Source organism: Pseudomonas sp. K2I15, assembly GCF_002204795.1.
Taxonomy (GTDB): domain Bacteria; phylum Pseudomonadota; class Gammaproteobacteria; order Pseudomonadales; family Pseudomonadaceae; genus Aquipseudomonas.
Map to the genome: position 1 here is coordinate 110771 of NZ_NIXO01000003.1, position 56495 is coordinate 167265.

Sequence of the window (56495 nt, forward strand, 5' to 3'; positions counted from 1 at the left end):
GTTTGAGGCTCGCCGTACAGTTCAAGTTCACTTTTGGCGCTAAAAGCTGGGAATTTGCGTTTCGTGAGGCGGAGCCGGCGCCATGACCGTTCATCTGTGCTAGCATCTTTCCCTTGGCTATTTTCCGGCGCGCCCTTTGCCGCCTTGCCAAGGTCTTTTTTGTTTAACTCCAGTCACTCTGGTTCGATTATCGGTTGGCCGAAAGGCTCCTGCCGCTGTAAGGCAGGCGTTCATCATTGAGCGGCCTGGTATTGGATCTTGTACTGGCTCATCCCAACCCACGTGACCTTTGGTAGGGGTCACCACTAGGAGAGGAGGCGCCATGCCAACTATTACTCTTCCCGACGGCAGTCAACGTTCATTCGATCATTCGGTTTCCGTAGCCGAGGTCGCCGCATCCATTGGTGCCGGCCTGGCCAAGGCCACCGTGGCCGGCAGGGTCGATGGCAAGCTGGTTGACGCCAGCGACCTGATCACCTCTGACGCCAGCCTGCAAATCATCACGCCCAAGGATCAAGAGGGGCTGGAGATCATTCGCCACTCTTGCGCGCACCTGATTGGCCACGCGGTCAAGCAGCTGTACCCCACCGCGAAGATGGTCATCGGCCCGGTCATCGACGAAGGCTTCTATTACGACATCGCCTACGAGCGTCCTTTCACTCCGGACGACTTGGCGGCCATCGAGCAGCGTATGCACGCGCTGATCGAAAAAGATTACGACGTCATCAAGAAAGTCACTCCGCGTGCCGAAGTGATCGACGTGTTCACCGCCCGCGGCGAAGACTACAAGCTGCGCCTGGTGGAAGACATGCCGGACGAGCAGGCCATGGGCCTGTATTACCACGAAGAATACGTCGACATGTGCCGTGGCCCGCACGTGCCGAACACGCGCTTCCTCAAGTCGTTCAAACTGACCAAGCTGTCCGGTGCCTACTGGCGCGGCGACGCGAAGAATGAACAACTGCAACGGATCTACGGCACTGCCTGGGCTGACAAGAAGCAGCTGGCGGCCTACATCCAGCGCATCGAAGAAGCCGAAAAACGCGACCACCGCAAGATCGGCAAGCGCCTGAACCTGTTCCACCTCCAGGAAGAAGCGCCGGGCATGGTGTTCTGGCACCCTAACGGCTGGACCCTGTACCAGGTGCTCGAGCAGTACATGCGCAAGGTTCAGCGCGACAACGGCTACCTGGAGATCAAGACTCCGCAAGTCGTTGACCGCAGCCTGTGGGAGAAATCCGGGCACTGGGCCAACTACGCCGACAACATGTTCACTACCCAGTCGGAAAACCGCGACTACGCCATCAAGCCGATGAACTGCCCGTGCCACGTACAGGTGTTCAACCAGGGCCTGAAGAGCTACCGCGAGTTGCCGCTGCGTCTGGCCGAGTTCGGTGCCTGCCACCGTAACGAACCGTCGGGTGCGCTGCACGGCATCATGCGTGTGCGTGGCTTCACTCAGGACGACGCCCACATCTTCTGCACCGAAGAGCAGATGCAGGCCGAATCCGCTGCGTTCATCAAACTGACCATGGACGTGTACCGCGATTTCGGCTTCACCGAAGTCGAAATGAAGCTGTCCACTCGTCCGGAAAAACGCGTCGGTTCAGACGAACTGTGGGATCGCGCCGAGTCGGCACTGGCCGCAGCACTGGACAGTGCGGGGCTTGCGTACGACCTGCAGCCGGGCGAGGGCGCGTTCTACGGTCCGAAGATCGAGTTCTCGCTGAAAGATTGCCTTGGTCGCGTCTGGCAGTGTGGTACCCTGCAGCTCGATTTTAACCTGCCGATCCGTTTGGGAGCCGAATACGTCTCCGAAGACAACAGCCGTAAACACCCGGTTATGCTGCACCGGGCGATCCTCGGTTCGTTCGAACGGTTCGTCGGGATCCTGATCGAGCACTACGAGGGTGCATTCCCTGCGTGGCTGGCTCCGACCCAGGCAGTGATCATGAATATCACTGATAAACAGGCAGATTTTGCCGCTGAAGTTGAAAAAACTCTCAATGAAAGCGGATTTCGTGCCAAGTCCGACTTGAGAAATGAAAAGATCGGCTTTAAAATCCGCGAGCATACTTTGCTCAAGGTTCCCTATCTTTTGGTTATCGGAGATCGGGAAGTCGAGATGCAGACTGTCGCTGTGCGTACTCGTGAAGGTGCTGACCTGGGCTCGATGCCCGTCGCCCAGTTCGCTGAGTTCCTCGCGCAAGCGGTTTCCCGGCGTGGTCGCCCAGATTCGGAGTAATTATTATTAAGCGTGAAATGAGACAAGATAAACGAGCTGCACCGAAAGCCCCGATCAACGAGAATATCTCGGCACGCGAGGTTCGGTTAATTGGCGCTGACGGCGAGCAGATTGGCATCGTCTCGATTGATGAAGCGCTTCGTATTGCTGAAGAGTCCAAATTGGACCTGGTGGAAATCTCCGCCGACGCAATCCCACCCGTTTGCCGGGTGATGGACTACGGCAAGTCGATCTTCGAGAAGAAGAAGCAGGTTGCCGCGGCGAAGAAGAACCAGAAGCAGATTCAAGTAAAAGAAATCAAGTTTCGTCCAGGGACGGAGGAAGGGGATTACCAGGTAAAACTGCGCAACCTGGTACGTTTCCTGAGTGATGGGGACAGGGCCAAGGTATCCTTGCGATTCCGCGGCCGTGAGATGGCCCACCAGGAGCTGGGGATGGAACTCCTCAAGCGGGTTGAAGCTGACCTGCTCGAGTACGGTTCGGTCGAACAGCATCCTAAGATGGAAGGACGCCAGCTTATTATGGTCATCGCCCCGAAAAAGAAGAAATAATCAATAGGGCACGGCAGGCCTTCTGATTATGTTTATCAACTGAATGCGGAGTACCGAACATGCCAAAGATGAAAACTAAAAGTGGTGCTGCTAAGCGGTTTCTGAAAACTGCTAACGGTATCAAGCACAAGCACGCTTTCAAGAGCCACATCCTGACTAAAATGTCGACCAAGCGTAAGCGTCAACTGCGCGGTAGCAGCTTGCTGCATCCGTCTGACGTGGCAAAAGTCGAGCGCATGCTGCGCCTTCGTTAATTTTAGTCAAGAATAGAGGAAGTAACTCATGGCTCGTGTAAAGCGTGGCGTCATGGCGCGTAAGCGCCACAAGAAAATTCTGAAACTTGCTAAAGGCTACTACGGCGCGCGTTCACGCGTATTCCGTGTTGCCAAGCAAGCGGTTATCAAGGCTGGCCAATACGCCTACCGTGACCGTCGTCAGAAAAAACGTCAGTTCCGCGCTCTGTGGATCGCTCGTATCAACGCCGGTGCACGTGTTAACGGTCTGTCCTACAGCCGTTTCATTGCTGGCCTGAAAAAAGCGTCCATCGAGATCGACCGTAAGGTTCTGGCTGATCTGGCAGTGAACGAAAAAGCGGCGTTTGCTGCGATTGTCGAGAAAGCTAAAGCCACCTTGGCTTAAGTACCCCCGACAGTCACCTTGGGCCGCTTCCGTGGCCCAAGGTGTTAAACGTCTTAAATAGGGGAAGAGCCTTCAAGCTCTTCCCCTATTTTGTATCTGGAGTCTGTACATGGAAAACCTGGATGCGCTGGTCTCTCAAGCACTAGAGGCTGTGCAAAGCGCAGAAGATATCAATGCCCTGGAGCAAATCCGGGTTCACTACCTTGGCAAAAAGGGTGAATTGACTCAGGTGATGAAGACCCTGGGGAATTTGCCGGCTGAAGAGCGTCCGCAAGTCGGTGCGCTGATCAACGTGGCCAAGGAGCGTGTTACAGAGGTTCTCAATGCGCGCAAGGCGTCGCTGGAGGAGGCCGATCTTGCGGCCAAACTCGCCGCCGAATCCATTGACGTGACCCTGCCTGGCCGTGGCCAGACCTCGGGTGGCCTGCATCCGATTACCCGGACTCTGGAACGTATCGAGCAGTTCTTCACCCACATCGGCTACGGCATTGCCGAAGGCCCAGAGGTCGAAGACGACTATCACAACTTTGAGGCGCTCAACATCCCAGGCCATCACCCGGCCCGGTCGATGCATGACACCTTCTATTTCAACGCGAACATGCTGTTGCGCACCCATACCTCGCCGGTACAGGTCCGCACCATGGAATCGCAGAAGCCGCCGATCCGCATCGTCTGCCCAGGCCGTGTGTACCGTAGCGACTCCGATATCACTCACTCGCCGATGTTCCACCAGGTCGAAGGCCTGCTGGTTGATCGCGACATCAACTTCGCCGACCTCAAAGGCACCATCGAAGAGTTCCTGCGGGTGTTCTTCGAGAAAGAGCTGGCGGTGCGTTTCCGTCCATCGTTCTTCCCGTTCACCGAGCCGTCCGCTGAAGTCGACATGGAATGCGTGATGTGCAGCGGTAAAGGCTGCCGCGTCTGCAAACAGACCGGCTGGCTGGAAGTGATGGGTTGCGGCATGGTTCACCCCAACGTGCTGCGCATGTCCGGGATCGACCCGGAAGAATTCTCGGGCTTTGCCTTCGGCATGGGCGTTGAGCGTCTGGCCATGCTGCGTTACGGCGTGAACGACTTGCGTCTGTTCTTCGACAACGACTTGCGGTTCCTCGCGCAATTTCGCTAGTCGTAACGGATCTTTAGGAGAGCAGGATGAAATTCAGTGAACAATGGCTGCGTGGCTGGGTAAGCCCGCAGGTAAGTCGCGACGAGCTGGTTGCCCGTCTGTCGATGGCCGGCCTTGAGGTCGATAGCGTGACGCCGGCCGCCGGTGTTTTCAGTGGCGTGGTAGTGGGTGAGGTGCTGAGCACCGAGCAACACCCGGACGCTGACAAATTGCGTGTGTGCCAGGTCAGCAATGGCTCGGAAACCTTCCAGGTCGTGTGCGGAGCGCCAAACGTGCGCCCGGGCCTGAAAATCCCGTTCGCCATGATCGGTGCCGAACTGCCGGGCGACTTCAAGATCAAGAAGGCCAAGCTGCGCGGTGTTGAATCCAACGGCATGCTGTGCTCCCAGGCGGAGCTGCAGGTCGGTGAAGGCAATGATGGCCTGATGGAACTGCCGGCCGACGCGCCAGTGGGTCAGGACATCCGTGTTTACCTGGAGCTGGAAGACGCCAGCATCGAGGTCGATCTGACCCCGAACCGCGGCGACTGCCTGTCCCTGGCTGGTCTGGCGCGTGAAGTCGGTGCGCTGTACGCCGCAACCGTCACCCGTCCGGTGGTTGCAGCCGTACCCGCGGTGCACGACGAAGTGCGTTCGATCGAAGTGCTGGCCCCCAGCGCCTGCCCACGTTACCTGGGTCGTGTGATCCGTAACGTCGACCTGTCCAAGCCAACCCCGCTGTGGATGGTTGAGCGTCTGCGTCGTTCCGAAGTGCGCAGCATCGATGCTGCCGTCGACATCACCAACTACGTGATGCTGGAGCTGGGCCAACCGCTGCACGCCTTCGATCTCGCCGAAATCAACGGCGGCATTCGCGTGCGCATGGCCGAGGAAGGCGAGAAGCTGGTTCTGCTCGACGGGCAGGAAGTCAGCCTGCGTGCCGACACCCTAGTGATCGCTGACCATTCCCGCGCCCTGGCGATTGCCGGCGTGATGGGTGGCGAGCACAGCGGCGTGTCTGCAACCACTCGCGACATATTCCTTGAAAGCGCGTTCTTCGACCAGATCGCCATCGCTGGCAAGGCCCGTTCCTACGGCCTGCACACCGATGCCTCGCATCGCTACGAGCGTGGCGTGGACTGGCAACTGGCCCGTGAAGCCATGGAGCGCGCCACTGGCCTGCTGCTGGAAATCACTGGCGGCGAAGCCGGCCCGATCACCGAAACCGTCAGCGAGCAGCACCTGCCGTCGGTTGCACCGATCACCCTACGCGCCAAGGCTGTTGAGCAAATGCTCGGCCTGGTGATCGACCCGGTTGAAATCGAGCGCCTTCTGTCGGCACTCGGCCTCGGCATTTCTGCCGGTGAGGCAGGGCAGTGGCATGTAGAGGTGCCAAGCCATCGCTTCGATATCAGCCTGGAAGTCGACCTGATCGAAGAGCTGGCCCGTCTATACGGCTACAACCGCCTGCCGGTTCGTTACCCGCAAGCACGCCTGGCGCCGCAGCCGAAAGCTGAAGCCCGTGCGCACCTGCCGGAACTACGTCGTTTGCTGGTTGCCCGTGGTTATCAGGAAGCAGTGACTTATAGCTTTATCGATCCAAAGCAATTCGAGCTGTTCAATCCAGGTGTCGAGCCGCTGTTGCTGGCCAACCCGATCTCCAACGACATGGCCGCCATGCGCTCGTCGCTGTGGCCGGGTCTGGTGAAAGCGCTTTCCCACAACCTGAACCGTCAGCAAGACCGCGTACGCATGTTCGAAAGCGGCCTGCGTTTTGTCGGTCAACTCGATGGCTTGAAGCAAGAGCCAATGCTGGCTGGCGTAGTCTGCGGCAGCCGTCTGCCGGAAGGCTGGGCACAAGGCCGCGATACCGTCGACTTCTTCGACGTCAAGGCTGACGTGGAAGCGGTGCTGGGCTTCGCCGGTGCGCTGGATGCCTTCACTTTCACCCCAGGCAAACACCTTGCGTTGCACCCGGGCCAAACCGCACGTATCGAACGTGACGGTCGTTTGGTGGGCTTCGTTGGCGCGATTCACCCTGAACTGTCGAAAACCTTGGGGCTGGACCGTCCAGTCTTCGTTTTTGAGCTAGTCTTGGCCGAAGTAGCGTCGGGCAAAATGCCTAAATTCAGCGAGTTGTCGCGCTTCCCTGAAGTACGACGTGACCTGGCGCTGATTGCTGATCAAGGTGTTGCAGCCAGTGCTGTTCTGGACGTAATCCGTGAAAATGCAGGGGAATGGCTGACAGACCTCAGGCTATTTGACGTTTATCAGGGTAAAGGCATTGATCCGCATAGAAAAAGCCTTGCAGTTGGCTTGACCTGGCAGCATCCATCGCGCACTCTTAATGACGATGAGGTGAATACTACGACGCAAAATATCCTCACCTCGCTCGAACAAAGGTTGAACGCCACGTTAAGGAAGTGACGTATGGGGGCTTTGACGAAAGCTGAGATGGCGGAACGTCTGTATGAAGAGCTGGGCCTGAACAAGCGCGAGGCCAAGGAATTGGTCGAGCTGTTTTTTGAAGAAATCAGGCACGCTCTTGAAGACAACGAACAGGTCAAATTGTCCGGTTTCGGCAATTTTGACCTGCGGGACAAACGCCAGCGGCCTGGCCGCAATCCAAAAACGGGAGAAGAAATCCCGATCACGGCTCGCCGTGTGGTCACCTTTCGTCCAGGGCAGAAGTTGAAGGCCCGAGTTGAGGCTTATGCTGGAACCAAGTCATAACGACGAACTGCCTGTCATCCCAGGCAAACGCTACTTCACCATTGGTGAAGTGAGCGAGCTCTGTGCGGTAAAACCGCACGTGCTGCGCTATTGGGAGCAGGAGTTTCCTCAACTCAACCCCGTCAAACGCACCGGGAACCGTCGGTATTATCAGCGCCAGGATGTGCTGATGATCCGGCAGATCCGCGCGTTGCTGTACGACCAGGGGTTCACCATCAGCGGCGCGCGCCAGCGTATGTCCGGTGATGAAGCCAAAGACGACACCACCCAATACAAGCAAATGATCCGCCAGATGATCTCCGAACTGGAGGATGTACTGGTGGTTTTGAAGAAATAATTCCGGCTTTTAAAATACTTCCACATTTCAAAAGCTTGCGGTATATTCCTGATCGCTTCGTTGCGAAGCGAACCCAGTAACACGCCTAGTCGGGGCGTAGCGCAGTCCGGTAGCGCACTAGCATGGGGTGCTAGGGGTCGAGTGTTCGAATCACTCCGTCCCGACCATATTTTTCAATGACTTAGGCCAATGTTCACAGCATTGGCCTTTTTCATGTGCGTGACTTTTGCGTGACTTGCCATTTTTTCACGCCTGCTTCCTCTTCAAAATTGTCAGGACCGGTCCGCGAGAATCGGTTGCTGATACCATGTTCGCAGCTTCTATCAGATGCCCGCGCTCAGCGCCTGAGTAGTGACTGGTGATGCTGCCGTTCTTGTGCCCCAGAAGGGCCTTGCGGTCTTCCTCGGTTACCGTAAAAGTTACCGAATCCGCTGCACCGGTCCACGTTGACCAGAAACCAAAGTTCACTTCGCTGCATGACAGCCGAGGTCGGACAATCCAGTTGCGCACCCTGGACCCGCTGCAGAAGTCGCGCATCACCATGGCCGTAGGCGGTGAGCTGGCCGCCAACGGTCCATACATGGCCGCGTTCGCCCTCCCTATCGCATCGGTCGCCTATATCGATGACGTTGGCTTTGGCGTACCTCAGTCGCTCAAGCAGATTGATTCCTTGCTAGCTGAACTGGGCGAGGATGGGTATTCAGCCATCGAAAAACATCTGCTGGCCGAGTACGAAGCTGCCAAGGCAAAGGCCGAGGCTGAAGCTGCTAGCCAGGCGCTCAGCGCTGAGCAGGCCGCCGCAAAAAACTGACAGAGGACCCCGTTTTTCGGCAGCAGTGCTGGGCGGTGAAAAATGGGGTTCCTTTCAGCGTTGTTTTTCATGGATGCGACAGCTTATCCCCCTACGAACTCATGGCCTTCTCGATCATCTTTTCTGAGATCGAGGGCAATTCGACCTATAACTGGTTCACGCACAAATTCGATGAGAACAAATAATCATGGAATTCAAGAGTCTGGGCGCTTTAGCGCTGCACCTTGCAGGGCAAGAGGTTGCGCTGCTTGCCAGTCTGCACGCGGGGCTTGAGAAGTGCGCGAATAAGGTTGAGGCGACTGCCAAGGCCGAGATTGGGCATTACCAGCCAGGGATTGGCCCTTTTCCAGCGTGGGCGGCTCTGGCTGACTCCACCGAAGAACAAAAGGCGCAGATGGGCTATCCGGCCGACTCGCCGCTGCTTGCGAGTGGAGCCATGCAGTCCAGCATCACGCATACAACAGGTGCCTTGGAGGCAGTGATCGGCTCAACGGATGAGAAGATGTTCTATCACGAATTCGGAACATCAAAGATGCCGGCGCGACCAGTAATGGGGCCAGCACTTCTGACGAACAAGGAATTCATGCGGCGCACGCTTGGCATTGCAACAGTGACTGGGATTATCGGTGGATCAGCGATCCATGCATCGCTTGGCTACGATCACGCACTGTGATGCGAGCTACTTCATCGCGGCAATAACCGGCGGAATGTCCGACTTCGAAATCGTGATATAGCGACCATGCTCGCCAATCCGTGAAGAGAACCGAACGCGCCCCGAGCCGGTAAGTGCCGCGCTTGCGTTGTATTTCGCTTCAACGCCAAGTGCGAAGGAGCAATCTGCAGAGCCTGTCTCGCTGTCGATCTTCTCCAGAGAGAAATCGGTCTTTTTCAAGTTGACATTGACTGGTCCGAAAAATACCTCAACGCCCCTCAAGTCGAAATAGGACTGGATCATCGGCTTTATATCCTTGCCTTGGGCGTCCACCAGGGCATCCACCGAGGTCTTTGTTTCTGGGCTCCAGCAGATGTTCTTGTCCACCTTATCGCAACCTGCCAGCGCTACAAGAATTCCAGCAACAGCGATCATCTTCTTCATGCGGTCACCCGAAAAGGACTGAGTAGAGGACGAAGAGCACGACAGCCAGCGCGCCGCCGGCAAACACCAGCGTAACGCTGCTGAACGTGAACACGAGCAGAGCCGTCTGGATGCCTAGGCCATGCTTTCGCTTGGCAGCTATAAGTGGCTCCAGCTTTCCCGCAGGCCCGATATCTCGCCAGTGACGTGGTGGAACAACCTCGTGCACCCGGCCATTCACCCATTCATACGTGCGCTGATTGTTTGCCATGTGATCCAACACCACAAAAGGAAAGCTCATTATGGCATTGAGGCGTATTCCGTCGCTGTCAAGCTGTCCTTGATCAACCACGTCAGTGCCGGCATGGCGCTGATCAGCAAGAGCATGACTAGCGCTGGTCAAGACGCGGACAAGCTAAATGCCAAGCTGGCCTCAATCGGCAAGCAGGCAGCTATCGGCGGCGCGATGTTTGGTGGTGGCCTGGCGCTGGCCGGATTGCTCAAGGCCTCGCTGGAAGAGGCCAAGAAATTCCAGACAAGGGCAACCCTCTGATTGACGCTGAGATGTTCAGCCAGAACCCAACCGAGTTCTACGAAAAAGTCATCATGCCAATGCACAAGCGCATGGGCATCACGCCTGATTCGCCTACATCCCGCTCAATGAACGAAACCGATGGGGTGAAGTCGCGCGCACTGTAGACCGGAACGATCCAGGCAAGCAGATCGAGAACGCCTACCGCTGGTATGCGCGCTGGGATGAAGTCTCCAACACCTGCCCGCAGATAAAGGCGCTCAGCCTCATGCTTGGTCAAGACGCGGCTCATTCGATACGACGACTACTTTATTGGCGATTGTGATGAGCGTCAGGAGTTCATACATCTGAACGTCTCGACCGTTTCCGGCAAGGCCGGGGATGATGAAAAACGACACGCTATCAGCAGTGCCCTGCTGGACGTACTTACCGATATCTCCGAGCCTGTGCTGCAGCAGCAGAAGGTGGATCTTTCTGTGCAGATTACTGAAATGCCGGCCAGTGGCTACGTGCGCAAGCGATCGACGACGTTGGCCCCGTGATGCTTATCTATCGTGGCGGGCTTAAGGCGGTGCTCCCGGTGAGCACCTCGCGTTCGCCAGGCAGGGACAGATTTATCACAGCCGCGGTTTAAACGTGCAGCGCTCAGAGATGACAACTGGCCTTCACCGCATGCGCCCCAACACGGATCGGCCCCGAAGCTGATGCCACAACACCGCAGACAGATGCAACACCACTAAGGTAGCCAGCATGGCGCAGAGCACATGATGCACCTGCTGGACTTCTGCCAAGGTTGGCAGCGCATGAAGTATCTGCGGCAAGGGCATGACACCCAGGAGCATCACTGGATGGTTCATCATCATCACACCGGTCAGCAATACACCGCTCACACAGACATAGATCAGTGTGTGGGTAAGCTTGGCGACGTGTCTCTGTAGACTTCCAACGCCACAGGACTGTTCGGACGGTGATTTAAGGTACAGCCAAAGACGCCAGGCAAATATCGGAATGAACAGCGAGGTTATTTGTGGGTTGAAGGCTTCCACCCACTGGCGAAGTGGATAATTCACGGGAAGCAAAGCCACGCCAAAGCCGCTCACTGTGGCCCAGAGGATGACCAGCGCCGACAGCCAATGCAGGTAGATACGGGTCGTCGAGTAGGGGGCGGGCATTGATTGCAAGATGGGAGGAACCATAGGGGCGCGCAGTGCTGGCTAGTGGGAAGTGTTTCCATTTGCATTTAACGATACTAGCTGATGATCCCCTCTGCAAGAGCGCTCCGAAACGCCTGTTACGGAGCGACACCGGCATCCGGCGTGTGACTTGCTCGGCATCCATGTCTGCGGACCGACGGCATTAAAGCGCTGAATAACGATGCCGATAAAACCAAACGAGCCTGTGCTGCGACTTTCAGCGTGCCTGGTTTCTTGCTCCATTTCCTCAGGCAGATATTTAGGAGAAGTCTTATGGCATGGTTTCGTGATGCGAAATTGTCCAGCAAATTAATCGCTGCATTCGGGGTATGCGCACTCATTACTCTTGTGGTCGGGATGTTGGGCAGCCGAGGTGTCTCTCAGTTATCGGACAGTCTCAGATTGGTGTTTTCCAACAACCTCATTTCTGTCGCGAAAACGGCAGAAACCAAAAGCAACGCAATTGCGCAGCAACGCGATTTGTATAGCCTCATCTCCGCCACCGTCTCCGACGCGCCACAGCGTGCCAAGGACGAGATACTCAGTAGTCTGGCGGCGAACCGCGCAGCCAGCGAAAAGGCATTTGCGATCTACCGTACGACGCCTTTGGCTGATGATGAGCGCGCCGCTGGCGACAAGATGGAGCGGGACTGGCCGGTTTATCAGGCTCAGGTGCAACGGGTAGTTACTGCCTTGCAAGCTGGAGACATTGCATCCGCTCGATCTATCATGTCGGGTGATCTGCAACGAGGTTTCAGCACAGTCATGGACGAGCTGACCACCATCGTCGAATCGAACAATCGCCAAATCGGCGAAGGTGCCCAGGACGCTGACGCTATGGCAAGATCAGCGACAACCACGCTGTACATCGGCATCGGCATAGCTTTTCTTGCGGCACTGCTCCTGGGCATGTTCATCAGTAGAGTGATCAGCCGCCCCATCGCTTTGGCCGTTACGAGTGCTGAGCGCATTGCACAGGGCGATCTCACTCACGTCATCAACAGTGTTTCGCGTGATGAAACCGGACAATTGCTCACGGCGCTGGGCGAAATGCAGGAAAGTCTGAAAACCACGATCCACCAAATTGCTGACGCATCCAACCAATTGGCTTCTGCTGCTGAGGAGCTCAACGCTGTGACGGAAGACGGCAGCCGAGGGCTGCTGCGCCAAAATGACGAGATCCAGCAGGCAGCTACCGCGGTGACGGAAATGACCTCGGCAGTAGAGGAGGTCGCCCGTAATGCGATGTCAGCGTCCGAGGCGTCTACGTCAGCCAGTTCACAAGCCACTCATGGCGTTGGCCAGGCACGTGATGCGGTCGCAGCCGTGAACAGCGCGACTGCAGAAATCAAGTCTTCGACCACCATCGTTGAAGATCTGGCGGTGCAGGTGAGAGATATTGGCAAGGTGCTCGACGTGATTCGTGGCATTGCTGAACAAACCAACCTGTTGGCCCTCAACGCCGCCATCGAGGCTGCCCGAGCAGGGGAGCAAGGTCGTGGTTTCGCCGTAGTCGCTGACGAAGTACGTGCCCTGGCCGCGAGAACACAATCCTCAACAGGCGAAATTGAAAGCATGATTGGCGCGGTGCAATCGAGGGCCGATCAGGCGGTGCTGGCGATGGGCAAGAGCCAGTCCCTGGTGACCAATACGCAAACCCTGGCGCAGGCGACCGGCGACGCCCTCGAACAGATCGCGCAAGGTATAGGTCAGATCAATGACCGCAACCTGGTCATTGCCAGTGCCTGCGAGGAGCAAGCCCACGTGGCTCGCGAGGTTGATCGAAACCTGGTCAACATCCAGGAACTGTCGACACAGACAGCCGCCGGTGCTCACCAGACTACGGCTTCTTCGCAGGATCTCTCTCGGCTGGCCGGCTCCTTCAATGAACTGGTCAAACGCTTCAAGCTGTGAGGGGCCGCTATCCACTTAGGATCAGCGGCTATACAGGCGTACGTGCTTGGGCAAATCGCAGCCAGCGGTATTGAGCTGCGATTCATTGCAAAGCCCAGCGCAAGCAAGCGCTCACGCATTCTATCGGCGCGTAATGGCGATGTAATATTAGCGCTGGTAGAATTCGTGCCGCGATTCCAGACGCGTATCCGGACACCGCGTCTGTCTCGTTCAACTCTTGCAGGAAACAATGATTAACCTACTGGCCGTGTGTCGTAGCTATCGGGCGATTTCCTTCGCAGATGGCATTTTGTGTGCTGTGGTGTTGGCGCTAGGGATGTCTGTCACTGCCGCTGTTTGTGCGATCACTGACCAGTTAAATCAAGCCGCAATCAAGAGGTCTTTTGATTTTGCGGTGGATGAGCGAGTGAGCCGTATTCAACGGCGCTTTGTCATTCAGACCCTTCAGTTGGACAGCCTCCGACGATTCTTTATCAACGCCGACGATGTGACTGATAAGGAGTTTCGCGGGTTTGTGACGCCGTTAATCAATGAAGGCGAAAGTTACGGGTGGCTGCAGCGCGTTTCGCAACAGGGCCTGGACGATCTGCGCGCCAAGGCGCTGTCGGATGGCGTGAGCGATTTTTCATTGCACGAGCGCGACCCTGCCACTCGCGGAAGGGTGCCGATTCAGAGTCGTCCCGAACATTTCATTCTTCTCTATTTGGTCGCGCACGATTACACCGACGCGACCGTTAGCCCTGGTATGGACATTGTTTCGCGTCCTGGTCGCTTGGCTCTTCTGCAACAAGCCCGGCGTACCCAGAAGATGGCGGTGTCCGAGCCGTTGGTTATGATGAATGGGCAAACCGGTATCTTCTTCGTCGCTCCGGTATTTGACGACGAATTAAAGAAAGCGGGTGATGACGGCCTACGAGGTTTCGCGCTTGCAACGATGCAAGTGAGCTTCTTGATGGAGCAAAATATTCCGGCGTCCAGCTTGGAGTATCTGAATGTTGTACTCACAGTGAACGACGCCGATCAACACGAAAAAGAGGTGTATCGCAGTCGCGAACCGGCGGTAGATTCGCAACTTTACGCCCAGCATAAGCTGACATTCGCCGACCGTAGTTACACGCTCAAATTGAGTGCGACCAGGGATTTTCTGCGCCTCAACGATAATCATCTAAACCTCTATGGCGTTGCCGCTGCCGGCGGCTCCCTGACGTTGCTGCTGACGCTGGTCATCTACTTGCTGATCAGTCAGCGTGCGCGGGCAGTCTCTCTGGTTGAAGAGAGGACGGGAGAGCTGGTGCGACTCAGTACCACGGATTATTTAACCGACGTTTATAACCGCCGTTACTTTGAGCAGTCCATGGCGCGTTTACTGATCGAGTCGAGGGACGGTGCCTTGGCCCTCTGCGTGGTGATGTTTGACATCGATCACTTCAAGAGAATCAACGATTGTTTTGGTCATCTCCAAGGCGATCGAGTGCTCAGGCAACTGAGTCAGATGATTCGCTCAACAACGCGCAGCAGCGATATTCTGTGCCGAACGGGTGGGGAAGAATTCACCTTGATTTGCCCGAACACGACGCTGGGCGCCGCGGGCCAGATGGCGGAAAAACTGAGACAGACTATTGGGGCTGGCTCTTTCGCAGATGTCGGGCACGTGACCTGCAGCTTTGGAGTGGCTGAATGGCAGACGTGGGAGTCGCTTGATCACTTGCTCAAGCGAGTTGATGATGCGGTCTATGAGGCCAAGGCCGACGGGCGAGACCGAGTGGTTGTTCACTCGTGCGTAGCGTGACGAGACACCGAACATACAGGGTGTAAGTAAGCAGGTCTTGAGCGGGGCGTCAGAGGCGCCTCCGTGGTGAGGGGCGCTGGTTTGGGTCGTGGCGTGATGAACAAATGGAAGCCCGGCGTAACGCCGGGCCTCATCGCCTTACAGAATGTTCATCGGATAGCTGATGATCACCCGATGCTCATCGCTGTCCCGCTGTGTAGATACTCCGGTACGCAGTGAGGCGTGGCGCAGGGCGATGCTCAGGTCCTTGAGCGGCCCTTGCTGTACCACATAGCTCACTGTCAGGTTGCGTTCCCATTCACTTTTGTCGCCAGTGGGGGTGCGGATGTTCGAGCCGCTTTCGTACATGCCCAGGAAGCTCAGGCCGGGAATTCCGACTTTCGCAAAGTCATAGCCATACCGAACCTGCCAAGTGGTTTCCCCGGCGCGCTGGAACTTGCCGATCATCGATTCCGTCATGAAGTAGGCCGTCGAACCGTCCCCCTGGTTCAGCCAGACTGCATCACTGTCCCCACTGACTTGCTGCAGGCCGGCGGAGAACGTATGGCCGTTCACCAGGTAGGTGAATTGAGCGCTGTCCAGGCGGCTGTCGACTTTGCCTTTGGTGACGCCATTGCCGTAGTAGCCGAAGGTGTAGAAATCGGGATCATGGCCGTTGGCGCCGTCGGAGCGGTTGTCGAAGTGCCGCAAATCGGTGCGCAGTGTGCCGGGGCCGACCTGCATATCGTATTTGAGACCCAGGAAGTTCTGTTTGTAGAAGTCCTGCAGGTTGCCGTAGTAGTACTGCAACGTCAGGTCCTTGGTGGCTTTGTAGTCCACACCGCCGTAGTAGAACTTGTTCACGAACTCGCCGGTTTGCGCATTGTTTGCACCGGGAATCGACATGCCCATCTGGTTGCTCGAACCGCGCCCTTTGACATGCTCCAACTGGCCGAGGGTGAACGTGAAGTTCTCCAGGTCCTTGGACTCGATTTGTCCGCCGTTGAACGTCTGTTGAAGCATCCGGTCAGTCGACATCACCACCGGCAACATCGGCACCAGCGTGCCGTATTTCAATACGGTGTTGGAAAACTTTGCCTTGGCCGTCAGGCCCAGGCTGCCGAACTCATCCACGGCACGCCCGTTGTCGGTCGGGAAGACGTTGCCGTTGAACGCCGTGCCTTGCGGGTTGTAGTGCCTGCCTTTGCCAGAGTCCAAGCGGACGCCGAACATGCCGATAGCGTCCACGCCGAAACCGACCGTGCCTTGGGTAAAACCGGACTGGAAGTTGGCGATGAAGCCCTGACCCCATTCCTGGGTGTAGTTGGGGTCGGCGGCGCCGCTGCGGTTGTCGGCATTGCTGAAGAAGTTGCGGGCCAGCACGCTGAGCTTGCTGTCTTCCACCAATCCTGCGGCATACCCTTGTTGAGCGATGATCAGGCCGCAAATGCCGGCCACTACTTTAGGTGCGCGATTGAAAAGCTCCATCGGAGTCATCCCCATGAGTTATTGAGTGTTGTGAGAGGCAGTCAAAAGCGGCAGTAAAGTTTTTTATTGTTTTTCAGGAGCGACGGTGGCCGGTAAGACGTTCAGTCTTACGGGCGGCAAGCGGTACAGGATGAACAGTGCCAACACGCCGAGGCCGGCGCAGAGCAGCAAGCCGACGCCCACCGACTGAGCCAGGGCATCGCGGGCCAGGTTCAGCCACTGCGGGTGTTGGAGCAGGGCGGCATCGGGGCGCAACAGGACCTGTGGGTCGGCGTACAACGCCAGTCCGTCAGCGTGCCCTTGGGCGATAAACAGTCGTTGCAGGTTGGCGCTGTAAAGCAGGTTGACCAGCACGCCCATCGAGGCGGTTCCAAGCAAGCCGCCTACCAGGCGCAGCGATTGGGTCAGTGCAGTAGCGATCCCTAGAAACTGACGCTCGGCGAGGGTTTGAGTGAAGACCGTCAGGTTCAACAGGATGAAACCCAGGCCAAGACCTGCCAGCAGGATCAAGCCGAGTAACGCGTTGAATGAAGCCCTTCGCCCGGCAATGGCCAAGCCCAGGCACGCCAGCAGCAGCGCTACAAAACCGCACAGGGGCAATAGGTTTGGATTGCGCAAACGAGTGACGATCCGACTGTTGACGATGGCGCCCAGGGTGATGCTCAGCGCGAGTGGCGTAATCAACAGGCCGGCATCTTGCGGCGAGTAGCCGTAGCTGCCTTGCAGCAACAGCGGCAGATAGAACAACAACGAAAACATGATCGCCCCGGCCGCCATCGACAGCACAAACAGCAGGCGCATGCTCGGCAACCCGAGTAACGCCGCTGGCAGCAGTGCGTGCTGGCAGCGGCGTTCCCAGCGCCATAAGGCGAGGGTTGCCACGATGCAACTCAAACCCAGTGCGGCACTCAGCATCAGGCTGGAATGCCCCAGCCACTCGACGAACAATTGCAGGCTGCCCAGCGCCAGCGCAATCAGCAAGGCGCCGGGCCAGTCGAGGCTGATCTTCGTTTGTTGAAGCGGGCGGTGATAAGGCAAGTAACGCCAGGCAAAGAACAGCGCCAGGCAGCCCAGCGGCAGATTGATGTAGAACACCGAGCGCCAACCGTAAGCCCCCGTCAGATAACCGCCCAACCCCGGCCCGATGGCGTTGACCACACTGAAAAGAGCACTGAGCAGCATCTGCCAGCGCAGGCGTTGGCGGGTGTCGGGAAACAGTTCTGGAATGCAGGCGAACGCCGTGCCGATCAACATGCCACCGCCGACACCCTGCAAGGCGCGGCCGATCACCAGCCAGAGCATGTCAGTGGCAAGTGCGCAGGCCAGTGATGCCAGGGTGAAGATCACCGTGGCCGCGATGACGAAGGGCTTGCGCCCGTAGTAATCGCCCAGTCGGCCGAAGATCGGAATCGTGACAATCGATGCCAGCAAGTAACCCGTGGCCACCCAGGCGTAGAGTTCAAAGCCCTTGAGCTCGGCGACGATGCTCGGCAAAGCATTGCCGATCACCGTTTGGTCGAGCGCCGAAAGCATCAGCACCAGCGAGATGCCGAGCATTGCGAGCAGGGCCTGCTTGAAACTCAGGGGAGGGTGGGTGGCCACGGTCATTGTCGGTCCTCAGCTCAACGCCGCAACGGCAGCGGCAATCCGCGAGCAACCTTCGTCGAGGGTCTTGATGTCGGTGGCAATCGACATCCGGAAGAACGGCGCCAAGCCATAGGCCGTGCCAGCGACCACGGCCACCCCCTGGCTTTCCAGCAGGTACATGACCACGTCGTAGTCGGTGTCCAGGCGCTTGCCCTGAGTCGTCGCTTTGCCCAGCAACCCCGAGCAGTTCACATAGAGATAAAACGCACCATCGGGTTTGCGGCAACTCAGGCCGTCGATGGCGTTGAGCAAGTCCAGGCAGTGATCACGGCGTTGCTGATACACCGCCACGCTGTCCGTGACGAAGGTCTGGTCGCCGCTTAGCGCTTCGACGGCGGCCGCCTGGCTGATGGAGCACGCATTGCTGGTCGATTGCGATTGCAGGGTGGCCATCGCGCCGATCAAATCAGCCGGGCCGGCAGCGTAGCCGATGCGCCAGCCCGTCATGGCGTAGGTCTTGGACACGCCGTTGACCACCACCGTACGCTCGGTCAGCGCCGGTTCGATGGCGAGGATGTGCGGGTTTTCCAGGCCTTCATAGCGGATGTGTTCGTAGATGTCGTCGGTCATCAACAACACCTGCGGGTAGTCGAGCAACACATCGGCCAGGGCGCGCAGTTCGGCCGCACTGTAGCTGGCGCCGGTCGGGTTGCTCGGTGAGTTGAGCAGCAGCCAGCGCGTGCGCTCGGTGATCGCGCCGCGCAGTTGCTCCGGGGTCAGTTTGAAAGCGTTTTCTTCGGGGCAAGCGAGGGTCACAGGTTCGCCTTCGCAGGCCAGCACCATGTCCGGGTACGACACCCAGTACGGCGCCGGGATCAACACTTCATCGCCAGCGCCCAGGGTCGCGGCGAAGGCATTGAAAATTGCACTCTTGGCGCCGCTGGTGACCAGGATCTGATTCGCGCCATACGTCAGGCCGTTTTCCCGGGCCAGCTTGTCGACGATTGCCTGACGCAACTGCGAGGTACCGGCATTTTGTGTGTAGCGGGTTTCGCCACGTTCGATGGCGGCGCTGGCGGCTTGCCGAATGTGTTCCGGCGTATCGAAGTCCGGTTCGCCGACCACCAGGTTGATGATCGACTGGCCTTGCCGGCGCAGCTCATTCGCACGGTCGGAAGCGGCGCTGCTGGGGGACGGCTTGATACGTTGCACACGGGCGGCGATGCGGGAGGCGGTCACGTGTCGTTCCTCGTTGATGACGTTGACGAGGCCCTACAGTACGAGTCGCTGCTTGCACCGCCATAAGACGAGATCGTTCTGGTCGGATAGGAATCGCTTATGGCTGGAACTGAACACGCCTTGCACCACCGTGGTGCGCTCAAGCCTGTATGCCCAAGGCGGGTGTCGATCAGGATCGCCCCGATCCAGCCATAGCAAAGGCTTATGGTTGAGCCTTTGCCTTAACCACGCACGCAAGGTTTTTGGGCTGGCCTGGCTCTTGCTAACACTCGTGGGCTGTCTCCCTTTTTCGAGTAAGAGCATCGCCACCGTGAATCTGCGCCGTTTGAAGTATTTCGTGAAACTCGTCGATATCGGCAGCATGACCCAGGCCGCCGATGTGCTGCATGTCGCGCAACCGGCGCTCAGTCAGCAACTGGCCACGCTGGAAGCGGAGTTGCAGCAACAGCTGTTGATTCGGACCAAACGCGGCGTCACCCCGACCGAGGCGGGCAAGGTCCTTTACGGCCATGCGCAAATCATCTTGCGCCAGTGCGAGCAGGCTCAAAGCGACATCAATGCCACAGGCCATGCCTTGTCCGGGCAGGTATCGGTCGGACTGGCGCCGGGCACCGCCGCATCGTCGCTCTCTTTGCCGTTGTTGCGCCGGGTGCGCGAGCGTCATCCGGGCATTCTGCTGTACCTCAACGAAAACTTCGGCACCACGTTGAGCGAACTGATCATGAACGGCCGGATGGATATGGCCGTGCTCTATGGCGGGCGCGAAGTCCACGGCTTGAGCTTCGTTTCGCTGCTGCGCGAGCACCTTTACCTGGTGAGCGCTGACCCGGCTATCAGCACGCTCGACGAGATTCCCCTGGCCGAACTGGCGGACATGGACATGCTCTTGCCGCGTCCCTACAACGTTATGCGGCGGCTGGCGGATGAAGCCTTCCAGCGCATCGGCATGAGCGCGCGGGTGGTGGCAGAAATCGAATCGTCGATCACCCTGACGGCTGCCGTCTCCGGGCATTTCGGCTCGACCATCCTGCCCGAATCCTCGGCGCGGGTGATGGTTGCCGCCACCTCAGTGCATATGTGCCGCATCGTCGAGCCGGAAATCGAAGCACCACTGGCGCTGTGTTTGTCCGGGCATCTGCCGCTGTCGGTACCGGCCCAGGCGGTCAAGGCAATCCTGCTGGAACTGGTCGCGCAGATGCGTGGCAGCCTGATATGAGCGGTCATAAGGACGGCTTATCACCCCAAAGCCAAAGCGTCTTGGTCGTCGTTGAACGGGCTCGCTACATTGACCCCATTCACTCAGACACGCTCGACAGGCAGGGGCCCACGCATGGATTCAGAACGCATCAAGGGGTTGATCGATTTGCTCGCCGAATCGGATCTGCTCGAACTGAGTCTGACCGAAGGCGACAGTACGATTCGCCTTTTCAAGCAGGCCGGGACGGTCGTGACGACCGCGCCGCAGGCTGATCAGGCGCCGGTAGCGAGCGTCGAATCAGCCAAGCGCCCTTCGGCAGCGGCCGAGGTCAAGGCCAGCCTTTACGGTGTGCTGCATCTGACGCCGGCAGCCGGGGAAGCACCGTTTGTTGCGGTCGGCGACCAGGTTGAGGTCGGGCAGACCCTGGCGATCCTCGAAGCGATGAAGATGTTCCACCCGGTCAAGGCCAAAACCGCCGGCCAGGTCACCGCGATCCTTGCCGAGGGTGGCGCCGAAGTCGAAGCCGGTCAGTCGCTGTTCCGTCTCGGTTGATCCACAGCCTTTTCTCTTTCAGGTGAATTCAATGTTCGACAAAGTGCTGATCGCCAACCGCGGCGAAATCGCCCTGCGCATTCAGCGTGCCTGCCATGGCCTGGGGATACAGACCGTGATCGTGCACTCCGAGGCTGATCGCCACGCGCAGTACGTGCAAAACGCTGACCAGGCCCTGTGCATCGGGCCGGCGTCACCTGGCCAAAGCTATCTGAACCAGGCGGCGTTGTTGTTTGCCGCCAAGGTCAGCGGTGCTCAGGCGATCCATCCGGGTTATGGCTTTCTGTCGGAGAACGCCGGGTTCGCCGAGCGTATCGAAGCCGCCGGCCTGACCTTTATTGGCCCAAGCGCGGCGTGCATTCGGACCATGGGCGACAAGGTCGCCGCCAAACGGGCAATGCGTGAAGCCGGCGTCCCGTGTGTGCCGGGGCCGGACTCTGTGATGCCCACCGACGACGCCAGCATTCAGGCGATTGCCCGTGACATTGGTTACCCGGTGATCGTCAAGGCGGCTGGCGGCGGTGGCGGGCGCGGCATGCGCGTGGTGAAAGAAGAAGGCGAGTTGCTCGACGCCATCGCCCTGACCCGTGAAGAAGCGCGGCTCGCGTTCGGCAATCCCGAGCTCTACATCGAGAAATTTCTCGGCCATCCACGGCATGTGGAAATCCAGGTGTTGTGCGATGCCCATGGCCACGCGATCTGGCTCGGTTGCCGCGATTGCTCCTTGCAACGTCGGCACCAGAAAGTCCTCGAAGAAGCGCCGGCGCCCGGCATCGATCCCGAACTGATCGCCAAGGTCGGCGAACGCTGCGCCGCCGCTTGCCGGCAGATCGGTTATCGCGGTGTGGGTACGTTCGAGTTTCTGTATGAGGACGGCGAGTTCTTCTTCATCGAGATGAACACCCGGCTGCAAGTCGAGCACCCGGTGACGGAGATGACCACCGGTATCGATATCGTCCAGCAGCAATTGCGCATGGCGCGTGGCGAAGTACTGGAGTTGCGCCAGCAAGATGTGCAGCTCAACGGTCACTCGCTGGAGTGCCGGATCAACGCCGAAGACCCGATCACGTTTATGCCGACGCCGGGGCTGATCCAGCGCTGGGAAGTCCCCGGCGGCTTTGGGGTTCGGGTCGACTCCCATGTCACCACCGGGTATCGGGTGCCGCCGTATTACGACTCGATGGTGGCCAAGGTCATCACCCACGGGGCGACCCGCGATGAGGCCATGGCCCGTATGCGCCTGGCGCTGCGTGAACTGTGCGTCGAAGGCATCTCGACCAACATTCCCTTGCACCGCGACATTCTCGACGACCCGGCCTTCTGCGCCGGTGGCGTGGACATTCATCACCTGGAGCGCTGGTTGCAACAACGGAGTCCGACATGAGTACTGCTTCTGTATCGCTGCGTCCGCACATCAGCCTGCTCGGCTCGACCGCGCTCTTGTTTGAAGCCCCTGGTGAACTCGATCTGGCGCCGCAACAACGGATTTGGAGCCTGGCCTTGCAGGCAGGCGAATGGGCTGAGATTCACGAAGCGGTTCCCGGCATGAACAACCTGATGCTGACGTTCATCAAGCCGCCGCGTGACCTCAACGGGTTGTGCGAGCGCCTGCTGCAGGCCTGGGAAACCAGTCAACCGCTGCCGCTGGAAGGGCGCATCGTGGAGTTGCCGGTGGTTTACGGCGGTGAGTTCGGCCCGCACATGAATGATGTGGTAGCGCACACCGGGCTGGACATCGAGACCATCGCCAACCTGCATTGCGAGCCGTTGTACCCGGTGTACGCCTTGGGCAGCCATCCGGGTTACTGCTACCTCGGCGGCATGGATTCGCGCCTGGCCACGCCTCGTCGGCAAGTGCCGGTGATCAGCATTGGCGCAGGTTCGGTGTCGATTGGCGGGGTGCAGACCGGCGTCTCAGCCTCGGCTGGCCCCAGTGGCTGGAACACCATCGGCCGCACCGAAATGTCATTTTTTGACCCGACCCAAAACCCGCCGGCGATGCTCAGGCCGGGCGATATGTTGCGCTTGCGCATCGAGAGGATCATTCGATGATCGAGATTCTATCGGCCACCGCCCTGGCCACCGTGCAGGACTTCGGTCGCTTCGGGAGCCTGGGTTACGGCGTCGGCACCTCCGGCGCGATGGACCATTTGGCGTTGGCGTTGGGCAACCTGCTGCTGGGTAATCCCGAAGACGCGGCAGCCATTGAGATTCCGTTGTTCCCGTTCGAAGTACGGTTTACCCACGATTGTGCGTTCGCGTTCACCGGTGCGGCTTGCGAAGCGACTCTTGATGGTCAGCCATTGTTGCCGTTCTGGGTGGCGCAGGCCCGGGAAGGCCAGGTACTGAACCTCGGCTATCCAACCTCCGGCAGTCGCGCTTATCTGTGCCTTGCCGGCGGCGTCGACGTGCCATCGGTGCTCGGCTCGCGCAGCACGCAATTACGCGGCGAGTTCGGTGGTTTGCAGGGGCGCGCCTTGCAGCAGGGCGATCGGATATCGGCGCTGCGTCCGGGCGTCAGTGTGCTGCCGACAGATTTCGGTGTCGTGCCCCCGAGCCAGGCGCTGCCCTTGCAACGCGATGGCCTGCCAGCGATGCGCGTACTGCCGGCGGCGGAATACGAGTGCTTTCTGGAGGAGTCCCGTGCCGCGTTTTGGGCCGGTGAATGGAAAGTCACCAGCCAGAGCAACCGTTACGGCTACCGCCTCGAAGGCGCGCCGATCTTGCCCAGGGCGCCGATGGAAGTCCGCTCCCACGGCATCGTCCCCGGCGTGATCCAAGTGCCTCACGGCGGCCAGCCGATCATCCAGATGCGCGACGCGCAACCGAGTGGTGGTTACCCGAAATTCGGCACGGTGATCGAGGCCGACCTGTGGCGCCTGGGCCAGGCGCCGATTGGCAGCAAGGTGCGGTTTATCGAGTGCAGTTACGCCGAAGCCGTTACAGCTCTGGAAGACAATCAGCGCTATCTCGCGGAGGTCAGCCGCTTGGTTGACCTTCACGGGCTGGCCTCGCGTTAAGGACATTCAACCATGACAAATCAGGAAATCCGCCAGTTGGCGGTGTGGCTCAGGGAGAAGCACCTGGCTGGCGCGGAGATACGTCGGCCGGGGCTGCATTTGGTGCTCAAGCGCGGTCTCGATGAAGTCGCGGCCCCCATCGCTATTCCCATGGCAGCACAGGTTAAGCAAGAGCAGCTACTGAAGACTCCAAACCTGGGCCGATTGCTGCTGACGCACCCGCAACAAAGTGAGGTGCTGGCCTCGGTCGGCAGCCAAGTAGCGCCAGGGCAACTGGTGGCGTTGTTGCAAGTCGGCGATCTGCTGTTGCCGGTCCGCAGCCAGAAATCCGGACGGGTGGCGGCGGTGCTGGTGCCGTGTGGCACAACGGTGGGTTATGGCGAAGCGTTCATGCGTCTGGATGCAGCATGACGAGCGAGGGCAAGTGATGAAAATCGATTTGAACGCTGATCTGGGCGAGGGCTTCGGCCCGTGGCGCATGGGCGAGGATGAAGCGTTGATGAGCCTGATTTCGTCGGCCAACGTGGCGTGCGGTTTCCATGCCGGTGATCCGCTGATCATGGACAACACCGTGCGCCTGGCCAAGGCCGGTGGCATCGATCTGGGCGCGCATGTGGGCTTCCCTGATTTGATGGGCTTCGGTCGGCGGCAGATGAACATCGAAATCAAGGAGCTGGCGACCTACGTGATTTACCAGCTCGGTGCGCTGGCCGGGATGGCAGTGGTCAATGGCCATCGCATGACGCACATGAGCTTCCACGGCGCGCTGGGCAACATGGTTGCCGCCGATGCAGCGCTGGCCGAGCCATTGGTGTGTGCGGTCGCCGCATTCGATCCGACACTGATCATCAGTTCATCAAGCAGCCGGGCCATCGAAAATGCCGCTGATAAATGCGGGCTGCGGGTCGCCACGACGTTCCTCGCCGACCGCGCCTATGACGATGACTGCCTGCTGGTGCCGCGCAAGGTGCCGGGCTCGGTGATCAAGGAACCGGCAGCCGTGCTGCAACGGGTTCGGCAGTTGCTGGAGGAGGGCACCGTGACCAGCCTGAACGGCAAGCAACTCAAGGTGCCGGCGCATTCGATCCTGTTGCACGGCGACACGCCGGGCGCTGTGGAATTGGCGCGCACCCTCCGTCGAGAAATCGAGCTGGCAGGCGGTTGCATCACACCGATTTCGCAGCTGTTGGCGTAACGGTTGCACGGTCATAAGCAGGGCTTATTGCCACACAGTCATTCCGTCTTGGTCCACGGCTTCAGGGCTGGATAGAGTCGAAGTCATCGCGATCACCCGAGTGATCCGCATACGTAACACGAGGACAGATACATGCCATTTTCAGACTACAAAACCGCGCTGGTCACCGGCGCTTCTTCCGGGATTGGCGCCGCTGTCGTCGAGCGTCTGTGTCAGGAAGGCGTGCAAGTCCATGCACTGGCGCGCAGCGCCGACAAGCTTGAAGAACTGGCCGCCAAAACCGGCTGCATCGCCCACGCCATTGACGTCACCGACCTCGCCGGGCTGACCCGTCTGTTCGAAACCCAGCAGTTCGACATTTTGGTGAACAACGCTGGGGTCGATAAACCGGGTTCGATTCTCAAGGCTGACGCCGACGGCATCGACTTGCTGATCGACGTCAACCTGCGGGCGGTGTTGCACCTGGCGCGGCTGGCGTTGCCGGGGATGGTTGAGCGTGACTGCGGCCATATCATCAACATCAGTTCGATTGCCGCGGCCTACAACTTCGGTGGCAACTCCACGTACCACGCCACCAAGGCTGCCGTGAGCATGCTCTCACGGCAATTGCGCATTGATGCCTTTGGCAAGCGGGTTCGGGTCACCGAGATTTGCCCGGGGCGCGTGGCCACCGACATTTTCGCCCATGTGCACGGTGACTCCGAGGAGACCTACAAGCGTTTCGTGGAAGGCTTCGAACTGCCCCAGGCCAAGGACATTGCCGACGCCATTGCGTTTGCCATTGCCGCACCGATTGCAGTCAACGTCGGGCACATGGAAATCACCCCGACCCTGCAAGTGCCAGGCGGGCTGTCGACGGCCCGTCCGCAGGATTACCAGGGCTGAGCTTTAACCGCGTAACAGCACCGAAGAAGAACGGATAAATCCGTCATCGCTCCACTTCCGCCACGGCTCGGCCTGGCGTCTTGTTTCTGCCCCTAGCCCAATGCCGATAGGGATTGACCATGAAGCATGACTTCGATTTGGCCGCGGTTCTGCAAGGCGAATATGCCGAGCTGATCGTCAAGGGCATCGAAATAACACTGCAGCTGGCGCTGTTCGCCTGGCTGCTGGCAATGGCCCTGGCGCTGTTGCTGGTGACCATACGCCTGACCGGCAACAAGTTAGCAGACCGACTGGTGGCCGGCTATGTGTCGTACCACCGCAACGTGCCGACGCTGGTGCAATTGATGCTCTGGTACTTCGGTGTACCGACATTGCTAAGCGAGTCCACGCAGCTGTGGCTGGCGAACTACAGCACCGAATACTTGTTCTCGGTGATTGCTTTGGGGCTGTGCCAGGCCGCGTATTTCTGTGAAGACATTCGCAGTGGCCTGCGGGCCATTCCGGCCGGGCAGACCGAAGCGTCCCGGGCGCTGGGGTTGGGGTATGTGCGTTCGATGCGCTACGTGATCCTGCCGCAAGGCGTGCGCAATAGCCTGCCGTCCCTGATCAACCACACGGTGCTGTTGTTCAAGAACACCAGCCTGGCCATGGCCATCGGCGTGGTCGAGCTGACCTACGCCACCCGCGAAGTCGAGAACTACACCTTCCGCACGTTCGAATCCTACCTGGTGGCCACGGTGTTCTACCTGATCTTTTCACTGCTGTTGATGGGGCTCGGCGCGCTGTTGGCGCGACGCTTCAACAAAGCGCTGGCGAGGTAGGCGACGATGTTCGATCTCTTCTCGATTGTGCAAAACAACTGGGCCCTGTTCCTGATCGGTCAGTACCCGCATGGCCCACTGGGCGGTTTGGCCAATACCTTGATCCTGGCGGCCCTGGCGTTGTTGCTGGCATTTCCGTTCGGCCTGCTGCTGGCGCTGGCTCGGGTTTCTCCGTGGCGCGGCCTGCGTTGGGCTGCCACGGTCTGGGTCTATGTGCTGCGAGGCATTCCGCTGCTGATGGTGATCTTCTGGACGTACTTCCTGGTGCCCTTGTTGATCGGCCACAACATCACTGGCTTCGTCACGATGCTGTGCACCCTGGTGATCTACCAGAGCGCGTACCTGTGCGAAATCATCCGTGGCGGTATCCAGGCGTTGCCGCCCGGGCAGTACGAAGCGTCCCGTGCGCTCGGCCTCGGTTACCTGCGCACGACGATCTGGGTGATCTTGCCGCAAGCGCTCTACAACGCGCTGCCCAGCCTGATCAGCCAGTTCATCTCGATCATCAAGGAAACCTCGCTGGGCTACGTGATCAACGTCCAGGAAGTGACCTTCGCTGCCAACCAGGTCAACAACCAGTTACTGACCAAGCCGTTCCAGGTGTTTTTCATCCTGGCGATCATCTACTACCTGCTGTGTTTCGGCCTGACCCATCTGGCGGGCTGGGTGGAACGCCGTATCGCTCGCAAGCGCCTGGGCAACGGCGGTCCGGCTGCGGCTGCCGACCCGTTGCTGGCCATTGATAATTGAAGAGGGTTGCGACCATGCATCCAATGATCATGTTTTCGAATATCAACAAATGGTACGGCGAGTACCACGCACTGACCGACATCACCGCCGAGGTGAAACCCGGTGAAGTGGTGGTGTTGTGCGGGCCGTCCGGTTCCGGAAAATCCACGTTGATCCGCACGGTCAATCGTCTGGAAGACATCCAGAAAGGCCAGATCCTGTTCGATGGCCAGGACGTGCACGGCACCGACGCACACATCAACAGGTTGCGCAGCCGGGTGGGTTTCGTGTTCCAGAGCTTCAACCTGTTTCCGCACCTGTCGGTGTTGGAAAACATCACCCTGGCGCCGAGCAAGATCCGCAACCTTAAAGGTTCGGCCGCCAAGCAACAGGCCATGCAATTGCTGGATCGGGTTGGGCTGGCACACAAGGCTGGCGCTTATCCGGCGCAGCTCTCCGGCGGCCAGCAACAGCGGGTGGCGATTGCCCGCGCATTGGCGATGGAGCCGCCGGTGATGCTGTTCGATGAGCCTACCAGTGCGCTCGACCCGGAAATGGTCGGCGAAGTGCTGAGTGTGATGAAAGGCCTGGCCAAGGATGGCATGACCATGATGTGTGTGACCCACGAGATGAATTTTGCCCGTGAAGTCGCCGACACCATCTGGTTTATGGACGCGGGTCAGATTCTGGAAAAGAGCACGCCCGAAAGCTTCTTCAATCAGCCGACGCACCCGCGCGCGCAACGCTTTATCGCCGACCTGCGGGCTCATTGAGCCGCAGCGGTTTTGCTCACTCTGCCATCCGACTTTCCCATCTCCGGAGTTTTTTCCATGCGTATGAAGCATCTGTTTGTCACGCTGGCGTTAGGTCCTTTGGCCGTTTCGGTCGCACAGGCCGACCAATTGAGCGACATCATGGCCAAGAAGTCGTTGAGCTGCGGCGTGTACGCCGACGTGCCGCCGTTCTCGGCGCCGGATCCGAAAACCCGCGAACTGGTGGGCATGGACGTCGATTTGTGCAAGGCGCTGGCCAAGACCATGGGCGTCGAACTTGAACTCAAGCCGCTGTCGGTCGAAGCCCGGATTCCGGAAGTGAAAATGGGCCGCGTCGATGTAATCTTCGCTAACCTGGCTTACACCAAGACGCGGGCCGAACAGATTCAGTTCAGCGACCCGTACTACATCGCCAAGGAAACCCTGGTGGTGCGAGCGGCGAATGCCGATCAACCGAAAAGCTTCTTCAAGGACAAGCGCATCAGCTCCACCAAAGGCTCGACCTCCGAGCAGTCGATCCGAATTGCCGGGGCCACTCCGGTGACGTTCCAGGACACTGGCTCGGCCTACATGGCCTTGCAGCAGAACAAGGTCGTGGGCCTGGTGACCAACACCATGACCGCCTTGAAACTGGTCAATCAAGCCAGGGCCAGTGGTATCGAATTGGCGCTTGCCAAGGAGCCGATGGCGCTCGAGCCGATTGGCGCGGGCATGCGCAGGGATGAGCCGGCGTTCCTTGCCAAGGTCAACGAGTCATTGGCGGCAATGGAAAAAGCCGGGGAGATCGATGCAATCTGGGATCGCTGGATCGGCCCAAACACTGAGTACAAAATGGTGCGCGAGGATAAAGTGCAGAGCCTCAGCAGTTTGAAGTTCGATCCTTTGCCTTAAAATCGATACAGGTGAAAAAGCCCGGCGAGAGTTCCAGCGTCGGGCTTTTTCACGTGTGTCGGTTGTTGGCTTGCTATAAGGCGGCGTCTGTAATTCAGCTCAAGCGTTGATAGGCCAGCAAGCGGTGCTCAGGCAGGCCTAACGGAACAATGCAGGCTAAAAGGACGTAAACAAGTAGCTTGCGATCAAGCGTGTCTCGTCAATATCCCTGGCGTCGTCACTGCGGTAGGTCGCGTTCCTCAACCGCACAGAAAAGCCTTTAAGGCTCCCCTGAAAGGCGTAGCTCACATCCACATCGCGCTCCCATTCCTTGTCGGCGCCGACTTTCTTCAAGCCATCGCCATGGATATACGCGGTAAAAAAGCTCAGGCCGGGAACACCCATGGCGGCGAAGTCGTAACCATAGCGCAGCTGCCAGCTACGTTCGCCGGCGCTCCCGAAGTCATGGTATTGAACGTAGTTGGGCAGGTAGGGGTTATTGATGTAAGGAAAGCCCGTAGCCCCGCCCATGACTTGGTAGGTCGCCATGACGCTATGCCCATTATCCAGGGCATAGCCGAACGCGGCGGCGTATGCGCGGTTATCCACCTCTCCCGCTTTGGCTGCACCAACATCACGACTTGAGAAGGCACGCAGGTCAGTGGTCAACGTACCTTTGCCGAGGCGCGTGTTGTGTATCAACCCAGCGAACTGCTGGCGGTACACATCATCAAGCTCGCCATAAAAGTACGTTGCACTTAGCGCTGGCGTCAGCTTGTAGGTCCCGCCGCCATATCGATAGTTATCGCCTATACCGGTTGCACGATAGCGACCGTCTTTCACCGCGAGGGTGATGTCCTGAAGGTCGGTAGAGTCGGGCGTAATCGTCTTATCGAATTGAGCCAGGTTCAAGGTCAGGCGATCTACGTCGGTAGAGTTGATCTGCCAGCCCTGGAATGTCTGAGGAAGCAGTCGACTGTTGTTGTACTGAAGAACCGGAACCTTTGGCAATGACATCCCATAGCGCAAGGATGTCTGAGATATTTTGAGTTTGACGCCATAGCCTGCTTTTGAATATTCATCAACGGCCTCACCGGAAGCCCGTTTGGGGAGGAGGCCGCTACCGGAACGGTCTGGGCTCGAGTCCAGTTTGTAGCCCGCAAACACCAGTGCGTCGACGCCAAAGCCGATGATTCCCGGTGTGTATCCCGACTCATAGTTGAGCAAAAAACCTTGAGCCCATTCTTCTCTTTTGGAGACGCCCGTTCCCTGACGAAAATCCCCGTTGTAGTAGAAGTTTCGTGCTTCCAGGCGAATCTTGCTGTCCGCGATAAAGTCATCGGCCATTGAGGTGTCGATGGAGATAAGTACAGGTGTGAGCAAAGCAACATATAAGGCGCGGTTCATTTTTATTATTTTCCTGACGCAGGGAGTCGCTGCTCGGTGCTGGACCGAACAGGGACTGTTTAGAAATGGTGTGATCGATAGAGCAGAAGTTTTACGGTTTGGTGCCAAGTTCCAGAGCGAGCTTGTCGCGATCCAGTTCTTTTTCCCACGCTGAGACAACCAATGCGGCAACGCCGTTACCCACCAGGTTAGTCATGGCAAGTCCGGTGCCCATGAAGCGGTGGATACCCAGAATCAATACCATGCCCGCCACCGGTACAAGCGGTACCACCATCAAGGTGCTGGTCAACATGACAAAGGCTGCACCTGAAACACCGCTGGCACCTTTGGAGGTGAGCATGGCCACGATGACTAACGTCAGTTGCTGAGACAGTGACAGGTCAATGTTCAGCGCTTGGGCGATGAACAGCACCGACATCGTCAGATAGATGTTGGTACCGTCGAGGTTGAATGAATAGCCGGTGGGAATAACCAGCCCGACGACGGGTTTGGAGCAGCCCAGTCGTTCCATTTTTTCCATGATCTGAGGCAGTACCACTTCCGATGAACTGGTGCCGAGTACGACTAGCAACTCCTCTTTGATGTAAGCGATAAAACGCAGGATACTGAACCCGCAGATTTTCGCGACGCCACCCAACACTACAATCACGAACAGCGCACACAGGATGTAGAAGCTGCCGACCAGTTTCATGAGGGGCAGGAGCGCACCTATACCGTAAGTACCGACGGTGAAAGCGATGGCGCCGAATGCACCGATGGCGGAAAGCTTGGCGATGATGTGCACGATGCGAAAGAACACACCCGACAGACCTTCGATCATGTCGTAAACCGGTTTGCCTTTCTCTCCCATGGCTGACAAGGCGCACCCGAAGAGTACGGAGACCAGCAATATGCAAAGCACATTCCCTTCAGCAAAGGCCTGAACAAACGTCGAGGGGATGATCCCCATCAGAAATTCGACCATGTGCATGTGCTGAGCTTTCTCGGCGAACCCGGTGACCGCTGACGCGTCCAGCGTATTCACGTCCACATTGAAGCCCGCACCCGGCCTGAACAGGTGGCCGCCAATAAGGCCTATCAGCAGCGAAACAGTCGAAATGACTTCGAAGTAGAGCAATGCTTTCCCGCCGACCCGACCGACTTTTTTCAGGTCGCGCATACCGGCGATACCGGTGACAACTGTGCAGAAAACCACAGGGCCGATGATCATCTTGATCAGCTTGATGAATGCATCGCCCAGCGGCTTGAGGTCGGCAGCAAAGGTTGGCCAGAAGTGGCCGACGGCGACGCCCGCGATAATTCCCAACAGGACTTGAAAGTACATCGCGCGATAGAAGGGCGGCTTGGTCTTCACCTTCATCGGAAGGGTTACATCGACCTGAGCAGATGCAGGACTGGGGTTCATGGCGTTCACTCTCTGTAAGTCTTATTGTTGGAGGTGCAGCAAAGCGTGGTGGGCTTAGCGTCCGTACAGCTTCATCGGGTTATCGATCAGCAGTTTTTGACGCAGCCGAGGATCGGTACAGAAGTTGAACATCAGATCTACCAACTCACCGTCGTTGGGCATGTCTTTACTGATGTTTGGGTGCGGCCAATCAGTGCCCCACAGGACGCGATCTGGTGCTATCTCAATCAGCTTCTGTGCAAATGGCGCGGCATCATCGAATGGTCGCCGGCCCACGGATACGCGTTCCGCGCCACACACCTTGACCCATGCCAGCGGATTTTCCATCAGTTGCTGCAACGCCAGGAAGGACTGCTGTTCAATGCCATCCTGAGCTTTTACCCGACCCATATGGTCGATGATGAATGGTACGGGGATCCGCGCCAATCTGTCGGTATAGGTCAGGATATCTTGTGCATCAAGATGCAGGACGACATGCCATCCCAAATCCGCAAGGCGATCTACAGTGCTATCAAAGACGTCCAGATCTGGCGCGCCACCCAGGTGTGCCACGAAGTTGAACCGCACGCCGCGAACACCGCCGGCGTCCATCTCGGCAAGCTGTTCATCGGTCTCACTGCCGTCAACGATTGCTACGCCTCGATACCGTCCTTCACTACGAGCAATAGCGTCCAACATCGCGCGATTGTCGCTGCCGTGACAGCTGGCCTGGACAATCACACCACGCGTGAATCCCAAGTGGTCGTGCAATGCCCGCAATGTTTCAAACGGGGCGTCTGGTGGGGTATAGCTACGATCTTCGGCATAAGGGAAGTCAGCCGAAGGGCCGAAGACGTGGCAGTGAGCATCCCAGGCGCCAGCAGGAAGCGGCTGCTTTGGTTGTGTAGGGTTGGCGTCAGGGGCGAGGCAGGTTTTCATCTCGTGTCCTTTAGTTATCGTTAGCGCAAGCGATAGCCGATGGTGGCTGTCTCGACGCCTTACAACAACAAGACACAGGGTCTAGCAGTTATGCGGATTTTGCATGTGTCGGTTCATTCTATGCAGATCTCGCGAACCAATGACATTGTCTGTGCTGCCAGCCGAGACAATGGACGCTGCTCAAATGTGGCGATAAACAAGTGCGTCTGGATCGACGGATCAACGATCTGTGCAGCTTTAAGGCCTTCGAGTTTTCCATCGCCGTTCGCCAAACCCGAGCGGAACAGCACGCCGTAGCCCATCCCAAGATTGATCAGTTCCAATAGCGACGGGATGCTGTCCACTTCCAGGCAAACGTTCAGATGCACCTCATGCCTTGATGCTTCACTCTCAATGAGTCGGCGTATGGAGTGAGGTTCACTGGGAGTGATTAAAGGGTATTGGCCCAAGTCTTTCATCGCGACCTGGGAAGGGAGATTCGATTGCTGGCTACCGATGAGCATCAGCGGCTCTGAGTGGATGTGCTCATATTGCAGTTGTGCGCTGTGGCCAGGATTGAAGAGCAGGGCGAAATCCAGGCGACCCAGCAGTAGCCACTCGCGCATCGAATGCGTCAGGCCTTCCTTGATGCCCAATATGCAGTCAGGAAAGCGTTCGCGAAAGGCCGAGACCACTGCCACGGTGTGGCGCCGGGATATGCTGGGAGGAAGCCCGACGACCACCTTGCCAGACAGCGTATCGCGTTGTTCGCGCAGGTCCTCACGAGCCACCTGCACCTGTCGCAAGATGCCTTTGCCGTGATCGAACAAGCGTTGCCCGGAAGCGGTCAGTAAAACACCTCGACCATTTCGCAAGAGCAGATGCTCTTGCAGTTCGACCTCAAGCTGCCTGACCTGACGGCTGACGACCGATTGAGAAATGTTCAGTACCGCGGCGGCCTTGGTGAAACTTCCGAACTCAGCCACCCGTACGAAACATTCGAGCTGTTTTAGGTCCATGGGTGCCACTCCGGGAAAAACGCTATGTTACCGCTTTTCCCGGACAGCACTTTCATGAGTGATTGGCTTGCCATACAGCGTGTCGATCAGGTTTATCCAGTCGAATGGCTCAAGGTGTGAGTAATCAATATCGGCATCAAGCATGGCATCGACGAGCCCGAGCTGGGCGCTGACGATGGCTTGGCTCATGTTCGGAACCACGTCGACGTCGCGAGCGGTTTTTGCGACCTCTTTCATTTCCTCCGCGCGGCGCCGACCGTGCTCTGCCACGCGACTGATCAGGTAATGGGGGAGTGCGCCGTCCCAACCCATCTGCGGGAAACTCTTGTGCAATGACGCCAGCACCTCGTCCTCGGCATGGTATTGGCGAGCGGTGCTCAAGCATTCGGTGGTGAGTGCTTCCAGGCCTTTGATCATGATGCTTCGACACATCTTTATCGCCGACGCTACGCCAACCACCTCCGCCACTACCCGCACGTTCATGCCCAACCCGCTTAATCGTTCAGCAACCAGGGTAGCGTGTTGGCCGCCTAACAGGATCGGTGTTTTCAAGCGTTGCGGTGGTACCGGCGCCATGACGGCGGCATCGATGTAATCGACGCCATGCTGCTGCATCGCTATGGCCGCTGCGCGCTTGGTAGAGGGCGCCACTGAGTTGATGTCGATGAACAGTTGTCCGGGCTTCATCAGTGACGCCGCGCTCAGTGCGACTTCGAGTGCGTTATCCGCTGTGACGGCTGAAATGATCCACTCGCCAAGCGCTATCGCTTGAGCCGCACTTTCGCACAGTTGAACGCCACACCGCTGGGCTTTTTCATGCAGCGCTGCTCGTTTGGCCGGGTCTTCAAGGAGGCGATCATAGGCGTAGATCTTTACGCCCTGTGCCGCAAGATCCTCGCCCAGAATGGCACCGGCTTCGCCGAAGCCGATCATGGATACGGTCGTGGTCATTACGATTTCACCGGTTTTTGCCAGACGTTCCCAGGAATGAGCACGTTGCCTTCGAACAACAGCCGTGCCGTGCGCACCAACCCGCAACCGGCTAACTGACCGTCAATCACACGCAGCTCCACCGTGAACTCGCCGGTTGGATGCTCGACAGACAATTGGACACGATCACCGGTTTCTACTTGGGCCAAACGGCTCGCGACTGTCCCTGGAATCAGGCAGGCAGAGGCGACACTGACAGCGCCGAACACCCCGATTGAGGTGTGACAGCGGTGAGGAATGAAGGTACGGCTGCCAATGGCGCCTCCGTTGCGGGGGGCTGCTATCAGGGACATTTTTGGTACGGTGCGCTCGCGCACATCCCCCAGGTTCATCAACGGGCCCGCCTGCAGCCGGATTGATTCGAGCAACGCTTTGAGCGCGATGTTGGCGTCCAGTTGCTCGGGGTTTTCATCGCCCGTGCACCCCACATCCGTTGCCCTGATCAGCACAACAGGCATTCCATTGTCGATACACGTCACTTCGATGCCATCGAAGCGGTCAATGGTGTTTCCGGTAGGCAAGAGCGCTCCGCAACTGGAACCGGCAATGTCTTCGAACTCGACAATCAGAGGAGCACTGGTGCCAGGAACGCCATCGATGCGGGTATCCCCTGCGTACTCGACGATGCCACCGGGTGTGCGGACGTCAGCCACGGCGATCTGGCCGGTATTCACCATGAAAATCCGCACAGTCGTCATCCATTCGTCAGCGCTGATCAGCTCCCGCTCGATTGAAAAAGGGCCGACGCCGGCAAGGATGTTTCCGCAATTCTGGCCGTAATCAACTTGGGCCTGTTCGACGCAAACCTGGGCAAACAGATAATCGACATCAGCATCCGGGCGAGCCGAGCGGCGGATGATGGCGACCTTGCTGGTCAGTGAATTTGCGCCCCCAATGCCGTCTATCTGGCGTGCATCGGGTGAACCCATGGCGGCCAGTAATACTTGATCACGCAGCTTGCCTTCCGGCGGCAGGTCGTCAGCCAGGAAGTAAGCGCCCTTGGAGGTGCCGCCACGCATCATGAGGCACGGAATTCGGGTCTGGCGCATGAAGGTCATCCTTGCACGTCAGTGAGGCTGTCGTAATAAGTCAGGCCCCGCTCGACGAGCTTCTGGCGCATCGCGTAGATGTCGAGTCCCAATTCGCCGGCCGCCAGGCGCACGCGTTTCTGCTCTTCGATTTGGGCGCGTTTTCGGCTGGTTTCAAACACATCGGGCAACTCTTTGCGGCGCACAATGACCACGCCGTCATCGTCTGCCACTACGACGTCCCCGGGCTCGACCAATTGGCCGGCGCAGATGATGGGCACGTTGACCGAACCCAGGGTTTCCTTGACCGTGCCCTGGGCATGCACCGCCCGCGACCATACCTTGAAGCCCATCTCCCGCAGTGTTCGGGTATCGCGCACCCCGGCGTCAATGATCAGGGCGCGTACCCCTCGGGCCATCAACGAGGTGGCGAGCAAGTCGCCGAAGTAGCCATCGGTGCAGGGCGACGATGTCGCGACCACCAGGATATCGCCGGGTTGGCATTGTTCGACCGCCACGTGAAACATCCAGTTGTCACCCGGCGCGACCAACACGGTCACCGCCGTTCCGCTGATGCTCTGGTTCTGCTGGATGGGGCGAATGGCCGAATCCAACAGACCTTTACGCCCTTGGGCTTCATGCACGGTAGCAACGCCAAAGCGATCCAGTTCGTCGATCAGCGCCGAATCACCACGGGGAATGTTGCGCACGACAATGCCGGTTTTTCCGATCAGTGTGCTCATGCCAGGTTCTCCGTCACCCGTGGGAAGATGCTTTGATAGCCTTCGGCGTAAACGATGTTACGGGTAGAGGCGATACCCACGTTGCGTTTGGCCTGCACACCGCGTTGCAGGGCGACACGGGTGTAGTACTCCCAGAGATGTTCCTGGCCTGCCATGCACTGGATGGCGGCGTATTTCTTGTCCCATACCTCGGTGATGTCCAACAGCACATCCGGGCGCCATTCGCATTGCTCAGGCTGATGGGGTTCGAAGCTGTAAACGGGTGGGGCCCCCACAATTTTTTCGCCAGGCTTGTAGCCTTCAGCTTGAGCGATGATGCGCGCTTCCTGCGTCAGGTTCATCGCCAGCGGGTGATCGTAGTTGTAGGGGTCCTTGATCGAGTGACTGAGGACAAACTCCGGTTGCACGCGACGAAACACATCGGCCAAACGAAACAGCGTTTCTTTGTCGGCGCGCATCGGGTAGTCGCCGATGTCGAAGAATTGCACGCTCGCGCCAAGGATCTGCGCTGCAGCTTCAGCCTCACTGCGACGCGCGGTTTTGACCTTGTCTTCAGACATCTCGCCTTTGCGCCAGAGCTTGGCCGACTCACCTCTTTCGCCATAGGACAGGCACACGATGTGTACGGCATAACCTTGTTCGGCGTGCAGGGCGATGGCGCCGCCTGCGCGCCAGACGAAATCGGCAGAGTGGGCGCTGACGACTAATGCAGTTTTTGTTTTATTGATCATCGAAGGGCTCTTCCTGCGGCTGTTTGATAGCGCCCACAGTCGCATTTGAGGGGGAGGGTGAATAATGCGTTCCGCGGCAAGAGGTATGCGTTTTACTTATCGTGATCAGTTATGCATGCTGTCCGCCCGCTTTCTGGAAAACTCGGCAGGTAGACATGCACAGCCCTGAATTGCCCAATCTGATGCAGGTTCGAGCGTTCCTTCGAGTTGTCGAATACGGCAGCGTGTCCAAGGCATCCGCCGTGCTTTATCGTGCCCAGCCTGTAGTGACACGCGCCATCCTGGCGCTGGAGAAGCGCCTCGGCGTCTTGCTGTTTGAGCGCAACGTCAATGGTATGCGTCTGACCGATTATGGTGAGCGTGCTGTTCCCCGGGCTCGTCGTGCCATGGATGAACTGCTGGTCGTGCCGTCTTTGCTGGGGCAGGTACTGGGTCATTCCGCCGAGCCGCTTTACCTGTTCCAGACCCGGCGCCTGGAAATGTTCGCGAAACTCTGTGAAACCCACCATATGCAAACCACGGCGAGTGCCCTTGGCGTTTCGCAGCCCGCGATCAGTGCCGCCATCAAAGTCCTGGAGCAGGGCAGTGGCGCTGGCCTGTTTGAACGCACGCCTCACGGTTTGCTGCCCACCCGCGCGTGCCTTGCAATGTTGCTGCGAGTGCGGCGAGCACTCAATGAACTGCGTCACATCGATGCGGACATCGCCGCGTTGAGTGGTTCCCTTCAAGGTGCCGTGCACGTGGGGGCCTTGCCGCTGGGGCGCACGGGAATACTGCCAGAAGCCATCGTGCGCCTGACCCTGGAACACCCCCACGTACGAGTCGTCACAAACGAAAGCCCGTTTGACCTGCTGGCCAGTGAAATGCGCGCTGGCGATGTGGATTTTGTACTCGGCGCTCTACGCCCGTCGGCCTACGCCAGCGACCTCTATAGCGAGGCCTTGCTGCAGGAAGAAATGGTGATCCTTGTACGCCGCGGCCACCCTTGGCTGAAGCAGGTTCCCGTGTATGAAGACTTGAGTGCCGCGCGCTGGATCTTGCCTCGCGCCGGCTCTCCGGCACGACAACTGCTGGACGCGTTTTTTGCCCACATCGGCATCGCCGCACCCAGCCCGGTGATTGAAACGGGTGACCTGGCGATTTTGCGCGGTGTGTTGCTGCGCTCAGACATGCTCGCTGCCGTTTCGGCGCATCAGCTGGAACACGAAATGGTCAGCGGTGAGCTGGTGCGACTGCCGCTTTCCCTTAGCCACACCACGCGCCCCATTGGCCTGATCTCCAGAGCGGGCGCGCTTCAATCGCCTGCGGCGCAGGCGTTGATGGACAAGATTCGGGAGGTGGTAGGGGAGTCGGTGATGTTTCAGTGATTAACGCGACACACATGATGGCCGAGGTTACGGCATAACCCCAGCCATCGACGGTTGATACAAGCCTGCTAGTAGCGCATTTCCACCGCCACATAAGCCCCAATGCCATCCCCCGGATACAATGACGCCGTATCCTGCCCCTTCGCATCATAGAGCGGCTGCACCGCCGTCACGTACTTCTGATTGGTCAGGTTCTTTAAGTCCAGCGACACCTTCCAGTCCTTGCTCGGCGTTTCATACCCTACGTTCGCCCCAAAGATCGTGTAGGAGGGCGCGTAGAAGCTGTTTGCATAGTCCACCGCCGTACGCGAAGCCGATTGCACATTCACCCCGGTATAGAAGCCCGCAGGATGCTGATATTGCACCTCGCCCTGATAAATATGCTTCGGAATCCCCGGCAGTTGGTTGTCGCCGAAGGTCGGGTCGTGCCGGTAGTAGAAGTCGTTATAGGTATACACCTGGCGCAAGGTGATCTTTTCACCTGAAGTGTTTTCCCACATGCGCGTATTCAAGCCGGCCTCGATCCCTTGGTGGATTGTCGGTGTGGCGTTGAATGCACCGGTCACCGCAGCGGCAGTGGATGTCGCCGGAATGATCTGCACATTGAGCAATTCATTGCTTACCCATGAGCGGTAGAGCGCCAGGCTGCCCTCGAAGATGCCCGATGAACCTTTGATCCCGACTTCTACGGTATTGGCTTTCTGTTCCACCAGCGGCCGTACGTACGGCGAGGTCGGCCCGGAACCGGAGTATTCCCACGACGCCGGTGGGTCGACGGAGCGGCTGACGTTGGCGAACACTTGCAGTTGCGGGTTGAACTCGTAACGCACGCCCACCCGCGGTGCCAGGCTCCAGTTGTCGTAGGTCACGTCGCTCGGGTAGGTGGTGGTGTTGGCCACCAGGGCTTCCTTGACGTCGGCATGGCGGCGCACGTTGATCGCCGAGACGCCGCTGGTCAGCCACAGGCCGTCCACCAGTTCGAGGTCGTTGCCCAGGGAGAACACGTGGTCGAACGAGGAGCTGTAGTCGACGAACTTGCGGGTCTGCTTGTTGGCGAAGGTGGAGTCGACCTGGCCCTTGAGGTGTTCGGTGGAAGTGAAGGCCAGGCTGGAGCGGCTTTCGTGGCCGAACAGGGTGTCGCGGCGGTCGTAGTTGATCACCGCGCTCAGGTCATGCCAGTCCCAGTAGCTTGGGTTGCTCGGGCTGTTCGGGCTGTTGTTGTGGGCGTACTGGTAGTAGACGAAACCCACCGACAGGGTGGCGTCGTCGTCGAAGGTGTAGGTGGTCTTGCTGCCGGCCCACACGCTGCCAGGGCGTCGGCTGCCGGCGCCGCTGCTTTCGGCGGTGGCACTGGCGCGGTCGGAGTGGTGCTTGACCGCATCCAGGGTGGTGGCGCTCGGGTCGTTGTGGAACTCGTCGCGGTAACGCAGCATCACCCGGGTTTCGAGTTGCGGGCTGAAGCGGTAGCCAAAGTTGGCCACCACGCCCTGGCTTTTCGACAGACTGTAATCGCGGTAGCCGTCGCTGCGGTAGTTGTCGGCATTGAGGTAGTAGTCGAACGCACCCTCGACGCCGCCGACACTCAGGCTTTGCTTGTTATAGCCGTAGCTGCCGGTTTCCGCGCGAACCCGCAGGCCGGGTGCGGTGTAGCCGGTCTGGTTGACGAAGTTGATGGCGCCGCCAAGGCTTAGCGCACCGTACTGGAAGGCGTTGGCACCGCGCAGGATTTCGGTGTAGTTCACCCCCGAGCCGTTGAGAAATTCATAGGGTGTGCCACCCGGGCCGGTGATTGGCAGGCCGTCGAACAGGAACTTGATGCCCTCACGGAAATACCCCGGCGAGGTGTTGGCGCCCGACCCACGGATGGAAATCTTGGCCGCGTCATTGCCACCGGTGGACTGCACGAACACGCCCGGCTGATAGGCGAGGGTGTCTTGCAAGGTGGCGGTGCGTCCCTTGGCCACCTGTTCACTGTCGACCACGCTGGTGCCGCCTGGCACCTCGGACAACTGACTCTTGGCCGCCTCAACGGGCGTGATTTTTTGTGCCTCTACTGTCACCGTCTTTAGCCGTGTGCCGGTCGTCGGTGTGACCTCATCGTCGGCCTGTACGCTGGCGGAAAAGACCAGGGTTGAGCCCAGTCCCAGCATCGCCAGCCAAGTTGCTTGCCGCACGGCAAGTGTCAACTTTTGCAACTCTCCCCGAAAGAATGGATCCATTAAGCGTGTTCCTTGTGAATAGATAAATTAGCCCCAGCTTTCTATTCGAATAGTCATGCCTGTTTCGCTCTGAGCAGTTTCTATGCCAACGCTGTTTGCCAAGGAATACGGGTGTTTAGTGCGGGTGAAGTGTTTTGCGGGATACTTTGTTTTGAATCGCTGTTTGATTCTCAACAGCCAACTTTTGCAGGTGGTTTTACTGCAACTGTCGCGAACGCAACAGTTGATATGCAGTGTGTAAGGCTATCAACAATTCAATGGGTATAACTATATAAGTGTTTGACAGGATGAAGGGCTTTGGTGTCCGGTTTATAGGGTTTTTGCCTCTATTCTCAGAGCGAGACGGCGTTTCTTATAGACTGGCATGCTCACTGCATTACTCCCTGTAGTTGCAAACTTTCGAGTGCCTCTAAGGAAGCGTCATTGACAACCATTCTGAAACTTTCGGCGGTTATATCACTGTCCCTGGCGATCAATGCCTGTTCGCCGGCTGCTGCACCACAACATGAAACTTCGACGCCCGATGGCGTCGTTACCAATGGCGTGGTGACGTATTCGGCGGCGGACTTTCATGAGTCATCACCAGGGCGTAGTGGCGGAACTTTGCGAGTGTCTGCCGCCTCCGACGCCGGCAGTTTCGATGTTCACGCGTTATCCAATGGCAATATCCAGTGGATGGGCCGGATTCTCTTCGATTGCCTGGTGTATCAGGACGAGCAGGGCAATATCAGCCCATGGCTGGCCCGCTCCTGGGACATCTCCGAAGACGGCAAGACCTACACCTTTCACCTGCGCGATGACGTGACCTTCAGCGACGGCGAGAAATTCAACGCCCAGGCGCTGCAAACCAACCTGGAGCACATGCGCGATCCGGCGACCAAGTCTCCGCTGGCAGCGGCCTATATCGCGCCATATCTCGACGGCAAAGTCATCGACGACTACACCTTCGAAGCCCATTTGCGCGAACCCTACACGCCATTCCTCGACGTGCTGGCGCAGTCCTGGCTCAGCATGATCTCGCCCAAACAGATCCGCGAAGCGCCCAAGACCATCGCCGAACACCCTATTGGCAGCGGCCCGTTCCTGTTGCAGAGCTACACCCGTGACCAGGGCGCGGTGTTCATCAAGCGCCCCGGCTACCACTGGGCGCCGCCGGTGACGCGTCACCAGGGTGAGGCATACCTGGACCGCATCGAACTGAGCTACGTCCCCGAAGCCATGATCCGCTTCACTGCACTTGAGTCCGGCCAGTCGGATTTCGCCCTCGACGCCCCGGCCCAGAACGCTGCCGCCATCCGCGCCAACCCCGACCTGGTGATGCGCAGCCGGATTCGCAAAGGCAACCCGAGCCGCGGCATCGTGTTCAACATTGAGCAGCCGCCATTCGACGACGTGCGAGTGCGTCGCGCCGTGGCTAAAGCCGTCGACCGCGAAGGATTGGCGTGGATTTCCGGCTTCGGCGAATACATCGCCAAAGCCGATTTCCTGGCGGCTAATACCCGGTTTTATCAACCCAACAAAGATGCCCTGGCCTACGACGTCAAGGCGGCCAATACCTTGCTCGACGACGCCGGCTGGACAGGGCGCGATGCCCAGGGCTATCGGACCAAGGGCGGGCAGCGCTTGAAGGCGACCCTGTTGGCCTATAGCAGCCCGTCCTTTCCCGGCAGTGTCTCGGTGGCCATCCAGGCCGACCTGAAAAAAGTCGGCTTCGAGATGACCGTCGAGATGCTGCCGTTGACCCGGGTGATCGAGAGACGCTATGCCGGGAAGTTCCAGGCGATGGCGGACGGTTACTGGCACACCAACACACCTGATGGCCTGTTCGTGCTCTACCACAGCAGCTCCATCAGCACCGATAAAAGGATCGGCCAGAACGTCGGGCGCTTTCGCGATGCCGAGCTGGATCGCGTGCTCAGCGCTGCGCGTCAGTCCCGCGATCCGGTCGAGTTGCAGGCGCTCTATGGCGAAGCACAAAAACGCCTGACCGAAACCGTGCCGTCGGTGCCTGCGCTGGAAGCCCAGGTGCTCACCGCGTACGGCCGTCAAGTCCAGGGCGTGATCTTCGATACCTCCCATAACGTACCGTTTTTCACCAGCATCTGGCTGGACCGGGGGCAACCATGAGCCTGTTCAAATCGATTGGCTGGCGCTTGCTGGCCGGCATCGGTGTGCTGTGGGGCGCGGCGACGCTGACCTTCCTCGCCGTCAACTTCAGCGGCGGTGACACGGCGCTGGCGATCCTCGGCGGCCCGGATGCGATGCCCACGCCGGAGCTGTTGGCCCGGGTGCGTGCCGAGTACGGCCTGGACCAACCGCTGATCGTGCAATACGGCAATTACCTGGTGCGCCTGGCCCATGGCGACCTGGGCGAATCCTACCGCCTGCGCATCCCGGTGCAGCAGGCGATTGCCGAGCAGATTGGCGCAACCATTCAACTGTCCCTGAGCGCTGCACTGCTGGCGGTGGTGTTGGCACTGGTCTGCGCGATCCTCACCGCCAACCGTTCGCGCTGGGTGCGCTCAGTCGCCTCCGGCAGTGAGCTGGTGCTGTCATCAGCGCCTTCGTTTGTGATCGGCATGCTGCTGTTGCTGGTGTTTTCGTTCCATTGGCACTGGTTGCCGCCGTCCGGCTCCGTGGGTTGGCGCTCGTTGATTTTGCCCTCGGTCGCGCTGGCCTTGCCGGTGGCGGCGGTGCTGACCCAACTGTTGCGCCAGTCCCTGGAAGACACCCTGGAACAACCTTTTATCGCCATGGCCCGTGCACGCGGCTTGTCCGAAACGGCCGTGCGCCTGCGCCATGCCTTGCGCCACGCACTGGTGCCGTTGGTGACCCTGTCCGGGTTCGTGTTCGCCAGCTTGTTGGGCGGCGCGGTGGTCGTGGAGTTGCTGTTTGCACGCCAGGGCATCGGGCGCTTGATGCTCGATGCCACCAGCAACAAAGACGTGCCGATGGTGTTGGGCGTGACCTTGCTCGCGGCCAGCGTGTACGTGCTGGTGAACCTGGCCGTCGATTTGATCAACCGCTGGATTGACCCCCGGACCAACCAAACGTGAGTGCCTTTGAAGAAGGAAAAACCATGAGTGCTTCGATCCCTGTGCAGTTGAGTTATGCAGACTTGCACCGGCGTTTCGCCGACGTATTTTCCCGGATAGCCGATACCGCCGTCGCCCGCGAGCAGCAGCGCGAACTGGCGCATGAAGCAGTGGCGTGGCTGCGCGAGGCCGGCTTTGGAGCGCTGCGTGTGCCGATCGCACAGGGCGGCCTGGGTGCGAGCCTGCCGCAGTTGTTCCGCCTGTTGATTGAACTGGGCGAGGCCGATTCAAACCTGCCGCAGATCGTGCGCGCGCATTTCGGTTTCGTCGAAGGCCGGCTTTCCAGCCGCGACAGTGCTTCCCAGGATTACTGGTTTGCTAAAGTCGTCGACGGCGAACTGTGGGGCGCCGCCATGGCCGAGCGCACCGACACCACCCGTAACTCGGTGACCCTTAGCGCGGTCGACTCCGGCTGGCAACTGGACGGCGAGAAGTACTACTGCACCGGCACGCTGTACGCCAACTGGATCGCCGCCGTCGCGTTGGACGGCGAAGACTTTGTCAGCCTTGCGGTGCGTACCGACGCGCCGGGTGTCACCGTCGAGGACGACTGGGACGGCTTCGGCCAGCGCCTCACCGGCAGTGGCACCACGCGCTTCAAGGCGGTCGACGTACCGGCGCAGCACATCGTGCGGCGTTTCAAGAAAGACGAGCTGCGCGCCGAGTCCTACCTGAGCGCGTTCTACCAGTTGTTCCACCTGGCGACCCTGGCCGGCATCGCCAACGCGGTGCTACGCGATGCCACCGAGTTTGTCAAAGGCCGGACCCGCGCGTTTGGTGTGCCGGGGCAATCGAGCCCCAAGGACGATCCGCTGGTGCAGCGGGTGATCGGCCGGCTGTCGAGCCTGGCCTATGCCGCCCGCACTCAGGTGCTGGCTGTCGCCGAGGTGCTGCAGGAAGCACACGAAGCGGAGCAGGGCGGCTACGCCAACGAACAGCATTACACCGAGGCTGAGATTCGTGCGTATCAGGCGCAACAGATCGTGCTTGAGCAAGTGCTGGAAGCCACCACGCTGCTGTTCGAAGTCGGCGGCGCCTCAGCCACCAGCGAGTCGCGGCGCTTCGATCGCCACTGGCGCAACGCGCGCACCCTGGCCTCCCACAACCCGGCGATTTTCCGCGAACGGGCCCTGGGCAATTACTACCTCAACGACGTCACCCCCAACGCCGCCTGGCGCAGCCTGCAAGCCGCCGACGCCGAGCAGCAGGCCGCTCGCGACGAAGCGAGTGCGGTATGAGCCTCCAACCCTTGAATACAAAAGGATCACCCATGCGTTACCGTCAACTGGGCAACAGCGACATCCAAGTCAGTGTGCTGGGCCTGGGCACCATGACCTGGGGCCACCAGAACACCGAAAACGACGCCCATCAGCAGATCGACCTGGCGCTGGCCGAAGGCATCAACTTCATCGACACCGCCGAGATGTACCCCACGCCGACCAAAGCCGAAACCTGGCGCACCACCGAGCGCTATATCGGCAGTTGGCTGGCGGCCAGTGGCCGACGCGACGAGGTAATCCTGGCGAGTAAAATTGCCGGCCCGGCCCGCGACCCAAGCAGCCAGCAGCACATTCGCGATGGCTTCAGCCACCACGACCGGCGCAACATCGTCGAAGCCCTGGATGGCAGCCTCAAACGCCTGAACACCGACTACCTCGACCTCTACCAACTGCACTGGCCCGACCGCACCACCAACATCTTCGGCCAGCGCGAATACCCGTATCAGGCAGACACCCAGAGCGTTGCCATCGAAGAAACCCTGGCGGTGCTGGCCGATCAGGTCAAGGCCGGCAAGGTGCGATACATCGGCGTTTCCAACGAAACCCCGTGGGGCGTCGCCGAGTTTCTCAAGCAAAGCGAACGCCTCGGCCTGCCGCGGATTGCCAGCGTGCAAAACCCCTACAGCCTGCTTAACCGCCTGTACGAAGGCGGCCTCTCGGAGTTCACCCACCGCGAAGGCGTTGGCCTGCTGGCGTACTCGCCGCTGGCCTTCGGCGCACTCACCGGCAAGTACCTGGGCGGCGCACGCCCCGAGGGCTCGCGGCTGTCGGCGGTGTACCGCACCTTCAATCGCTATGACAGTGCCTCGGCGCAGGAAGCCATCTCCGGCTACGTGGAAATTGCCCGGCAACATGGCCTGACTCCGGCACAGTTGGCCCTGGCGTTCATCATCGACAAACCCTTCGTCACCAGCGCGCTCACCGGGCAAACCAGCCTGGCGCAATTGCGCGACAACCTCGGCGCGCTGGACGTGACCCTCAACGACGAGATCAAGGCGCAGGTCCAGGCCATCCACCAGCGCATTCCCAACCCAGCGCCATAGAACGAGGAGCCTGGCATGACGCAAACCATTGAAACGTTGATCGTGGGGCCGAGCGGCAATCGCCCGTTGCGTCTTGCCGGCTTCACCCGGCTGCGGCCTGGCCTGTTGCTGGCCGGGGTGTTTGTTGCGTTGTTGCTGTTGGCCGCCGTTGTTCCTCAATGGCTGGCCCCGTATGACCCGCTGGACGCCTCGGCGCGCATGGCGTTCCAGGCGCCGAGCAACTTGCACTGGCTGGGCACCGATGAGAACGGGCGTGACGTGCTCAGCCGATTGATTTATGGCGTGCGTTCCTCGCTGTTCATGGGCATCGCTGCTACAGCACTGGGGCTGGCCTGGGGCACCTTCCTCGGCTTGATCGCCGGCCTTGGCCCGCGCTGGCTGGATGGCGCATTGATGCGCGGGATCGACGTGCTGCTGTCCTTTCCCGACCTGTTGCTGGCGCTGGTGATCATCACGTTTTTCGGCCAGGGCACGGCCAATCTGATTCTCGCGATAGGCATCGCCGGCGTGCCGCGTTATGCGCGGCTGGTGCGGGCGCAAACCCTCACCGTGCGCAACGCAGGCTATGTCGAATCCGCCGTCACCCTCGGCCAATCGCAGCTGGCGGTAGTACTGCGGCACATCCTGCCAAATGCATTCAAGCCGGTGCTGATCCTCGCCACCATCGGCATCGGCGGCGCGATCACCGCCGGCGCCGCCTTGAGCTTCCTCGGCTTTGGCGCACCGCCGCCCGCGCCGGAGTGGGGCGGGATGATGTCCATCGGGCGCAGCTTCCTGGCCAACGCGCCGTGGCTGGTCGCCTGGCCCGCGCTGATCATCACGCTAACCGTTGTTTCTATCAGTGCCATCGGCCGCGAACTGCTGCGCCGCAGCGAAGGAAAGCCCCTATGACGATGAATATCCATACCCTCGGTCCGCTGGTCGATATCCGCGACCTGACGGTACGTTTCGGCCAGGCCGAGCCGGTGTTGCACGGCGTCAGTTTGCAGTTGCATCGCGGCGAATGCCTGGCGCTGGTGGGGGAGTCGGGGTCCGGCAAAAGCGTCACCGCCCGCACCCTGGCCGGCCTGACCGGCAAGGACGCTCACGTCCAGGCCGCCAAGTTGGCGTTCCAGGGTGTCGACCTGCGCCAGCTCAACGAGCGGGCCTGGCAGCAACTGCGCGGCGCGAGCATCGGCTTTGTGATGCAGGATGCACTGGGCGCGCTGGACCCGCTGCGCCGCGTCGGGGCCGAGATTGAGGAACCGTTGCACCTGCACACCAACTTGGGACTGGAAGCGCGCCGCCTGCGAGTGCTGGAACTGCTGCGGGATGTCGGCGTGCCGGAACCGGAACTGCGTGCCAGCCAATACCCGTGGCAACTCTCCGGCGGTTTACGCCAGCGCGCATTGATCGCCTCGGCGATTGCCTGCAATCCACGCCTGATCATTGCCGATGAACCGACCACGGCGCTCGATGCCACGGTGCAAGCCCAGGTCATCGCGCTGCTGGAAAGCCTGCGCGGCGAAGACAACGCACTGCTGATGGTCAGCCACGACCTGTCGGTGGTCTCACGCCTTGCCGATCGCGTGGCGGTGATGCGCCATGGGGTAATCGTGGAGGAGGGCAGTACCAAGCAGGTACTGCAAGCCCCGCGTCATCCGTATACGCAACTGCTGCTGCGGGCTGCCAAGGCCGTGCACTTCCAGTCCACGCGCCGGTTGCTTGCGGCGGTGGAGCCCGAGCCTGAGCCACAGGGCGAAGTACTGCTGGAAGCGCGCACGCTGTCCAAATCCTTCGTCGGCCCCGACGGGCAAACCCGCACGGTGCTGAACCAGGTGTCGTTGCAACTGCGTCGCGGCGAGACGCTGGGCGTGGTGGGCGAATCGGGTTGCGGCAAGACCACATTGACCCGCCTGATACTCGGCCTGGAAACCGCCGACGCCGGTGAGGTGTGGATCAAGGGCCAGCGCTGGTCCGACCTCGACGCCAAGCAAAAACGCGAGGCGCGGCGTGCGGTCCAGGTGGTATTCCAGGACCCGCTAAGCTCTTTCGACCCGCGCTACACCGTACAACGCGTGCTGTTCGAAGCGCTGGTGGTGGCCGGCGTACCGCGTCATGCCCGGCGCGACCGCGCGCTGGAATTGCTGGACCTGGTACGCCTCGATGCCAGCGCATTATCGCGCCGGCCCATCGAACTCTCCGGTGGCCAGCGTCAACGCATCGCGATTGCCAGGGCCCTGGCTTCCGAGCCTCAAATTCTTATCTGCGATGAGCCGGTGTCGGCGCTGGACGTGTCGGTACAGGCACAGATTCTGGAGCTGCTCGACGACCTCAAGCGCCGCCTCGGCCTGGCCTGCCTGTTCATCTCCCATGACCTTGGGGTGATCAACCACGTCAGCGAGCGCGTGCTGGTGATGAAGGCCGGCGAAGTGGTGGAGTCCGGCACGGTGCGCGCGGTGTTCGATCGCCCGGCACATGCCTATACCCGTGCGCTGATCGACGCGATTCCAACCCTTGAAACCGACTACACGCCAGTCCCGTTCTACTTGAACGTCGCGATCTGACGTATTAGAAAAAGTATCTACGAAAGGAGTGTTCCTGGTGCCCAAGCAACTGCACGTGAATTTGTTTGAGATGAACTGCGTCAGTCACATCGTCCATGGTTTGTGGGTGCACCCGGACAACAACCGGCACCGCTTCAACGACCTGGACTATTGGACCGAGCTGGCGCAATTGCTGGAATACGGCACCTTTGACGGCGTATTCCTGGCCGACGTGATTGGCACCTACGACCGCTTTCGCGACGGCCCCGAAACCTCGCTGCGCGAAGGCATGCAGATCCCCAGCAATGACCCGTTGCTGGTGATTCCGGCGATGGCCGGGGTGACCAAGAATCTTGGTTTCGGTGCGACCTTTTCCACCACCTACGAACCGCCGTTCGCCTTCGCGCGTCGCATGAGCACCCTCGATCACCTGACGAAGGGCCGGGTGGGCTGGAACATCGTTACCTCGTACCTGCCGAATGCGGCACGCAACTTTGGGCACGACACCGAGGTGGTCCACGATCACCGCTACGAGATCGCCGACGAATACCTCGACGTGCTCTACAAACTTTGGGAAGGTTCCTGGGACGACGACGCCGTGATCGTCGACCGCGAGCGCCGGATCTACACCGACCCGGACAAGGTGCGTTATATCAACCACGTGGGCGAACACTTCAAGGTCGCCGGGCCGCACCTGTGCCAGCCTTCGCGGCAGCGCACGCCGGTGCTGTTCCAGGCCACCGGCTCACCGGCTGGTATCGAGTTTGCCGGGCGGCACGCTGAAGTGGTGTTCACCGGTGGTAATGATGCGCCGGCGGTGCGTGCGAATATCCAGGCCATGCGGCAAAAGGCGGTCGAGCATGATCGCGATCCGGCGGGGTTGAAGTTTATCGTTATGGCCGGGGTGATCGTTGGGCGTACCGACGAGGATGTCAGTGCCAAGCTCGACAGTTATCGCAAGCTGGTGAGTGTTGACGCGTCGCTGGCTCATGGGCAGTCGGCGATCGACTTGACCGCGTATCCTCGCGATACGTTGATCAGTGATCTGGTCAGCCGTCAGGTCAAGGGGTGGGAGAGCTTGAGCCGGTACAAATCGGACTCCACTGTGGGGGCGGTACTGGCGCAGCTTGGCGGCTTTAATCGCGAGCGGTTTTTTGTGGCGGGTACACCGACGGTGGTGGCGGATGCCATTGAGAAGTGGCTGGATGAGGATGGGATCGACGGGATTAATCTGCGTCAGTACCTGTCGTTTGAAACAGCGCGGGATTTCATTGAATTGGTGGTGCCGGAGTTGCGCCGTCGTGGGCGGTTTCGTGAGCGTTACAACGAGGGGGAGACGCTGCGGGAGCGGTTGTTTGGCGCCGGGCAGGCACGTTTGCCGGGGGACCATTTTGGCGCGCGTTATCGGGATCCTGCGGCGTTGCTTTCGCCGGCGTTGCCGTTGCGGTTTCCATCGTGAGTGGGGCGTCTCTGGACCTGCTGCATTTGCGGCCGGCTCGGGTGGAGGACGCCCCGCAATTGGCGCACATTCATTTGCAGACTTGGCAGGCGGCGTATCGGGAGATTTTGTCGGAGCGTTTTCTATCCGACCTGAACGGCGGTGTGCCACAGCGCACGGCTTTTCTGGCCCAGGCCATCGCGGGCGGTGCGCTGTCGGTGTGGGTGGTGGAGCTGGAGGGGGAGCTGGTGGCGTGGGCGTCCTTTGGTAGCAGTCGGGATGTGGATGCGTCGGCGGCTACCGGGGAATTGCGAGCGCTCAATCTATTGCCCGGGATCTGGGGGCAGGGCATTGGCACGCGGCTTTGGGGGCAGGTGCGTCAGCAGTTGGTCGAGGCCGGTTATGCCAGTGCGACCGTTTGGGTGGTGCAGGGGAATCGGCGTGCTCTGGGTTTCTACCAGGCGCTTGGGTTTGTGGCTGAGCCGCATACCGAGAAGACCGTGGTGGAGCACGATGAGCCGTTGTCTCTGGTGCGTTATAGGGTGCAGTTACCGCAGGTAGCGGCTGAAGGTTGAGTGCATATCCGTTTCTTCGATAACGGCCACTTATGGTTTCGCTCTTACAGCGAGTCACTTTTTTACAAACGCCTAAAAAAGTAACCAAAAAACGCTTTGCCCCACCACTCGGTGCCTCGCTTAGGCTCGGCATGCCGGAACGAAGGCCATCGTGGTTGACGGGGCCCGCAGATCAAGATCAAAAGCAGATCAAGAGCACGGCAGCCTGAAAGCCGACCTGAGTGTTAGAAGCAAAGGCAAGGGCAAGGTCTAGAGCGAAAGCAGAGCTGCTTTTCTGTGGGAGCGGGCTTGCTCGCGAAAAACCTGAGGACGCCGCGTTGAATCAGAAAACCATCGTCATCGTTAACGACCTTCGCGAGCAAGCCCGCTCCCACATTTGGACCGTGCCCGCGTTTGATTTTGCCGTTGCTCTACACCACTCAAGCCGGCCGGTAGGCCGCTGTGTTCTTGATCTGCTGTTGATCTTGATCTTAGGCGCCCCGTTAAACCACGCGGCCCGCGCAGTACTACCGGAGAGAGGGCACACCGAGCCTAAGCGAGGTGCCGAGTGGTGGGGCAAGAGCGTTTTGCTTACTTTTGCGCTGTTCAAAAGTGAGCCGCTGTAAGAGCGGAACCAATAGCGGCCCTGACCGCAGCAACGGATATGTACCGCCACCACTAGCTGTTGGCTGACCAACACTTCCCACACACATTGTCGTTTTCAGCAATCGCCCAAACCCCCAATGTCCCCTGTTTACAGCCCCAAAAACCCGGCATGCCTTGTGCAATGACCCTGTTCCCGGACTTTAGGCCTCAGTAATCATGCGAGAACCCGCCCCTTACCCGCGACGATCCAGCCCGTTGCTCCTTATCGGCACCGCCGCACTCTGCAGCCTGTTGCTAGGCTGCGGCCAAAGCGGCTCAACCGTCACACGCAGTGACCAGCCGGTAAAAGGCGGCACCCTCGTCTACGCCACCGACCGCGAACCCACATGCCTCGACCCCCACGTGGCCGGCGACATGCCCCAAGTGTTCGTCGCCCAGCAATACCTGGACTCCCTGGTCTCGATGGACGCCGACGGCCGCATCGGCCCCTGGCTCGCCAAAACCTGGGACATATCGCCCGACGGCCTGACCTACACCTTCCACCTGCGCAACGACGTGTACTTCACCGATGGCACCCCGTTCAACGCCGCAGCGGTCAAGGCCAACCTCGACCACATGGCCAACCCCAAGACCCAGTCCAGCACCGCAGGCGGCTACATTCGCCAATACCGCAGCACCGACGTGCTCGACGAATACACCGCAGTGGTGCACCTGGCCACACCTTACGCAGCGTTTCTTGAAGTGTTGGCCCAAGGCTTCCTGGGCATCGAGTCCCCCACAGCGCTACTACGTTCACGCGACGTGAACTGCGAAAGCCCCGTGGGCAGCGGCCCGTTCAAGGTCGTACGCTGGGACCGCCAGAGCCAGGTCGAACTGGTACGCAACCCCGACTACAACTGGGCGCCGCCCACCGCCAAACACCAGGGCCCGGCATGGCTGGACCGCATCGTCTGGAAGTTCATCCAGGAGCCTTCCGTGCGTTTTGCCTCGTTGCAGGCCGGCGAGGTCGACGTGATCGAAGCGTTGCCCCCCGAATCCCACGAGGCCGCCCGACGCAACCCGGACCTGACCCTGGTGATCGCCCAACGCCCCGGTAACCCCACCAACGGCACACTGAACATCACCCGTGCGCCGTTCGATGACCTGCGGGTGCGCGAAGCCTTCGTGCGCAGCTCCGACATCGAGGGCGCGTTGAAGAGCGTGTACTTCAACGAATTCCCCCGCGCCGGCGGACCATTGAGCCCGGCCACGCGCTTCTACAGCCCAGAATTCCAGCACGCCCAGGATTACGACCCGGCACGGGCCGCACAGTTACTCGATCAAGCCGGCTGGACCCAGCGCGACAGCGAAGGCTACCGCACCAAAGACGGCAAGCGCCTGCAAGTCCACGTGGTGATGGGCAACCGCACGTCACCCTCGGAATACACCCTGTGGGAGCAGGTACAGGCCACCACCCGGCAGACCGGCTTCGAGCTGATCGTCGACCAGATGAGTGACGTACAGGCCACCAAACGCCAGGCCGATTGGGACTACGACATTCGCCTGGGCTACTGGAACACCAACACCGCTGACGTGCTGCGGATCATCTTCGGCAGCGAGTTCATTCGCCCCGCAGGCGTGGGTGGTTACCACCAGAACACCGCAGGCTTCAGTGACCCGGCCTTCGACACGCTTATCCAGCAGGCCCTCACCACCCAGGACAGCGAACAGCGCCGGGCCCTGTATTACCAAGCGCAGAAAATCGCTTCCAGCCAGTACCTGCAATTGACCACCTACCCGCAAAGCACGCGGCTGGGTATCTACAAGACCACCCAGGGCGTGCGGCTGGAGCCGTCGCTGGCGGTGACGTATCTCTATGACGCATGGGTGAACAAATGAGCAGCACAACACTTGCCAACCCACGACGCGAGCGCCTGGCCCGGCTCGGCAAGCGTGCGCTGTGGCGCCTTGCCGGCGGAGTGCTGGTGCTCTGGGCGGTGGCCACGCTGACCTTCTTTGCCTTGCGCCTGATGCCCGGTGATCCGGTGCTGGCGATCCTCGGCGGCCCGAGCGGCAACCCCACCGCCGAGACCATCGCCGAAGCCACCCGCGAGTACGGCCTGGACAAGCCACTGGCGGTGCAATACGCGTTGTACCTTGGGCGCCTGGTGCAAGGTGACCTGGGGGTTTCCTATTCCCAGCATCTGCCGGTAACCCGAGTGCTCGCCGAGCAATCCTGGCCGACCCTGGAGCTGACCCTCACGTCTCTGGCACTGGCCTGGGTTCTGGTGCTGGCGCTGACGGTGTTGACTGCCGGGCGCCGGCGCTGGGTTGCCAGCCTGGCCTCGCTCGCCGAAACCCTGGCCGCCGCGCTGCCGCACTTCTGGCTGGGGATTCTGCTGCTGGCGGTGTTTGCATTCGGCCTGCGACTGTTCCCTCCGGCGGGCAGCGATGGCTGGCGCACGCTGGTGCTGCCGTCGTTCGCCCTGGCGATTCCGCTGGCGGGGTTTATCGCCCAGGTCACCCGCGAATCCCTGGATCTGACCCTCGACCAACCCTTCATCCTGACCGCCCGAACCCGTGGCCTGAGTGATTTCAACGTGCGCTTCAAACACGCGTTACGCCACGCCGTACTGCCGGGCATCTCACTGTCGGGCTGGGCCATCGGCGCGCTGATCAGTGGCGCGGTGGTGATCGAAGTAATTTTTTCCCGCAAGGGCCTCGGCCGCCAGTTGTACCAGGCCGTACAGGCACAAGACCTGCCGCTGACCATCGGCATAAGCCTGGTGGTCGCCGCCGGTTATGTGCTGGCCAACATCCTGGTCGACCTGCTGTACCTGTGGGTCGACCCTCGCCAACAGGAGATTCCAGCATGAGCGGCCTGACCCTGGAAACACCGCTGCCCGCGCTGCGGATTCAGCGCATCACCCGCACGCTGCGGCTTGGCCCGCTGTTGGCGATTACCTTTCTGCTGCTGGTGATTGTCGCGGCGCTGGTGCCGCAACTGTTCGCCTACAGCGACCCGCTGGCCATCGTCCCCCGCGATGCGTTTCATTCGCCGAGCTGGGCTCACTGGTTTGGCACCGATCAATCGGGGCGGGACATCTTTTCGCGGGTGATCTACGGCACCCGCCAGTCGTTGTTCATCGGCCTGGCAGCCACGGCGATAGCCATGAGCATCGCCATCGTGCTCGGCCTGCTGGGCGGGCTTGGTGGTGCGCGGGTGGACCGTGGCGTGGGTTGGCTGCTGGAAGTGTTGTTTGCCTTCCCGAGCCTGATTCTGGCGCTGCTGTTCGTGGCGATCTTCGGCAGCGGCATCGGCCCGCTGATCGTCGCTACCGGCCTTGGCAGTGCGCCCGGTTACGCGCGCATGGTCCGTGGCCAGGTGCTGGCGGTACGCAATGCGGGCTACATCGAAGCCGCCCGGGCCCTCGGGCATCCGCCGTCGCGCATCATCCTGCGCCAGTTGCTGCCGAATGCCATGCGCCCGTTGATCGTGACCCTGACCATGGGTGTGGGCCAGGCGATTGTCTGGGCCTCGGCCCTGAGCTTTCTCGGCTTGGGCGCACGTCCGCCCGCGCCGGAGTGGGGGACGATGCTATCCATGGGCCGCGACTTTATCGCGAATGCCTGGTGGCTGACGTTTTTCCCCGGCCTGTTCATTGTGCTGACCACCCTGTCGACCACGGTCACTGGCCGTTACCTGCAACAACGCCTGGAGGGCCGTCTTTCATGAGCGACCAGAAACGCTTGATCGTTGAAGGGCTGTCCATCGAGTTTGCCGGGCAGTCTGTAGTGCGCAACCTGTCTTTCACTCTGGAACCGGGCAAGACCCTGGCGCTGGTGGGTGAGTCCGGTTCAGGCAAAAGCGTCACCGCCCGCAGCCTGATCGGCCTGGCCGGTGGGGGTGCCAAGGTGACAGCGCGCACCTTGAGCTATGACGGTGTGGATTTGCTTAGCCTTTCCGAGCGCGGCTGGCGCCGTTTGCGTGGCAACGGTATCGGCTTCGTATTGCAGGACGCTCTGGTGTCACTCGACCCGTTGCGGCCGGTGGGCAAGGAAATTCTCGAAGTGCTGGAGACCCATTGCTGGGGTGACCGTCGCAGTCGTGGCGAACGTGTCATCGAACTGCTGGACCTGGTCGGCGTACCCGAGCCGAAACTGCGAGCCCGCCAGCGTCCCGATCAACTCTCCGGCGGCCTGCGCCAGCGTGCGCTGATTGCCAGCGCACTCGCGCTGAACCCTGGCCTTGTGATTGCCGATGAACCGACTACTGCGCTGGATGCCACGGTGCAGGCGCAGATTCTGCAAGTGCTGCAACAGATTAAGGCCCGTGGCGATTCGTTGCTGATCATCAGCCATGACCTGGCCGTGGTCGCGCAACTGGCGGATGAAGTGCTCGTTTTGCGCCACGGCGAAGTGGTGGAGCAGGGCCCGATGGATCAGGTGCTGCTCAACCCACGGCACGCGTACACGCGCTCGCTGCTGGATGCGGTGCCCGCCGAACATGCCCGTGGCACACGCCTGTCGCCGGAGCGCAGCACGGCGATAGCGCAGCCACGGCCGGGCGCGGATTCGCCGGTGTTGCTGCGGGCCTCCGGCCTGGGCAAACGTTATATCGGCCCTGATCAACAGTCGCGCCAGGTGGTGGACGACGTCAGCTTCGAGCTGCGCGCCGGCCGCACCTTGGGCATCGTCGGTGAGTCCGGCTCGGGCAAAACCACGGTGGCGCGTATTGCCCTCGGGCTGCTGCAACCGGATGCCGGCGAGGTGCATTTTCTCGACCAGCCATGGGCAGCCGCAGGCACCGAGCGGGTTGAGGAGAAGACTCGACGTTTGCATCGCCGCGACATCAGCGTGATCTATCAGGACCCGCTGAGTTCGTTCGACCCGCGCTGGACGGTAGGGCA

The 56495-nt window shown here is 59.7% G+C and carries 55 protein-coding genes, 1 tRNA gene and 2 pseudogenes (1 of these 58 cut by a window edge); 42 read left to right on the top strand and 16 right to left on the bottom strand.

Annotated features, from left to right (window positions below):
- Nucleotides 1–322 precede the first annotated feature (322 nt).
- The 9 genes from thrS (at nucleotide 323) to CEC48_RS04050 (ending at nucleotide 7776) form a co-directional block, all read left to right on the top strand.
- Nucleotides 323–2245 carry a threonine--tRNA ligase gene (gene thrS, locus CEC48_RS04010; protein ID WP_088422569.1) on the top strand — a complete coding sequence of 641 codons (1923 nt, stop codon included), beginning with the start codon at nucleotides 323–325 and terminating at the stop codon, nucleotides 2243–2245.
- Nucleotides 2245–2796, top strand: coding sequence for a translation initiation factor IF-3 (gene infC, locus CEC48_RS04015; protein ID WP_015884933.1), 552 nt, complete (start codon nucleotides 2245–2247; stop codon nucleotides 2794–2796). Before thrS ends, infC begins: the two co-directional genes overlap by 1 nt.
- A 59-nt stretch (nucleotides 2797–2855) precedes the next feature.
- Nucleotides 2856–3050 (top strand): 50S ribosomal protein L35, encoded by a 195-nt coding sequence (gene rpmI / locus CEC48_RS04020; protein WP_002553160.1) that lies wholly within the window; start codon nucleotides 2856–2858, stop codon nucleotides 3048–3050.
- A gap of 28 nt (nucleotides 3051–3078) precedes the next feature.
- Nucleotides 3079–3435, top strand: a complete 357-nt coding sequence (rplT, locus tag CEC48_RS04025; RefSeq protein WP_003219940.1) for a 50S ribosomal protein L20 — start codon at nucleotides 3079–3081, stop codon at nucleotides 3433–3435.
- A gap of 109 nt (nucleotides 3436–3544) precedes the next feature.
- Nucleotides 3545–4561, top strand: coding sequence for a phenylalanine--tRNA ligase subunit alpha (gene pheS, locus CEC48_RS04030; protein WP_003219939.1), 1017 nt, complete (start codon nucleotides 3545–3547; stop codon nucleotides 4559–4561).
- A 26-nt stretch (nucleotides 4562–4587) separates the two neighbouring features.
- Nucleotides 4588–6966, top strand: coding sequence for a phenylalanine--tRNA ligase subunit beta (gene pheT / locus CEC48_RS04035; protein ID WP_088422570.1), 2379 nt, complete (start codon nucleotides 4588–4590; stop codon nucleotides 6964–6966).
- A gap of 3 nt (nucleotides 6967–6969) precedes the next feature.
- Entirely contained in the window at nucleotides 6970–7272 is a 303-nt protein-coding gene (ihfA, locus tag CEC48_RS04040) for an integration host factor subunit alpha (RefSeq protein ID WP_002553164.1), read from the top strand.
- On the top strand, nucleotides 7253–7609 hold the full coding sequence (locus CEC48_RS04045; RefSeq protein ID WP_003219935.1) for a MerR family transcriptional regulator: 357 nt from the start codon (nucleotides 7253–7255) through the stop codon (nucleotides 7607–7609). Before ihfA ends, CEC48_RS04045 begins: the two co-directional genes overlap by 20 nt.
- 90 nt (nucleotides 7610–7699) lie before the next feature.
- Nucleotides 7700–7776: transfer RNA gene (locus CEC48_RS04050), tRNA-Pro, on the top strand.
- 79 nt (nucleotides 7777–7855) lie between these two features.
- Here the strand turns inward: CEC48_RS04050 and CEC48_RS04055 are convergent.
- Nucleotides 7856–8020 (bottom strand): annotated as a pseudogene (locus CEC48_RS04055) (site-specific integrase); the annotation flags it as partial.
- A 91-nt stretch (nucleotides 8021–8111) separates the two neighbouring features.
- On the opposite strand from CEC48_RS04055, the gene CEC48_RS04060 reads away from it, so the two are divergent.
- Both CEC48_RS04060 and CEC48_RS04065 read left to right on the top strand, forming a co-directional pair.
- Nucleotides 8112–8420, top strand: coding sequence for a hypothetical protein (locus CEC48_RS04060; RefSeq protein WP_256579666.1), 309 nt, complete (start codon nucleotides 8112–8114; stop codon nucleotides 8418–8420).
- Nucleotides 8421–8607: 187 nt separating this feature from the next.
- Nucleotides 8608–9093, top strand: a complete 486-nt coding sequence (locus tag CEC48_RS04065) for an HK97-gp10 family putative phage morphogenesis protein (RefSeq protein WP_088422572.1) — start codon at nucleotides 8608–8610, stop codon at nucleotides 9091–9093.
- Between the two features lie 6 nt (nucleotides 9094–9099).
- Here the strand turns inward: CEC48_RS04065 and CEC48_RS04070 are convergent, their stop codons facing one another.
- Nucleotides 9100–9516: a lipoprotein gene (locus CEC48_RS04070; protein WP_088422573.1), complete on the bottom strand. Its 417-nt coding sequence runs from the start codon at nucleotides 9514–9516 to the stop codon at nucleotides 9100–9102.
- Between the two features lie 121 nt (nucleotides 9517–9637).
- On the opposite strand from CEC48_RS04070, the gene CEC48_RS04080 reads away from it, so the two are divergent.
- A complete protein-coding gene (locus CEC48_RS04080) occupies nucleotides 9638–10048 on the top strand; it encodes a hypothetical protein (protein ID WP_141099647.1) in 411 nt (136 codons plus the stop codon).
- Nucleotides 10049–10085: 37 nt separating this feature from the next.
- On the opposite strand, the gene CEC48_RS04085 is transcribed toward CEC48_RS04080, so the two are convergent.
- Nucleotides 10086–10307 carry a hypothetical protein gene (locus CEC48_RS04085; RefSeq protein ID WP_088422576.1) on the bottom strand — a complete coding sequence of 74 codons (222 nt, stop codon included), beginning with the start codon at nucleotides 10305–10307 and terminating at the stop codon, nucleotides 10086–10088.
- Between CEC48_RS04085 and CEC48_RS04090 the strand changes: the two genes are divergently transcribed.
- Nucleotides 10300–10569, top strand: coding sequence for a hypothetical protein (locus tag CEC48_RS04090; protein ID WP_176438661.1), 270 nt, complete (start codon nucleotides 10300–10302; stop codon nucleotides 10567–10569). The two genes, CEC48_RS04085 and CEC48_RS04090, sit on opposite strands and share 8 nt — an antisense overlap.
- Before the next feature lie 123 nt (nucleotides 10570–10692).
- Here CEC48_RS04090 and CEC48_RS04095 read toward each other — a convergent pair whose 3' ends face one another.
- Complete coding sequence (locus CEC48_RS04095; RefSeq protein WP_088422641.1) at nucleotides 10693–11199, bottom strand: cytochrome b; 507 nt, start codon at nucleotides 11197–11199, stop codon at nucleotides 10693–10695.
- 294 nt (nucleotides 11200–11493) lie between these two features.
- Here CEC48_RS04095 and CEC48_RS32050 point away from each other — a divergent pair.
- The 3 genes and pseudogenes from CEC48_RS32050 to CEC48_RS04105 form a co-directional block, all read left to right on the top strand.
- Nucleotides 11494–12276: pseudogene (locus tag CEC48_RS32050) on the top strand (MCP four helix bundle domain-containing protein); the annotation flags it as partial.
- Complete coding sequence (locus CEC48_RS32055; protein ID WP_371917740.1) at nucleotides 12271–13134, top strand: methyl-accepting chemotaxis protein; 864 nt, start codon at nucleotides 12271–12273, stop codon at nucleotides 13132–13134. The pseudogene CEC48_RS32050 and the gene CEC48_RS32055, both read left to right, overlap by 6 nt.
- 229 nt (nucleotides 13135–13363) lie before the next feature.
- Nucleotides 13364–14923, top strand: coding sequence for a diguanylate cyclase (locus tag CEC48_RS04105; RefSeq protein WP_088422578.1), 1560 nt, complete (start codon nucleotides 13364–13366; stop codon nucleotides 14921–14923).
- Between the two features lie 138 nt (nucleotides 14924–15061).
- Here CEC48_RS04105 and CEC48_RS04110 read toward each other — a convergent pair whose 3' ends face one another.
- From CEC48_RS04110 to CEC48_RS04120, 3 genes are all read right to left on the bottom strand, one after another.
- On the bottom strand, nucleotides 15062–16390 hold the full coding sequence (locus CEC48_RS04110) for an OprD family porin (protein ID WP_088422579.1): 1329 nt from the start codon (nucleotides 16388–16390) through the stop codon (nucleotides 15062–15064).
- A 63-nt stretch (nucleotides 16391–16453) separates the two neighbouring features.
- Nucleotides 16454–17998, bottom strand: coding sequence for an MFS transporter (locus CEC48_RS04115; RefSeq protein ID WP_088422580.1), 1545 nt, complete (start codon nucleotides 17996–17998; stop codon nucleotides 16454–16456).
- A gap of 9 nt (nucleotides 17999–18007) precedes the next feature.
- The gene (locus CEC48_RS04120; RefSeq protein ID WP_088422581.1) at nucleotides 18008–19216 is read right to left on the bottom strand and encodes an aspartate transaminase; all 1209 of its coding nucleotides are present in this window, start codon (nucleotides 19214–19216) and stop codon (nucleotides 18008–18010) included.
- Between the two features lie 310 nt (nucleotides 19217–19526).
- On the opposite strand from CEC48_RS04120, the gene nac reads away from it, so the two are divergent.
- The 12 genes from nac to CEC48_RS04180 all read left to right on the top strand — a co-directional run bounded on the left by nac (nucleotide 19527) and on the right by CEC48_RS04180 (nucleotide 29280).
- The gene (gene nac / locus CEC48_RS04125) at nucleotides 19527–20432 is read left to right on the top strand and encodes a nitrogen assimilation transcriptional regulator NAC (protein WP_088422582.1); all 906 of its coding nucleotides are present in this window, start codon (nucleotides 19527–19529) and stop codon (nucleotides 20430–20432) included.
- A gap of 114 nt (nucleotides 20433–20546) precedes the next feature.
- Complete coding sequence (locus tag CEC48_RS04130; RefSeq protein WP_088422583.1) at nucleotides 20547–20966, top strand: acetyl-CoA carboxylase biotin carboxyl carrier protein subunit; 420 nt, start codon at nucleotides 20547–20549, stop codon at nucleotides 20964–20966.
- Between the two features lie 31 nt (nucleotides 20967–20997).
- The gene (gene accC, locus CEC48_RS04135; RefSeq protein WP_088422584.1) at nucleotides 20998–22350 is read left to right on the top strand and encodes an acetyl-CoA carboxylase biotin carboxylase subunit; all 1353 of its coding nucleotides are present in this window, start codon (nucleotides 20998–21000) and stop codon (nucleotides 22348–22350) included.
- Nucleotides 22347–23018, top strand: coding sequence for a 5-oxoprolinase subunit PxpB (gene pxpB / locus CEC48_RS04140; protein WP_088422585.1), 672 nt, complete (start codon nucleotides 22347–22349; stop codon nucleotides 23016–23018). The genes accC and pxpB overlap by 4 nt, the downstream gene beginning before the upstream one ends.
- Nucleotides 23015–23986 carry a biotin-dependent carboxyltransferase family protein gene (locus tag CEC48_RS04145; protein ID WP_088422586.1) on the top strand — a complete coding sequence of 324 codons (972 nt, stop codon included), beginning with the start codon at nucleotides 23015–23017 and terminating at the stop codon, nucleotides 23984–23986. The genes pxpB and CEC48_RS04145 overlap by 4 nt, the downstream gene beginning before the upstream one ends.
- Nucleotides 23987–23998: 12 nt before the next feature.
- Entirely contained in the window at nucleotides 23999–24397 is a 399-nt protein-coding gene (locus tag CEC48_RS04150) for a biotin/lipoyl-containing protein (RefSeq protein ID WP_088422587.1), read from the top strand.
- Between the two features lie 16 nt (nucleotides 24398–24413).
- A complete protein-coding gene (locus tag CEC48_RS04155; protein ID WP_088422642.1) occupies nucleotides 24414–25181 on the top strand; it encodes a LamB/YcsF family protein in 768 nt (255 codons plus the stop codon).
- 132 nt (nucleotides 25182–25313) lie between these two features.
- Nucleotides 25314–26066 (top strand): SDR family oxidoreductase, encoded by a 753-nt coding sequence (locus tag CEC48_RS04160; protein ID WP_088422588.1) that lies wholly within the window; start codon nucleotides 25314–25316, stop codon nucleotides 26064–26066.
- A gap of 119 nt (nucleotides 26067–26185) precedes the next feature.
- Entirely contained in the window at nucleotides 26186–26887 is a 702-nt protein-coding gene (locus tag CEC48_RS04165) for an amino acid ABC transporter permease (protein WP_088422589.1), read from the top strand.
- A 6-nt stretch (nucleotides 26888–26893) separates the two neighbouring features.
- Nucleotides 26894–27637: an amino acid ABC transporter permease gene (locus CEC48_RS04170; protein WP_088422590.1), complete on the top strand. Its 744-nt coding sequence runs from the start codon at nucleotides 26894–26896 to the stop codon at nucleotides 27635–27637.
- Nucleotides 27638–27660: 23 nt separating this feature from the next.
- Nucleotides 27661–28389, top strand: a complete 729-nt coding sequence (locus CEC48_RS04175) for an amino acid ABC transporter ATP-binding protein (RefSeq protein WP_176438666.1) — start codon at nucleotides 27661–27663, stop codon at nucleotides 28387–28389.
- Between the two features lie 57 nt (nucleotides 28390–28446).
- Nucleotides 28447–29280, top strand: a complete 834-nt coding sequence (locus tag CEC48_RS04180) for an ABC transporter substrate-binding protein (RefSeq protein ID WP_088422592.1) — start codon at nucleotides 28447–28449, stop codon at nucleotides 29278–29280.
- 156 nt (nucleotides 29281–29436) lie between these two features.
- On the opposite strand, the gene CEC48_RS04185 is transcribed toward CEC48_RS04180, so the two are convergent.
- The 8 genes from CEC48_RS04185 to galB all read right to left on the bottom strand — a co-directional run bounded on the left by CEC48_RS04185 (nucleotide 29437) and on the right by galB (nucleotide 37479).
- Entirely contained in the window at nucleotides 29437–30666 is a 1230-nt protein-coding gene (locus CEC48_RS04185) for an OprD family porin (protein ID WP_088422593.1), read from the bottom strand.
- A 91-nt stretch (nucleotides 30667–30757) separates the two neighbouring features.
- The gene (locus CEC48_RS04190) at nucleotides 30758–32026 is read right to left on the bottom strand and encodes a dicarboxylate/amino acid:cation symporter (protein ID WP_256579670.1); all 1269 of its coding nucleotides are present in this window, start codon (nucleotides 32024–32026) and stop codon (nucleotides 30758–30760) included.
- Nucleotides 32027–32125: 99 nt separating this feature from the next.
- Entirely contained in the window at nucleotides 32126–32989 is an 864-nt protein-coding gene (locus tag CEC48_RS04195) for an amidohydrolase (RefSeq protein WP_088422595.1), read from the bottom strand.
- Between the two features lie 113 nt (nucleotides 32990–33102).
- Nucleotides 33103–33987 (bottom strand): LysR family transcriptional regulator, encoded by an 885-nt coding sequence (locus CEC48_RS04200; RefSeq protein WP_088422596.1) that lies wholly within the window; start codon nucleotides 33985–33987, stop codon nucleotides 33103–33105.
- Nucleotides 33988–34014: 27 nt separating this feature from the next.
- Nucleotides 34015–34938, bottom strand: a complete 924-nt coding sequence (locus tag CEC48_RS04205; protein WP_024658409.1) for an NAD(P)-dependent oxidoreductase — start codon at nucleotides 34936–34938, stop codon at nucleotides 34015–34017.
- Nucleotides 34938–36026, bottom strand: coding sequence for a 4-oxalomesaconate tautomerase (locus CEC48_RS04210; protein ID WP_088422597.1), 1089 nt, complete (start codon nucleotides 36024–36026; stop codon nucleotides 34938–34940). The genes CEC48_RS04205 and CEC48_RS04210 overlap by 1 nt, the downstream gene beginning before the upstream one ends.
- Nucleotides 36027–36031: 5 nt before the next feature.
- Nucleotides 36032–36748, bottom strand: a complete 717-nt coding sequence (locus tag CEC48_RS04215; RefSeq protein WP_088422598.1) for a 4-carboxy-4-hydroxy-2-oxoadipate aldolase/oxaloacetate decarboxylase — start codon at nucleotides 36746–36748, stop codon at nucleotides 36032–36034.
- Nucleotides 36745–37479 (bottom strand): 4-oxalmesaconate hydratase, encoded by a 735-nt coding sequence (gene galB / locus CEC48_RS04220; RefSeq protein ID WP_088422599.1) that lies wholly within the window; start codon nucleotides 37477–37479, stop codon nucleotides 36745–36747. Before galB ends, CEC48_RS04215 begins: the two co-directional genes overlap by 4 nt.
- Before the next feature lie 155 nt (nucleotides 37480–37634).
- Here galB and CEC48_RS04225 point away from each other — a divergent pair, with 155 nt between their 5' ends.
- Nucleotides 37635–38846: a LysR family transcriptional regulator gene (locus tag CEC48_RS04225; RefSeq protein ID WP_088422600.1), complete on the top strand. Its 1212-nt coding sequence runs from the start codon at nucleotides 37635–37637 to the stop codon at nucleotides 38844–38846.
- Between the two features lie 68 nt (nucleotides 38847–38914).
- Here the strand turns inward: CEC48_RS04225 and CEC48_RS04230 are convergent, their stop codons facing one another.
- Nucleotides 38915–41065 (bottom strand): TonB-dependent receptor, encoded by a 2151-nt coding sequence (locus CEC48_RS04230; RefSeq protein ID WP_088422601.1) that lies wholly within the window; start codon nucleotides 41063–41065, stop codon nucleotides 38915–38917.
- A 423-nt stretch (nucleotides 41066–41488) separates the two neighbouring features.
- Here CEC48_RS04230 and CEC48_RS04235 point away from each other — a divergent pair, with 423 nt between their 5' ends.
- The 13 genes from CEC48_RS04235 to CEC48_RS04295 form a co-directional block, all read left to right on the top strand.
- Nucleotides 41489–43192, top strand: coding sequence for an ABC transporter substrate-binding protein (locus CEC48_RS04235; protein WP_088422602.1), 1704 nt, complete (start codon nucleotides 41489–41491; stop codon nucleotides 43190–43192).
- Complete coding sequence (locus CEC48_RS04240; protein ID WP_088422603.1) at nucleotides 43189–44121, top strand: ABC transporter permease; 933 nt, start codon at nucleotides 43189–43191, stop codon at nucleotides 44119–44121. The genes CEC48_RS04235 and CEC48_RS04240 overlap by 4 nt, the downstream gene beginning before the upstream one ends.
- 23 nt (nucleotides 44122–44144) lie before the next feature.
- Entirely contained in the window at nucleotides 44145–45398 is a 1254-nt protein-coding gene (locus CEC48_RS04245) for an acyl-CoA dehydrogenase family protein (RefSeq protein ID WP_088422604.1), read from the top strand.
- Between the two features lie 32 nt (nucleotides 45399–45430).
- On the top strand, nucleotides 45431–46483 hold the full coding sequence (locus tag CEC48_RS04250; RefSeq protein WP_088422605.1) for an NADP(H)-dependent aldo-keto reductase: 1053 nt from the start codon (nucleotides 45431–45433) through the stop codon (nucleotides 46481–46483).
- A gap of 15 nt (nucleotides 46484–46498) precedes the next feature.
- Nucleotides 46499–47374, top strand: coding sequence for an ABC transporter permease (locus tag CEC48_RS04255; protein WP_088422606.1), 876 nt, complete (start codon nucleotides 46499–46501; stop codon nucleotides 47372–47374).
- On the top strand, nucleotides 47371–49029 hold the full coding sequence (locus CEC48_RS04260) for an ABC transporter ATP-binding protein (protein WP_088422607.1): 1659 nt from the start codon (nucleotides 47371–47373) through the stop codon (nucleotides 49027–49029). Before CEC48_RS04255 ends, CEC48_RS04260 begins: the two co-directional genes overlap by 4 nt.
- 37 nt (nucleotides 49030–49066) lie before the next feature.
- Nucleotides 49067–50467, top strand: a complete 1401-nt coding sequence (locus CEC48_RS04265) for an LLM class flavin-dependent oxidoreductase (protein WP_088422608.1) — start codon at nucleotides 49067–49069, stop codon at nucleotides 50465–50467.
- Nucleotides 50464–51021 carry a GNAT family N-acetyltransferase gene (locus tag CEC48_RS04270; protein ID WP_176438662.1) on the top strand — a complete coding sequence of 186 codons (558 nt, stop codon included), beginning with the start codon at nucleotides 50464–50466 and terminating at the stop codon, nucleotides 51019–51021. The genes CEC48_RS04265 and CEC48_RS04270 overlap by 4 nt, the downstream gene beginning before the upstream one ends.
- Before the next feature lie 317 nt (nucleotides 51022–51338).
- Nucleotides 51339–51626: a hypothetical protein gene (locus CEC48_RS31485; protein WP_176438658.1), complete on the top strand. Its 288-nt coding sequence runs from the start codon at nucleotides 51339–51341 to the stop codon at nucleotides 51624–51626.
- A 196-nt stretch (nucleotides 51627–51822) separates the two neighbouring features.
- Nucleotides 51823–53484 (top strand): ABC transporter substrate-binding protein, encoded by a 1662-nt coding sequence (locus CEC48_RS04280; RefSeq protein ID WP_088422610.1) that lies wholly within the window; start codon nucleotides 51823–51825, stop codon nucleotides 53482–53484.
- Nucleotides 53481–54461 carry an ABC transporter permease gene (locus CEC48_RS04285; protein ID WP_088422643.1) on the top strand — a complete coding sequence of 327 codons (981 nt, stop codon included), beginning with the start codon at nucleotides 53481–53483 and terminating at the stop codon, nucleotides 54459–54461. The genes CEC48_RS04280 and CEC48_RS04285 overlap by 4 nt, the downstream gene beginning before the upstream one ends.
- A complete protein-coding gene (locus tag CEC48_RS04290) occupies nucleotides 54458–55321 on the top strand; it encodes an ABC transporter permease (protein WP_088422611.1) in 864 nt (287 codons plus the stop codon). Before CEC48_RS04285 ends, CEC48_RS04290 begins: the two co-directional genes overlap by 4 nt.
- Nucleotides 55318–56495, top strand: partial view of an ABC transporter ATP-binding protein gene (locus CEC48_RS04295; protein ID WP_088422612.1) — the 5' portion only. The gene runs 538 nt beyond the window's last position; only the first 1178 of its 1716 coding nucleotides appear in the window; the start codon lies at nucleotides 55318–55320; its stop codon lies off the right edge, out of view. The genes CEC48_RS04290 and CEC48_RS04295 overlap by 4 nt, the downstream gene beginning before the upstream one ends.

Bases quoted from the DNA above. Each gene is read 5' to 3' on its own strand.
- thrS (WP_088422569.1), top strand. From the start codon at position 323: ATGCCAACTATTACTCTTCCCGACGGCAGTCAACGTTCATTCGATCAT.
- rpmI (WP_002553160.1), top strand. From the start codon at position 2,856: ATGCCAAAGATGAAAACTAAAAGTGGTGCTGCTAAGCGGTTTCTGAAA.
- rplT (WP_003219940.1), top strand. From the start codon at position 3,079: ATGGCTCGTGTAAAGCGTGGCGTCATGGCGCGTAAGCGCCACAAGAAA.
- pheS (WP_003219939.1), top strand. From the start codon at position 3,545: ATGGAAAACCTGGATGCGCTGGTCTCTCAAGCACTAGAGGCTGTGCAA.
- pheT (WP_088422570.1), top strand. From the start codon at position 4,588: ATGAAATTCAGTGAACAATGGCTGCGTGGCTGGGTAAGCCCGCAGGTA.
- ihfA (WP_002553164.1), top strand. From the start codon at position 6,970: ATGGGGGCTTTGACGAAAGCTGAGATGGCGGAACGTCTGTATGAAGAG.
- CEC48_RS04045 (WP_003219935.1), top strand. From the start codon at position 7,253: ATGCTGGAACCAAGTCATAACGACGAACTGCCTGTCATCCCAGGCAAA.
- CEC48_RS04065 (WP_088422572.1), top strand. From the start codon at position 8,608: ATGGAATTCAAGAGTCTGGGCGCTTTAGCGCTGCACCTTGCAGGGCAA.
- CEC48_RS04070 (WP_088422573.1), bottom strand. From the start codon at position 9,516: ATGAAGAAGATGATCGCTGTTGCTGGAATTCTTGTAGCGCTGGCAGGT.
- CEC48_RS04080 (WP_141099647.1), top strand. From the start codon at position 9,638: ATGCTTTCGCTTGGCAGCTATAAGTGGCTCCAGCTTTCCCGCAGGCCC.
- CEC48_RS04095 (WP_088422641.1), bottom strand. From the start codon at position 11,199: ATGCCCGCCCCCTACTCGACGACCCGTATCTACCTGCATTGGCTGTCG.
- CEC48_RS32055 (WP_371917740.1), top strand. From the start codon at position 12,271: ATGCAGGAAAGTCTGAAAACCACGATCCACCAAATTGCTGACGCATCC.
- CEC48_RS04105 (WP_088422578.1), top strand. From the start codon at position 13,364: ATGATTAACCTACTGGCCGTGTGTCGTAGCTATCGGGCGATTTCCTTC.
- CEC48_RS04110 (WP_088422579.1), bottom strand. From the start codon at position 16,390: ATGGAGCTTTTCAATCGCGCACCTAAAGTAGTGGCCGGCATTTGCGGC.
- CEC48_RS04115 (WP_088422580.1), bottom strand. From the start codon at position 17,998: ATGACCGTGGCCACCCACCCTCCCCTGAGTTTCAAGCAGGCCCTGCTC.
- CEC48_RS04130 (WP_088422583.1), top strand. From the start codon at position 20,547: ATGGATTCAGAACGCATCAAGGGGTTGATCGATTTGCTCGCCGAATCG.
- accC (WP_088422584.1), top strand. From the start codon at position 20,998: ATGTTCGACAAAGTGCTGATCGCCAACCGCGGCGAAATCGCCCTGCGC.
- pxpB (WP_088422585.1), top strand. From the start codon at position 22,347: ATGAGTACTGCTTCTGTATCGCTGCGTCCGCACATCAGCCTGCTCGGC.
- CEC48_RS04145 (WP_088422586.1), top strand. From the start codon at position 23,015: ATGATCGAGATTCTATCGGCCACCGCCCTGGCCACCGTGCAGGACTTC.
- CEC48_RS04150 (WP_088422587.1), top strand. From the start codon at position 23,999: ATGACAAATCAGGAAATCCGCCAGTTGGCGGTGTGGCTCAGGGAGAAG.
- CEC48_RS04155 (WP_088422642.1), top strand. From the start codon at position 24,414: ATGAAAATCGATTTGAACGCTGATCTGGGCGAGGGCTTCGGCCCGTGG.
- CEC48_RS04160 (WP_088422588.1), top strand. From the start codon at position 25,314: ATGCCATTTTCAGACTACAAAACCGCGCTGGTCACCGGCGCTTCTTCC.
- CEC48_RS04165 (WP_088422589.1), top strand. From the start codon at position 26,186: ATGAAGCATGACTTCGATTTGGCCGCGGTTCTGCAAGGCGAATATGCC.
- CEC48_RS04170 (WP_088422590.1), top strand. From the start codon at position 26,894: ATGTTCGATCTCTTCTCGATTGTGCAAAACAACTGGGCCCTGTTCCTG.
- CEC48_RS04175 (WP_176438666.1), top strand. From the start codon at position 27,661: ATGATCATGTTTTCGAATATCAACAAATGGTACGGCGAGTACCACGCA.
- CEC48_RS04180 (WP_088422592.1), top strand. From the start codon at position 28,447: ATGCGTATGAAGCATCTGTTTGTCACGCTGGCGTTAGGTCCTTTGGCC.
- CEC48_RS04185 (WP_088422593.1), bottom strand. From the start codon at position 30,666: ATGAACCGCGCCTTATATGTTGCTTTGCTCACACCTGTACTTATCTCC.
- CEC48_RS04190 (WP_256579670.1), bottom strand. From the start codon at position 32,026: ATGAAGGTGAAGACCAAGCCGCCCTTCTATCGCGCGATGTACTTTCAA.
- CEC48_RS04195 (WP_088422595.1), bottom strand. From the start codon at position 32,989: ATGAAAACCTGCCTCGCCCCTGACGCCAACCCTACACAACCAAAGCAG.
- CEC48_RS04200 (WP_088422596.1), bottom strand. From the start codon at position 33,987: ATGGACCTAAAACAGCTCGAATGTTTCGTACGGGTGGCTGAGTTCGGA.
- CEC48_RS04205 (WP_024658409.1), bottom strand. From the start codon at position 34,938: ATGACCACGACCGTATCCATGATCGGCTTCGGCGAAGCCGGTGCCATT.
- CEC48_RS04210 (WP_088422597.1), bottom strand. From the start codon at position 36,026: ATGCGCCAGACCCGAATTCCGTGCCTCATGATGCGTGGCGGCACCTCC.
- CEC48_RS04215 (WP_088422598.1), bottom strand. From the start codon at position 36,748: ATGAGCACACTGATCGGAAAAACCGGCATTGTCGTGCGCAACATTCCC.
- galB (WP_088422599.1), bottom strand. From the start codon at position 37,479: ATGATCAATAAAACAAAAACTGCATTAGTCGTCAGCGCCCACTCTGCC.
- CEC48_RS04225 (WP_088422600.1), top strand. From the start codon at position 37,635: ATGCACAGCCCTGAATTGCCCAATCTGATGCAGGTTCGAGCGTTCCTT.
- CEC48_RS04230 (WP_088422601.1), bottom strand. From the start codon at position 41,065: ATGGATCCATTCTTTCGGGGAGAGTTGCAAAAGTTGACACTTGCCGTG.
- CEC48_RS04240 (WP_088422603.1), top strand. From the start codon at position 43,189: ATGAGCCTGTTCAAATCGATTGGCTGGCGCTTGCTGGCCGGCATCGGT.
- CEC48_RS04245 (WP_088422604.1), top strand. From the start codon at position 44,145: ATGAGTGCTTCGATCCCTGTGCAGTTGAGTTATGCAGACTTGCACCGG.
- CEC48_RS04250 (WP_088422605.1), top strand. From the start codon at position 45,431: ATGCGTTACCGTCAACTGGGCAACAGCGACATCCAAGTCAGTGTGCTG.
- CEC48_RS04255 (WP_088422606.1), top strand. From the start codon at position 46,499: ATGACGCAAACCATTGAAACGTTGATCGTGGGGCCGAGCGGCAATCGC.
- CEC48_RS04260 (WP_088422607.1), top strand. From the start codon at position 47,371: ATGACGATGAATATCCATACCCTCGGTCCGCTGGTCGATATCCGCGAC.
- CEC48_RS04280 (WP_088422610.1), top strand. From the start codon at position 51,823: ATGCGAGAACCCGCCCCTTACCCGCGACGATCCAGCCCGTTGCTCCTT.
- CEC48_RS04285 (WP_088422643.1), top strand. From the start codon at position 53,481: ATGAGCAGCACAACACTTGCCAACCCACGACGCGAGCGCCTGGCCCGG.
- CEC48_RS04290 (WP_088422611.1), top strand. From the start codon at position 54,458: ATGAGCGGCCTGACCCTGGAAACACCGCTGCCCGCGCTGCGGATTCAG.